At 47.8% G+C, this 57,671-nt stretch carries 50 protein-coding genes and 1 pseudogene (1 of these 51 running past the window's edge); 34 read left to right on the top strand and 17 right to left on the bottom strand.

Annotation, left to right across the window (positions count from 1 at the left end):
• From J7I83_RS01685 to trhO, 3 genes are all read left to right on the top strand, one after another.
• Nucleotides 1–196: the final stretch of a DedA family protein gene (locus J7I83_RS01685; RefSeq protein ID WP_215098954.1), read on the top strand. 416 nt of this gene lie to the left of the window's left edge; only the last 196 of its 612 coding nucleotides appear in the window; its start codon lies beyond the left edge, outside the window; it ends in the stop codon at nt 194–196.
• 75 nt (nt 197–271) lie between these two features.
• Nucleotides 272–1,222, top strand: coding sequence for a 2-hydroxyacid dehydrogenase (locus J7I83_RS01680; protein ID WP_215098953.1), 951 nt, complete (start codon nt 272–274; stop codon nt 1,220–1,222).
• A gap of 253 nt (nt 1,223–1,475) precedes the next feature.
• Nucleotides 1,476–2,438, top strand: coding sequence for an oxygen-dependent tRNA uridine(34) hydroxylase TrhO (trhO, locus tag J7I83_RS01675; RefSeq protein ID WP_215098952.1), 963 nt, complete (start codon nt 1,476–1,478; stop codon nt 2,436–2,438).
• Between the two features lie 54 nt (nt 2,439–2,492).
• Here trhO and J7I83_RS17940 read toward each other — a convergent pair whose 3' ends face one another.
• Nucleotides 2,493–2,621, bottom strand: a complete 129-nt coding sequence (locus tag J7I83_RS17940; protein ID WP_285228658.1) for a hypothetical protein — start codon at nt 2,619–2,621, stop codon at nt 2,493–2,495.
• The gene (locus J7I83_RS01670) at nt 2,614–3,480 is read right to left on the bottom strand and encodes a MerR family transcriptional regulator (RefSeq protein WP_215098951.1); all 867 of its coding nucleotides are present in this window, start codon (nt 3,478–3,480) and stop codon (nt 2,614–2,616) included. The genes J7I83_RS17940 and J7I83_RS01670 overlap by 8 nt, the downstream gene beginning before the upstream one ends.
• Nucleotides 3,481–3,995: 515 nt before the next feature.
• On the opposite strand from J7I83_RS01670, the gene J7I83_RS01665 reads away from it, so the two are divergent.
• Nucleotides 3,996–5,477 carry an aldehyde dehydrogenase family protein gene (locus J7I83_RS01665; RefSeq protein WP_215098950.1) on the top strand — a complete coding sequence of 494 codons (1,482 nt, stop codon included), beginning with the start codon at nt 3,996–3,998 and terminating at the stop codon, nt 5,475–5,477.
• A 21-nt stretch (nt 5,478–5,498) separates the two neighbouring features.
• Nucleotides 5,499–6,665, top strand: coding sequence for a saccharopine dehydrogenase C-terminal domain-containing protein (locus J7I83_RS01660; RefSeq protein ID WP_215098949.1), 1,167 nt, complete (start codon nt 5,499–5,501; stop codon nt 6,663–6,665).
• 69 nt (nt 6,666–6,734) lie between these two features.
• On the opposite strand, the gene J7I83_RS01655 is transcribed toward J7I83_RS01660, so the two are convergent.
• Nucleotides 6,735–7,646, bottom strand: a complete 912-nt coding sequence (locus tag J7I83_RS01655) for a diacylglycerol/lipid kinase family protein (protein WP_215098948.1) — start codon at nt 7,644–7,646, stop codon at nt 6,735–6,737.
• Between the two features lie 110 nt (nt 7,647–7,756).
• Here J7I83_RS01655 and J7I83_RS01650 point away from each other — a divergent pair, with 110 nt between their 5' ends.
• The 5 genes from J7I83_RS01650 to J7I83_RS01630 all read left to right on the top strand — a co-directional run bounded on the left by J7I83_RS01650 (nt 7,757) and on the right by J7I83_RS01630 (nt 13,763).
• Nucleotides 7,757–8,938, top strand: a complete 1,182-nt coding sequence (locus J7I83_RS01650; protein WP_215098947.1) for an alanyl-tRNA editing protein — start codon at nt 7,757–7,759, stop codon at nt 8,936–8,938.
• Nucleotides 8,939–9,006: 68 nt separating this feature from the next.
• Nucleotides 9,007–11,166, top strand: a complete 2,160-nt coding sequence (locus tag J7I83_RS01645; RefSeq protein WP_215098946.1) for a beta-propeller domain-containing protein — start codon at nt 9,007–9,009, stop codon at nt 11,164–11,166.
• Nucleotides 11,167–11,271: 105 nt separating this feature from the next.
• Nucleotides 11,272–12,411, top strand: a complete 1,140-nt coding sequence (locus J7I83_RS01640) for a zinc-dependent alcohol dehydrogenase (RefSeq protein ID WP_215098945.1) — start codon at nt 11,272–11,274, stop codon at nt 12,409–12,411.
• 116 nt (nt 12,412–12,527) lie between these two features.
• Entirely contained in the window at nt 12,528–13,283 is a 756-nt protein-coding gene (locus tag J7I83_RS01635) for a threonine/serine exporter family protein (protein WP_215098944.1), read from the top strand.
• A 12-nt stretch (nt 13,284–13,295) separates the two neighbouring features.
• A complete protein-coding gene (locus tag J7I83_RS01630; protein ID WP_215098943.1) occupies nt 13,296–13,763 on the top strand; it encodes a threonine/serine exporter family protein in 468 nt (155 codons plus the stop codon).
• A 414-nt stretch (nt 13,764–14,177) separates the two neighbouring features.
• On the opposite strand, the gene J7I83_RS01625 is transcribed toward J7I83_RS01630, so the two are convergent.
• Nucleotides 14,178–16,184 (bottom strand): bifunctional diguanylate cyclase/phosphodiesterase, encoded by a 2,007-nt coding sequence (locus tag J7I83_RS01625; RefSeq protein WP_215098942.1) that lies wholly within the window; start codon nt 16,182–16,184, stop codon nt 14,178–14,180.
• Between the two features lie 166 nt (nt 16,185–16,350).
• Between J7I83_RS01625 and J7I83_RS01620 the strand changes: the two genes are divergently transcribed.
• The 6 genes from J7I83_RS01620 (at nt 16,351) to J7I83_RS01595 (ending at nt 23,934) form a co-directional block, all read left to right on the top strand.
• Nucleotides 16,351–16,887 (top strand): copper resistance CopC family protein, encoded by a 537-nt coding sequence (locus tag J7I83_RS01620; RefSeq protein WP_215098941.1) that lies wholly within the window; start codon nt 16,351–16,353, stop codon nt 16,885–16,887.
• A complete protein-coding gene (locus J7I83_RS01615; protein ID WP_215098940.1) occupies nt 16,884–17,945 on the top strand; it encodes a copper resistance D family protein in 1,062 nt (353 codons plus the stop codon). The genes J7I83_RS01620 and J7I83_RS01615 overlap by 4 nt, the downstream gene beginning before the upstream one ends.
• 54 nt (nt 17,946–17,999) lie before the next feature.
• On the top strand, nt 18,000–18,932 hold the full coding sequence (locus J7I83_RS01610; RefSeq protein WP_215098939.1) for a DMT family transporter: 933 nt from the start codon (nt 18,000–18,002) through the stop codon (nt 18,930–18,932).
• A gap of 392 nt (nt 18,933–19,324) precedes the next feature.
• Nucleotides 19,325–21,052 (top strand): ABC transporter ATP-binding protein, encoded by a 1,728-nt coding sequence (locus J7I83_RS01605; RefSeq protein ID WP_215098938.1) that lies wholly within the window; start codon nt 19,325–19,327, stop codon nt 21,050–21,052.
• Entirely contained in the window at nt 21,045–22,868 is a 1,824-nt protein-coding gene (locus J7I83_RS01600; protein ID WP_215098937.1) for an ABC transporter ATP-binding protein, read from the top strand. The genes J7I83_RS01605 and J7I83_RS01600 overlap by 8 nt, the downstream gene beginning before the upstream one ends.
• A gap of 217 nt (nt 22,869–23,085) precedes the next feature.
• Nucleotides 23,086–23,934 carry a GNAT family N-acetyltransferase gene (locus J7I83_RS01595; protein WP_215098936.1) on the top strand — a complete coding sequence of 283 codons (849 nt, stop codon included), beginning with the start codon at nt 23,086–23,088 and terminating at the stop codon, nt 23,932–23,934.
• Nucleotides 23,935–24,012: 78 nt separating this feature from the next.
• Here the strand turns inward: J7I83_RS01595 and J7I83_RS01590 are convergent, their stop codons facing one another.
• On the bottom strand, nt 24,013–24,504 hold the full coding sequence (locus tag J7I83_RS01590; protein ID WP_215098935.1) for a YusW family protein: 492 nt from the start codon (nt 24,502–24,504) through the stop codon (nt 24,013–24,015).
• A gap of 138 nt (nt 24,505–24,642) precedes the next feature.
• On the opposite strand from J7I83_RS01590, the gene kynA reads away from it, so the two are divergent.
• Together kynA and J7I83_RS01580 are read left to right on the top strand one after the other, a co-directional pair.
• Nucleotides 24,643–25,497, top strand: a complete 855-nt coding sequence (gene kynA / locus J7I83_RS01585) for a tryptophan 2,3-dioxygenase (protein WP_215098934.1) — start codon at nt 24,643–24,645, stop codon at nt 25,495–25,497.
• Between the two features lie 10 nt (nt 25,498–25,507).
• Entirely contained in the window at nt 25,508–26,221 is a 714-nt protein-coding gene (locus tag J7I83_RS01580) for a glycerophosphodiester phosphodiesterase family protein (RefSeq protein WP_215098933.1), read from the top strand.
• Nucleotides 26,222–26,328: 107 nt separating this feature from the next.
• Here the strand turns inward: J7I83_RS01580 and J7I83_RS01575 are convergent, their stop codons facing one another.
• The 4 genes from J7I83_RS01575 to J7I83_RS01560 form a co-directional block, all read right to left on the bottom strand.
• The gene (locus tag J7I83_RS01575) at nt 26,329–27,348 is read right to left on the bottom strand and encodes a DUF2804 domain-containing protein (RefSeq protein ID WP_215098932.1); all 1,020 of its coding nucleotides are present in this window, start codon (nt 27,346–27,348) and stop codon (nt 26,329–26,331) included.
• Between the two features lie 135 nt (nt 27,349–27,483).
• Nucleotides 27,484–28,341 (bottom strand): DegV family protein, encoded by an 858-nt coding sequence (locus tag J7I83_RS01570; protein WP_215098931.1) that lies wholly within the window; start codon nt 28,339–28,341, stop codon nt 27,484–27,486.
• Nucleotides 28,342–28,432: 91 nt separating this feature from the next.
• Nucleotides 28,433–29,005 (bottom strand): glycerol-3-phosphate acyltransferase, encoded by a 573-nt coding sequence (locus J7I83_RS01565; protein WP_215098930.1) that lies wholly within the window; start codon nt 29,003–29,005, stop codon nt 28,433–28,435.
• 77 nt (nt 29,006–29,082) lie between these two features.
• On the bottom strand, nt 29,083–30,459 hold the full coding sequence (locus tag J7I83_RS01560) for a dipeptidase (protein ID WP_483313403.1): 1,377 nt from the start codon (nt 30,457–30,459) through the stop codon (nt 29,083–29,085).
• Nucleotides 30,460–30,608: 149 nt separating this feature from the next.
• Between J7I83_RS01560 and J7I83_RS01555 the strand changes: the two genes are divergently transcribed.
• From J7I83_RS01555 to J7I83_RS01545, 3 genes are all read left to right on the top strand, one after another.
• Complete coding sequence (locus tag J7I83_RS01555) at nt 30,609–31,853, top strand: CNNM domain-containing protein (RefSeq protein ID WP_215098929.1); 1,245 nt, start codon at nt 30,609–30,611, stop codon at nt 31,851–31,853.
• Between the two features lie 178 nt (nt 31,854–32,031).
• Nucleotides 32,032–32,568 (top strand): RNA polymerase sigma factor, encoded by a 537-nt coding sequence (locus J7I83_RS01550; protein ID WP_215098928.1) that lies wholly within the window; start codon nt 32,032–32,034, stop codon nt 32,566–32,568.
• Between the two features lie 94 nt (nt 32,569–32,662).
• Entirely contained in the window at nt 32,663–34,117 is a 1,455-nt protein-coding gene (locus J7I83_RS01545; RefSeq protein ID WP_215098927.1) for a phospholipase D family protein, read from the top strand.
• Between the two features lie 142 nt (nt 34,118–34,259).
• Here the strand turns inward: J7I83_RS01545 and J7I83_RS01540 are convergent, their stop codons facing one another.
• Nucleotides 34,260–35,825 carry an ABC-F family ATP-binding cassette domain-containing protein gene (locus J7I83_RS01540; RefSeq protein ID WP_215098926.1) on the bottom strand — a complete coding sequence of 522 codons (1,566 nt, stop codon included), beginning with the start codon at nt 35,823–35,825 and terminating at the stop codon, nt 34,260–34,262.
• Between the two features lie 37 nt (nt 35,826–35,862).
• Entirely contained in the window at nt 35,863–36,045 is a 183-nt protein-coding gene (locus J7I83_RS01535) for an SE1832 family protein (RefSeq protein WP_215098925.1), read from the bottom strand.
• A 146-nt stretch (nt 36,046–36,191) separates the two neighbouring features.
• On the opposite strand from J7I83_RS01535, the gene J7I83_RS01530 reads away from it, so the two are divergent.
• Both J7I83_RS01530 and J7I83_RS01525 read left to right on the top strand, forming a co-directional pair.
• Entirely contained in the window at nt 36,192–38,015 is a 1,824-nt protein-coding gene (locus J7I83_RS01530; protein ID WP_215098924.1) for a cation:proton antiporter, read from the top strand.
• A gap of 152 nt (nt 38,016–38,167) precedes the next feature.
• Nucleotides 38,168–38,731 carry an NADPH-dependent FMN reductase gene (locus J7I83_RS01525; protein ID WP_215098923.1) on the top strand — a complete coding sequence of 188 codons (564 nt, stop codon included), beginning with the start codon at nt 38,168–38,170 and terminating at the stop codon, nt 38,729–38,731.
• Between the two features lie 164 nt (nt 38,732–38,895).
• On the opposite strand, the gene J7I83_RS01520 is transcribed toward J7I83_RS01525, so the two are convergent.
• Nucleotides 38,896–39,861, bottom strand: a complete 966-nt coding sequence (locus J7I83_RS01520; protein WP_215098922.1) for a nuclease-related domain-containing protein — start codon at nt 39,859–39,861, stop codon at nt 38,896–38,898.
• Nucleotides 39,815–40,054 carry a hypothetical protein gene (locus tag J7I83_RS01515; RefSeq protein ID WP_215098921.1) on the bottom strand — a complete coding sequence of 80 codons (240 nt, stop codon included), beginning with the start codon at nt 40,052–40,054 and terminating at the stop codon, nt 39,815–39,817. Before J7I83_RS01515 ends, J7I83_RS01520 begins: the two co-directional genes overlap by 47 nt.
• A 73-nt stretch (nt 40,055–40,127) precedes the next feature.
• Here J7I83_RS01515 and J7I83_RS01510 point away from each other — a divergent pair, with 73 nt between their 5' ends.
• From J7I83_RS01510 to J7I83_RS01470, 9 genes are all read left to right on the top strand, one after another.
• On the top strand, nt 40,128–42,287 hold the full coding sequence (locus J7I83_RS01510; protein WP_215098920.1) for a DNA topoisomerase III: 2,160 nt from the start codon (nt 40,128–40,130) through the stop codon (nt 42,285–42,287).
• 61 nt (nt 42,288–42,348) lie between these two features.
• The gene (gene ybaK, locus J7I83_RS01505) at nt 42,349–42,840 is read left to right on the top strand and encodes a Cys-tRNA(Pro) deacylase (protein ID WP_215098919.1); all 492 of its coding nucleotides are present in this window, start codon (nt 42,349–42,351) and stop codon (nt 42,838–42,840) included.
• A gap of 66 nt (nt 42,841–42,906) precedes the next feature.
• Entirely contained in the window at nt 42,907–43,548 is a 642-nt protein-coding gene (locus J7I83_RS01500) for a YczE/YyaS/YitT family protein (RefSeq protein ID WP_215098918.1), read from the top strand.
• Between the two features lie 198 nt (nt 43,549–43,746).
• On the top strand, nt 43,747–44,382 hold the full coding sequence (locus J7I83_RS01495; RefSeq protein WP_215098917.1) for a class I SAM-dependent methyltransferase: 636 nt from the start codon (nt 43,747–43,749) through the stop codon (nt 44,380–44,382).
• 12 nt (nt 44,383–44,394) lie between these two features.
• Nucleotides 44,395–44,868, top strand: a complete 474-nt coding sequence (locus J7I83_RS01490) for an S-ribosylhomocysteine lyase (RefSeq protein ID WP_215098916.1) — start codon at nt 44,395–44,397, stop codon at nt 44,866–44,868.
• Between the two features lie 11 nt (nt 44,869–44,879).
• Nucleotides 44,880–45,815 (top strand): PLP-dependent cysteine synthase family protein, encoded by a 936-nt coding sequence (locus tag J7I83_RS01485; RefSeq protein WP_215098915.1) that lies wholly within the window; start codon nt 44,880–44,882, stop codon nt 45,813–45,815.
• Nucleotides 45,812–46,945 carry a bifunctional cystathionine gamma-lyase/homocysteine desulfhydrase gene (locus tag J7I83_RS01480; RefSeq protein ID WP_215098914.1) on the top strand — a complete coding sequence of 378 codons (1,134 nt, stop codon included), beginning with the start codon at nt 45,812–45,814 and terminating at the stop codon, nt 46,943–46,945. The genes J7I83_RS01485 and J7I83_RS01480 overlap by 4 nt, the downstream gene beginning before the upstream one ends.
• A 206-nt stretch (nt 46,946–47,151) precedes the next feature.
• Complete coding sequence (locus J7I83_RS01475) at nt 47,152–49,260, top strand: immune inhibitor A domain-containing protein (RefSeq protein ID WP_215098913.1); 2,109 nt, start codon at nt 47,152–47,154, stop codon at nt 49,258–49,260.
• Nucleotides 49,261–49,353: 93 nt separating this feature from the next.
• Nucleotides 49,354–50,544 carry a glycine C-acetyltransferase gene (locus tag J7I83_RS01470; protein WP_215098912.1) on the top strand — a complete coding sequence of 397 codons (1,191 nt, stop codon included), beginning with the start codon at nt 49,354–49,356 and terminating at the stop codon, nt 50,542–50,544.
• A gap of 117 nt (nt 50,545–50,661) precedes the next feature.
• Here J7I83_RS01470 and J7I83_RS01465 read toward each other — a convergent pair whose 3' ends face one another.
• Nucleotides 50,662–51,867, bottom strand: a complete 1,206-nt coding sequence (locus tag J7I83_RS01465) for a M20 metallopeptidase family protein (RefSeq protein ID WP_215098911.1) — start codon at nt 51,865–51,867, stop codon at nt 50,662–50,664.
• A 100-nt stretch (nt 51,868–51,967) separates the two neighbouring features.
• Here J7I83_RS01465 and J7I83_RS01460 point away from each other — a divergent pair, with 100 nt between their 5' ends.
• On the top strand, nt 51,968–53,080 hold the full coding sequence (locus tag J7I83_RS01460; RefSeq protein WP_215098910.1) for a mandelate racemase/muconate lactonizing enzyme family protein: 1,113 nt from the start codon (nt 51,968–51,970) through the stop codon (nt 53,078–53,080).
• Nucleotides 53,081–53,910: 830 nt separating this feature from the next.
• Here J7I83_RS01460 and J7I83_RS01455 read toward each other — a convergent pair.
• From J7I83_RS01455 to J7I83_RS01445, 3 genes and pseudogenes are all read right to left on the bottom strand, one after another.
• A pseudogene (locus tag J7I83_RS01455) lies at nt 53,911–54,656 on the bottom strand (amino acid ABC transporter ATP-binding protein).
• A 36-nt stretch (nt 54,657–54,692) separates the two neighbouring features.
• Entirely contained in the window at nt 54,693–55,394 is a 702-nt protein-coding gene (locus tag J7I83_RS01450; protein ID WP_215099084.1) for an amino acid ABC transporter permease, read from the bottom strand.
• On the bottom strand, nt 55,381–56,193 hold the full coding sequence (locus J7I83_RS01445) for an amino acid ABC transporter substrate-binding protein (RefSeq protein WP_215098909.1): 813 nt from the start codon (nt 56,191–56,193) through the stop codon (nt 55,381–55,383). Before J7I83_RS01445 ends, J7I83_RS01450 begins: the two co-directional genes overlap by 14 nt.
• Nucleotides 56,194–56,655: 462 nt before the next feature.
• On the opposite strand from J7I83_RS01445, the gene J7I83_RS01440 reads away from it, so the two are divergent.
• Nucleotides 56,656–57,600, top strand: a complete 945-nt coding sequence (locus J7I83_RS01440; protein ID WP_215098908.1) for an L-threonine 3-dehydrogenase — start codon at nt 56,656–56,658, stop codon at nt 57,598–57,600.
• Nucleotides 57,601–57,671: the final 71 nt, after the last annotated feature.

Genomic DNA, 57,671 nt, shown 5'->3' with positions numbered 1-57,671 from the left:
GTTTATAAGCTTTACCACACTTGGCACCCTGCTGTGGAACACTGTATTGGTTTTTATCGGCGAAGCGGTGGGCGACAATAGAGAGCAGATCATGCACCAATTGGAGCTGTATTCCAACGTCGTCTACGCTTTAATTGCTTTGGGTGCAATAGCGGCTGTCTGGTATTACGTCAAGAAAATAAGAGTGCGGAACTAACAGGAAACTGCTGGCAATTGCCGGGAGTTTTTTTAATTGTTATAATTATGGAATAATAAAGGATGGAGGATTCTTATGAAGCCAATTGTATTCATCACGCAAAAGTTGCCGGATCAGGCGGTAGCTGGATTGAGAGAACAATATGAAGTCCGGATGTGGCCGGAAGAAGACACTCCCGCACCACGTGAAAAACTGCTCGAGGAAGCAAAAGAGGCGTATGCGCTTTGGACCATGGTGTCCGATCGGGTGGACAATGAAGTGTTTGAAGCGGCACCCAACTTAAAGATCGTCAGCAATCTGGCAGTTGGCTACAACAATGTCGACCTTGAGGCAGCCCACAAACATGGAGTAACGGTCACCAATACACCGGACGTCTTGACGGAATCCACTGCGGATCTGACTTTTGCTTTATTATTGGCGACCGCCCGCAGAATTATTGAAGCGGAGAAAACAGTCCGTTCAGGAGAATGGAAATCCTGGAAACCTATGGGGATGACCGGACAGAATGTGGCCGGTGCCACGCTTGGCATTATCGGTATGGGACGCATTGGTGAGGCGGTGGCTCGCCGTGCCCAGGGCTTTGGCATGGATATCCTGTATCATAATCGCACGCGCAAAAGCCTTGAAGACGTGCGCTACGCCGAATTTGAGGAATTGCTGAAGATTTCGGATTACGTAGTGATCTTGACGCCGCTGACACCGGAAACAAAAGGGATGATCGGATCGAAAGAATTGGCGCTGATGAAAGAGACAGCCTGCCTGATCAACACAGCCAGAGGTGGCATCGTCGATGAGATGGCCTTGTACGAAGCGTTGAAAGAGGGCGGAATCTGGGGCGCAGGCCTGGATGTATTTGAGCAGGAGCCGGTGCCGCTGGATCATCCGTTGCTGACGCTGCCGAATGTTACGGTCTTGCCGCATATCGGCAGTGCCACTGTCCAGACGCGCCTCGAGATGATGGCGTTGAATGCGGAAGCCATCAAGGCTTGTTTCGAAAATAGACCGGTGAAGAATAGAATCTGCTGAGTGAAGGCAGGAAAAGACAGCTGATGTTCAGCTGTCTTTTTTGAAATTTAAGAATTGGCTGCCAGTTGGATCCAAACGATGTCAAAGGGCTGTTCTGCGGTGGAATTTGCGGCTTAGCTAAGGGATGATCTTGTCCAAAGTGCTTTTCTAGCCTGGCAAAAGTTGAAATTTGCCGTTATTTATTGTAAAATGATTGAGGTTTTTGTTGCCTTTTCTGGTACAGAAACTAATTGAGAAATAGGAGGTATGATTCATGCAAAATCATACACACAATGTTTTACTTTATTATTTATATTCACCGATTGAAGATCCAGAGGCTTTTGCGGCTGAGCATCTGGCAGCATGCAAAGAGCTTGAGCTGAAAGGCCGTATCCTTGTTTCCGAAGAAGGAATCAATGGCACATGTTCAGGAACCATCGAACAGGGAGAAGCTTATATGGAACTGTTGAAAAGCGACCCGCGCTTCGCGGACATCGTTTTCAAAATCGATGCTGCGGAAGGCCATGCATTCAAAAAAATGCACGTCCGTGCGAAAAAAGAAATCGTTCACCTTGGGCTGGAAGAAGACATCAACCCGAATGAACTGACAGGCACTTATTTAGAGCCGGTTGAATTCTACAAACAAATGCAGGAACAGGACACCATCGTATTGGATGCACGCAATGATTACGAATACGATCTTGGGCATTTCCGCAATTCAGTCCGTCCGGATATTGAAAACTTCCGTGATCTTCCGGAATGGATCCGTGAAAATAAAGAGCAATTTGAAGGTAAGAAAATTTTGACGTATTGCACAGGCGGAATCCGCTGCGAGAAGTTCTCGGGCTGGCTGAAAAAAGAAGGCTTCGAGGATGTGGCCCAACTACATGGCGGCATCGTTACTTACGGCAAAGATCCTGAAGTGAAAGGCGACCTATGGGATGGACAATTATACGTTTTTGATGAGCGTATTGCTGTGCCGGTGAACCAACTGGAACACACGATTGTTGGGAAAGATCATTTTACAGGCGAACCTTGCGAACGTTACGTAAACTGTGCAAACCCGGAATGCAACGCGAAGATTTTGGCTTCTGAAGAAAACGAGCACAAATACATGCGTTCATGCTCAGACGAATGCCGGGAACACCCGCGCAACCGCTATGCTTTTGAACACGGCTTGACTGGTGAACAAGTGCAGGCGCGTTTGAATGCATTGAAGGAAACAACTAGAGTATAAGTGGATGCAAAAAAAGCTGCCGATAAATTCGGCAGCTTTTATTTTTGTGTTCAATTACTTGTCGACTTCTTCCTGGCAGTCAAAACAGACCAGTTCCCCATCCACATAAACCCCGTCAAGAAAGCCATCACGGCAATAAACGTCTTTCCCGCAATTGCTGCACGGTCCGATAAGTTCACTCATCCAGTAATCCTTCAGCGTAGACATACATCGCTTTCTGCAAGTATTTAGCCAAACCTTGGCCGTGCTGATCGATATTATTGGCGAAACGGCTGTCTGATGCATACAAGTCGCCGAGCCCGCGGAACATTTTCGGAGAACAGTCGTAGAAACGGTTCAACAACGTATAGTAAGCTTTCATTTCTTTTTGGACCGCATCCGTCTGTGGAGGCAGATGCATCAAACTGGCGACTGTATTGTAAATACGGTCTCCCTCGCGGTTGATTTCATCCAAATCTTCTTCTTCTTTTTCCGGTTTGACCGGCTCGCTGTTTGCTGCAACAGGCTCTTCATATAATACTGTTTCCACGGGAGCAACGGCAACAGCGACAGCTGATTCCTCGGCATATCCGGGTGCAGCTTGAGAAGTTTCAGCCTGAGTTTCTGGCTGCTCAAATATTGGCAAATCGACTTCAGGCTTTTGGTATCTGTTGATCAGATCCTCCGACTTCATACTGGAGAATGCAGAAAACCGTTCCGCATCCGTCAGGCTTTGCGAACCTTGGAGTTCCTGTTGCGTGAGCTCGGCATTCTGAATCAGGTTTTCAATGCGCTGTTTTTTCTGTTCCAGCAATTCGATGTGCTGAGACAATGCGTATTCCCGGTCAAAGCCGTCAGCCACAAGTTCCTGTATTTTTTTTAGTGAAAAATCCAATTCTTTCAGGAATAAAATCTGTTGGAGCAACTTTAAATCTCCCCCATTATAGTAGCGATAACGGTTGGTTCCGATATTTGACGGTTTCAATAAACCGATGCTGTCGTAATGATGGAGTGTCCGTACACTGACGCCCGCTATTTTTGCCACTTCTTGTACTTTGTACAATCTAATCACCTCACTCTTTAAAATACACTATAACGCACCGTCAGTGTCAATAGTTTCAGCAAAAAGACGCTGAAATGTATTATTTCTGTCTTATAGGGACCGTTATTAACGGGTTTCTAATCTCTCAGTAGGAATTGAAGGTGAAGGGCGGGGCAATTATGATGATGCGCAAGTGATTTTGAGTGGTTCTATAATCGCTTCACCCCCGCCGACGCAGCTCTGCTTGATGGAGATTTAATAGGATGAAATTTTAATTTTTCTGTGGCAGATTGCTGGAGTGGAGTTCCGGAAGCACTTGGCGGCAGTAAGGCACGCACCTTCGCTGTTTCTACAGGAAACTTTTACAGTTTGGAAGTAGGTATACGAATAAAAAATCCCAAAATAAATAATATGGTATGATCTATCGGAAAATAAAAACAGATAATTCAGAAATATTATGGGATTTTCTAGATATCTGTGAAATAATGAAATTGAAAGTGCTATCGAAAAGCTGATGGATGAAAGGAGCAATGATGATGAAACTGACCAATTTTGTGAATGGCCAATGGCAACAGGCAGAACAGGCGGAGTTCAGGCCTGTCCTGAATCCAGCGAATGGGGAAGAACTGGCGCAGGTCCGGATGTCCACAGCAGAGGACGTCGACCTGGCGGTGAAAGCGGCACAGGCAGCACAAAAAAAATGGGCAAAGGTACCGGCACCTAAACGCGCGGATTATTTATATGAAATTGGCCACCTGATGAAAGAACGAAAAGAGCATCTGGCTCAAGTACTGACGAAAGAGATGGGGAAAGTCATCGAAGAAGGACGTGGCGAAGTCCAGGAAGGCATTGATATGGCTTATTACATGGCGGGGGAAGGGCGGCGCCTATTTGGTGAAACGACGCCTTCAGAACTGGCTGACAAGTTTGCGATGAGCATTCGGTCGCCAATCGGTGTAGTGGGGCTGATCACCCCTTGGAACTTTCCTGTAGCGATCGCCACCTGGAAGTCCTTTCCAGCGATAGTGGCGGGCAATGCATTTATCTGGAAGCCTGCGACAGAAACGCCGATGATGGCATACGAAATGGCGAGAATATTTGAAGAGGTCGGCCTTCCGGAAGGTGTCGCCAACATCGTCTTCGGTGCCGGCGCTGAAGTGGGGACTGCCTTGATCGAGCATCCGGGTGTCCGGGTTATTTCATTTACCGGGTCAACAGAGACTGGCCGTAAAGTGGCGGAGGCAGGAGGCCGCAACCTGAAAAAAGTGTCACTCGAAATGGGCGGCAAGAATGCCGTGATCGTCATGGAAGATGCTGATCTGGATCTGGCTGTCGAAGGAATTCTTTGGAGTGCATTTGGAACCGCCGGCCAGCGCTGTACGGCCTGCAGTCGAGTAATTGTACATGCAGACGTCAAACAGGAACTGCAGAATCGTCTGCTGTCGAAAATGGAGTCATTGACGATTGGAGACGGAACGGATGAATCAACCAAAGTCGGCCCGGTCATCAACCGGAAAGCTCTTGAAAAAATTCATTCCTACATTGCAATCGGTGAAAAGGAAGGAGCTAAGCTGCTGGTTGGCGGGCAAATCCTGACAGGTGGCATCTTCGATCAAGGGAACTATTACGCACCGACATTGTTCACAGACGTGACGCCGGATATGCGCATTGCGCAGGAAGAAATTTTCGGGCCCGTCGTATCCATTATCGAAGTGACAAGTTTCGAAAGCGCGATTGAGGTGAACAATGGCGTGATATACGGATTGTCCAGTTCGATTTACACGGCAGATGTCAATCGTGCTTTTAAAGCACAGCGCGATTTGGATACCGGAATCGTCTATATAAATGCAGGAACGACAGGTGCTGAAATTCATCTGCCCTTCGGCGGAACAAAAGGTACGGGCAATGGCCACCGCGATTCAGGAGTCGCGGCATTGGATGTCTTTACTGAATGGAAAAGTGTGTATGTCGATTACAGCGGAAAATTGCAGCGCGCACAAATTGATAATGAATTTTAAAGGCGAAAGGGGATGAGGAAGATGAAAATCGTCGTATTAGGCGCTGGATTGATGGGGAAACAGGCAGCTCGGGACCTGGTTGCCGACGAAGCTGTTGAACGGGTCTTTTTAGCGGACCGGAATATCATTCCGACCGAGCAGTTCAGAGCGCAGCTCGGCAGCAGCAAGCTGGAAGTGCTGGAGTTGGATGCCAGCGATGATGAAGCCTTGGCGGCGGCCATTTCAAAAGGGGATATCGTCATCAACGCCCTGTTCTACACTTTTAATGAAAAAGTGGCAGCACTTGCACTCAAATGCGGTGTCCACGCAGTGGATTTGGGCGGCCATATCGGGGGAGCAACAGAAGCGGTGCTGGAGATGCATGAACAAGCGCAGCAAAAAGGCGTCACATTGATTCCGGACTTGGGTGTGGCACCGGGAATGATCAATATCCTGACAGGATACGGCGCCAGCAAGCTGGATCAAGTATCTGATATCCGATTATTTGTCGGTGGCATTCCTGTCCATCCGGAACCTCCGCTGGAATACAATCATGTTTTTTCGCTGGAAGGTGTTTTTGACCATTACACAGACAAATCGCATGTGATCCGCGCCGGCAGGCTACTGGAGGTTGAATCCTTATCCGAAATTGAGTATGTGGAATTTGAAGGCTTCGGCGAACTGGAGGCTTTCCACACCTCGGGCGGAACATCTACTTTGACAGATACCTTCAGCGATGTAAATTCATTGGAATACAAAACTTTGCGCTATAAAGGCCACGCTGAGAAATTCAAGCTGCTGAGGGATCTGGGCTTTACAGACCGGATGAAAACGGTTGAAGTGGAAGGGCGTAAAGTGAGGCTTCGTGCTGTTTTAAAAGCCGTGCTCGAACCGATAACAGAACTGGGAGACAAGCAGGATGCCGTCGTTTTGCGGGTGCTCGTATCAGGAGTAAAAGCAGGAGAGGAAATCAGCTATGAATACAATATGGTGACGATGAAAGAGCAGGAAACAGGGGTCACTGCAATGGCACGTGCAACGGCCTACACCATTTCAGTTGTGGCGCAGATGATCGGCAAGGGAGTGATCGACAAGCGGGGAGCCTATCCTCCAGAAATGATCGTTCCAGGAGATGAATATATAGCGGAGATGGCAAAGCGCGGCGTTGATATTAAAGAAATCGTCCATCGTTCTGCTTTACAGAACTAAAGGCTTGGCTGGATGAAGAAGTAAAGTGAAAAAGGATGGTTCCTGTCGGAGCCATCCTTTTTCTATGGTTTAAATAAGTTCTTCCACTTTCTTTGGGACCAGCATTTTCAAGTTGCCAGGAACAATTTCAATGTCCAGCGGTGTTGTCAGATAGATTTCGCCATCGGTATCGACATCCAGCTCTTCGTCAGTTTTGACAGAGATGGACCGGCCCTGATAATGGACGATGTGTTCCAGTTCTTCTGTCACGACTTCTGGCTGGGACAGTGAAAACCATTCGCGCAATGCGGCCAGAGAAGATGTTTGAATGATGAACAGGTCCAATAGGCCATCTGCTGGATCGATTGTTGCCATTGGGAAGTTATGAGTACCGATTGAATTGCCGTTCATGATAAGCACCAGCACGCCTTCCTCAGCGTAGCTGATGCCGTCGATTTTCAAATACACCGAGAACGGGGTCGCCTGCCGCATGGATTGCAGCGCACTCATGAAATAACTGAGTTTCCCGTAGCGTTCTTTTAGGTGGGGGTCGATATTGGAAGAAGCATCGGTGATCAAGCCGATTCCGGCAAAGTTAAGAAATGAGCCGCCATTGATTTTCCCGGTATCGATTTCTTTGATTTGCCCGTTGACCAGTTCTGAAGACGCCAAATCCAGGTCCAACGGAATATTCAAGGTGCGCGCAAAGTCGTTGCAGGTCCCGCTTGGAATGATAGCGATTGGAGGAGCATCGGGAAGACTGGATAGGGCCCGAACCGCAGAATGGACAGTTCCATCGCCTCCGGCAATAAACAGGATATCGGCATAGGTTGCAGCTTTCTGACAGGCACTTTCGAATTCTTCGGGTGAAGCGGTTTGGATCAGCTCGAGTGATTTGGATGCTTCGGCCAGATGGGGAACGGCGAGCTTCAGGACAGAGTCTATCGTAGACGCTCCTGCATTGCCGTTATACAATAATACGGAACGATTGAACTTAGGCATTTTTTTGTGCCCTCCTGTACTTCTGTTTACTTTTATAATTCCACTTCCAGCGATTCCGTAAACAACCGGAACCAGCAAAATAACTAGACTGATAAAAAAGAGGGATCGATATGACAATGAAATTATATTACAAAGATTCGGAGATTTCAAAAGCATCCGTGCAGGTGTTGAGCAGTGCAAAAGATGGAGCCGGCTATTATGCCGTTCTGGATCAAAGCTGCTTTTACCCTGAATGTGGCGGACAGCCGGCAGATACTGGAAGAATCGGGCCTGCAAAAGTGGTGGATGTCCAGACAGTCGAAGGGGAGATCCGACATTATACGGATATTCAGCTGCCGAAAGAAAGTTTCTCTGCCGAAGTGGATTGGCAAAGAAGGTGGGATCACATGCAGCAGCATGCAGGCCAGCATTTATTGAGCGCTTTGTTTGAAGACAGCTATGGCTTAAAGACCCAGAGTTTTCATTTGGGGCAGGAGCGTGTGTCCATCGATCTGGACTTGGATACAGCAACAAACAAACAGCTGAAGAGCGTGGAAAAAATGGCCAATCAGCTGATCCGCCAACGCCTGGCCATCTCTGCTCGCTGGGTCACTAACGACGAGGCCAATATGCTTGCGCTAAGAAAACCGCCAACAGTGGAGGGAGATATTCGTCTGGTGGAAATCGACGGCATCGACTTGAATGCCTGTGGAGGCACCCACCCCCGAAATACGGCAGATATCGGGCTGTTAAAAATCATTTCGACGGAGAAAGCGAAAGGCGGCATGCGGGTTTATTTTTTGTGTGGCACACGGGCCTTGAATTATTTTAACTTTCTGATGGAAACCACAGACAAATTGGTGGTCCAATTAAATGCGCCAACTGCTGAATTGCCGGAGGCCGCTAAAGCCTTACTGGTTGAAAAAGCCGCAGCTGATAAAACAATCAAAAACCTTCAGGAACAAGTGCTGAGCCTTGAAGCAGAAACGATTCTCCCAATCGATGGCATAGTAGAACGAGTTTTCGAAGGACGTCCAGTTAAAGAGTTGCAGCAGCTTGCCCGCCTGGTGACTGGCAAGCATACATCAGCGACGCTGCTGTTCATTAATGCAGCAGAAGGAGACATGAGGCTGGTGTGCGCAAAAGGTGAACAGGCAACGGGCGATATGCGTGAAGTGCTCAAGCAGCTTCTGGCATTGACTGAAGGCAAAGGCGGAGGAAACGCACAATTTGCCCAGGGCGGTGGCAGAACTGCCAAAGCGCCGGAAGCATTTCAGAATGTCTTTCGGGAAACCTTGAAAAATTTCAAATGAAAGCTGTAACTTTTCCAATGCTTCTCTGTCTAATGGGAAAAGGGATGTCTGAAAGGGCGTGAAGCATCGTGAAGAATAAAAAGGTTTGGGCGATTGCTGCCATTGCGGCTGCATTGTTTGGTCTGGTGTTTGTTTTTCTCAATGATAAAGTATCGGTAAGCGCTTCTACTGTCGCATTGGCGGAGCAGGGCTGGAAAGCCAATTTTTCTTCAGAGCTCCAGCAGGATGCCATCGATAAGGGGAATGTGTATATCACGGACTCGCAGGGACAAACAGTCGATGTTGAAATGATCATCCACGACAATGGAAAGACATTGGAAATCCCGGAAATTCCGACAGGCGAATATCAATTGCATATTAAAAGAGCGGCATTAAAAAACAGCTTTTTGAAAAGCTTAGTAAATACGGAAGTTTCATTCACTGTGCAGGAACAATTGGAGCAAATTTCAGGTAAAGAAGAGCTGCGGAATTATTTTGCACAACTGCTGGAGATGCAGCAGAATAATGAGTGGTACGGCGGCACTGTTGCTGAAAGCGGAGAAGAAACGGCCGAATCGAGTGACTCTACATCTGGTGAAAGCGAAGCGGGAGCTGGGGGCGATTATTCCACCACCAACAACCAGGTGGAGGGAGTAGACGAAGCCGATTTGGTGAAAACGGATGGTTCGTATATCTACTCTATCAGTGAGGGTCGTGTCATGATTTCAGATGTTCGAAATTCCGAGGAAATGGCTGTTGCAGCTGAGCTGCCTTTCACAGAAGAAACTTACCCGCAACAGCTTTTCCTGTCAGGCGACACATTGGTAATCCTGGGCAGCAGCTATTCAGCCATGCCAATGGATGACTTTCGACTGCCTCACAGCCAGTCGCCGTATTTAGGCCTCACATCCATCTATTTATATGACGTCAGCAACCCACAATCTCCTCGGTTGATCCGTGAATTCGGCGCTGAAGGAAATTTGAGCGGCGCGAGACTGACCAACAATATCCTTTATTTTGTGACCAATGTCTATCCGGATTATTGGGTTCTGGAAGAACAAAGTGAGCCTGAACTGCGCCCGCACCGCTACGACTCGAAGAACGGCGGAGAGCTTGAGCCTTTGCCTTACGACAGCATCGCTATACTGCCAGGAACCACGGAAGGCAGCTACAGCGTCATCACGGCAATCGATTTGAACGAGCCCGAAACCAATGACATCTCGACAGAAGGATTTTTAGGGGGCAGCGAACAGCTTTACATGAATGAAGAAAATCTCTTTTTAACGGCCGCTGCCTATGTTCCCTTAAATGATGAAACGCAGGCCAGCAGGGAAATGGCAATTTGGCTGCCGCAGCAGGCCAATACGGAAGTATTCAAATTTGAATTGGATGGCACAGCTGTCGAGTTTCTGGCTTCTGCAGAAATAACGGGCTCTCTGCTCAACCAGTTTTCAATGGATGAGCACAATGGTTATTTCCGTGCAGTGACGACAGAAGGAGTTGTATGGGATCTGGCTTCTCCGTCAAAGAATCATCTGTTTATTCTCGATGGACAAATGAATCAGGTAGGATCGGTGGAAGACTTGGCCCCGGGAGAGCGGATTTATTCGGCCCGTTTTATCGGTGACAAGGCCTATATGGTGACTTTTAAAGAAACCGACCCGCTGTTCGTCATCGATGTTTCGGAGCCTTCTTCCCCACAGGTGCTCGGAGAACTGAAGATACCGGGCTTCTCAAATTACCTGCATCCGCTGGATGACGATCATTTGATCGGCTTTGGCTATGACACGAAGCTGTTGCCTGTAAAGAACGGAGAACCACGCGTTGTTACGGGAGGCATGAAGATCTCCTTGTTTGATGTCAGCGACTTTAGTGATCCGGTAGAGAAAGACACCGAGATTATCGGAGGACCTGGAACTTATTCGACGCTTCAATACGACCATAAGGCTTTGTTTACGCATAAGGAGAAGAATCTGTTCGGCTTTCCGGCAGCACTTTACGAGGAATCCACGGGTGATTATGTGGAATTTGAAGGCGAAGGTGCGCTCATCTACACCATTACACCAGACGGGATTTCTCAAGCAGCAAGCTTAATCGAACCAACCGATAGCCAATACGAAGACTGGAATACCGCCATTCAGCGCATCCTCTACATTGGCGGGGAGCTGTACACAGTGGCGAATGGTGAAATCAAGTGCTATAACATGGAAACCTTCGAACCGATCGGCAGTCTGGCATTCAATCAATAGCGAGAAGAGGCAAATTTCTATTTGCCTCTTCTTTTTTTATGTTTTTAACTAGCAAAAAAAGGGAAGCTGAGGAGTATTCTGAAAACTAGAACGGGAGGGATACTGATGAAAGCAGTAACGTTTCAAGGGACGAAAAACATGCAAGTGAAAAATGTCAAAGATCCAGAAATTCAGAAAAAAGACGATATCATTGTAAAAATAACTTCTACCGCCATATGTGGTACAGATTTGCATATTTATCAAGGCGCATTGCCGACCACAAAGGACACGGTTATTGGGCACGAACCGATGGGCATTGTAGAAGAAGTCGGACCCGATGTCACCAAAGTGAAAAAAGGAGACCGCATTGTTCTGCCTTTTAACGTCAGTTGCGGAAAATGCTTTTACTGCAGCAATGAAATGGAAAGCCAGTGTGACAACTCGAATGACAACCCCCATTTCGATACCGGCGGATATTTCGGCCTGACGGAACGCTATGGCGATTATTCAGGCGGACAAGCCGAGTATTTGCGTGTGCCTTACGGAAATTTCATGCCTCTTTTAGTTCCGGAATCCTCTGAACTGGAGGATGAATCGTTGCTGTTCCTATCTGATGTCCTCCCGACTGCCTGGTGGAGCGTTGAACATGCCGGAGTGAAAAAAGGGGATACTGTAGTCGTTCTGGGCTGTGGTCCTATTGGACTGATGACCCAAAAGTTTGCCTGGATGCAAGGTGCCAGCCGCGTAATCGCGGTGGATGAAGTTCCTTACAGAATGGAACTTGCTAAAAAAATGAACAATGTGGAAATTGTCGATTTCAGCAAGCATGACAATACAGGGGCCTTAATCCACGAAATCACGCAAGGTGGAGCAAATGTTGTAATCGATTGTGTTGGAATGGACGGCAAGAAATCTCCAGCAGAAGCTGCACAGCAAAAACTGATGCTCCAGGGAGGTACACTCAGTGCCATTAACATCGCCAAAGATGCTGTCAGCAAGTTCGGGACGATTCAGTTGACAGGAGTTTACGGATTGACTTACAATCAATTTCCGCTTGGAAATATGTTCGAGCGTAATGTTACTTTGAAAATGGGGCAGGCTCCAGTGATCCACTTGATGCCGATGCTGTATGAAAAAATTGAAAATGGAGAATTCGATCCACGCGAAATCATTTCGCACATTGTGCCATTGGAAAGTGCTAGTGATGCCTATCAAATTTTTAATGACCATCAGGACAATTGTACTAAAGTCATATTGAAACCATAATTACCCATATACGTGCAGTAAAGCTTATTAAACGTCCCGAAGAGTCGGGGCGTTTAATTTTTTGTCTATGTGAGTTATGATAAGTACAGAAACCGACAGCGAGAGGAGAGAAACATGTGGCGCAAATAGGAGAGACCCGGCGTGAACTCGCGCTGGATTGTTTTTTGCTGGCCGGCAGAATCATGATGGAGAGCGGAGCCGAGACTTACCGCGTGGAGGATACGATGATCCGGATGGCTGTATCACAAAATATGGTCAACTCCCATTGCTTCGTCACACCGACAGGCATCATGTTTTCTCCAAGTGAAGAGCTGGCTACACGATTTGTTCGAGTCAATAACCAGAGCACCGACCTGGAACGGGTCGCTCTTGTCAATGCCGTTTCACGGAACCTGGTGGCTGGTGAATATACATTGCAACAGGCTTATGATGAAATGATGATTATCGACCAAACCAATTACCGAACCAGTATATGGGTGCAGACCCTGGCCGCTTCCGTAGCGAGTGCCTGCTTTTTTATTTTACTGGGTGGCAGTTGGGGCAATATCCCTTTTCCTTTTGTAATCGGTGGAATCGGATTTTTCATTGTGGACACTATTTTGACCGAAACACGGGTAAAGATTTTTGCTGAATTCATCGGCGCTTTTATCATCGGAATACTGGCGTCCATCGCTGTCTATACCGGATTCGCGACAAATTTGGATACATTGATCATTGGCTCCATTATGCCGCTGGTTCCTGGATTGCTGATTACCAACGCGGTACGGGATTTGATGGCAGGGTATTTTATATCTGGGTTATCTAAAGGAGCCGAGGCTTTTTTGACGGCATTTGCCATCGGCGCAGGAGTCGCTGTGGTGCTATCATTTTAAGGAGGAGATCAGATGAACTGGCCATTGGAAGCATTTCTCAGTTTTTTGGCAGCAGGCGCATTCGGCGTCATGTTCAATGCCCCGCGCCGGACCCTGGTCAGCTGTGGGTTGGTCGGGATGAGCGGCTGGCTCATCTACCGCGTATTCTTCCTGGCCTTTGATGATTCGGTTCAGGCTTCTTTTGCCGGCGCATTTGCTGTCTCTATCGTAGCGCATTTACTGGCCAGGAAATTCCGGATGCCGATGATCATATTCAGTATCGCGGGAATCATCCCTTTAGTGCCGGGAAGTAAAGCGTATAATGCCATGCGAAACATTGTTGAAAATAATCACCTGGAAGCTATCGCTTTTGCTTCCGAAGCATTGATGATCTCCGGCGCTGTCGCCATGGGACTGGTCTTTGCGGAAGTGCTGATGCAGCTGTACTTTAAGCGTCAGGCAAGAAGAATACAGAGAAAAATGGGCCTGACACAAGAGTGATTCTTGTTTGTCAGACCCATTTTTATTTTGTGTTTTTCTTGTTGTCCAGTTGCAAGCGCCTAGCTCCTCGGGTCATAAGTCAACCCAGCAGCGTGACAAAGAACGCCACTCTGCTGGTCCGCCTTACACCTGTCAGAGCTGAACAGGCGCTTCCGCTTTTCTGTTTTGTCCAGCTCCAGCGCCTAGCTCTTCGGGATGTAAGTCACTCTGGCTGTGCGGCTGAGAAAATGCCGCTTCGCCAGATCGTCTTACACCTGTCAGAGCTGAACAGGCGCTTCCGCTTTTCTGTTTTGTCCAGCTCCAGTGCCCAGATTCTAGGGTCATAAGTCACTCTGGCTGTGCGGCTGAAGCCATGCCGCACAGCCAGCGCGCCTTATGCCCGTCGAATCTACACGGGCACTTCCGCTTTTCTGTTTACCCCAGCCATTTTTCCAAATCTGCTGCAGTCATCGGGTGGCCGATGATGTAGCCCTGCAGGCTGTCGCAGCCCATGGCGCGCAAAAGTTCAAATTGTTCATTGGTCTCAACGCCTTCAGCCGTTACCTGGAAATCAAGCGATTTGCCGAACTGAATCATGCCGTTGATCAATTTTTGTATTTTTTCTTGCTTGGTGATGGATTGAATAATCATTTGATCTATCTTTAATGAAGATATTGGCAGCATAAGCATATAACGGAACGAAGCGTAGCCAGTTCCAAAATCATCCAGTGCAAAACTTATGCCTTCCTGGTGAAGAATCTTCATCTGAGTCATGATCGAACGTTCGGCTTCGGCTTCGAGGGCGAATTTCTCGGTGATTTCAATCATTAATGAGCTAGCTTTGCAATTATTGATCTTCAGCTGCTCGAGCAGCATTTTCGCCATATCCTTGTCCCTGAATTCGCGGATAGATGAGTTGATGCTGATCTGTAGGTCGATGTCTTTGGATTGCCAGTCACTCAATTGCTTACAGGCGGTTTCAATGACAAAGCTGCCAATTTCGTTGATCAAGCCATTTTCTTCTGCAATGGGAATCAGTTCGTCAGGAGTGACCACACCGATTTCTGAATCGGTCCAACGTACCAATGCTTCTACGCGTTCGACTTTGCCGTTGTTCAAGTTTACCTGTGGCTGATACAAGAGTTGCAGATTTTGGCGGTCCAACGCATAAATCAGCCGCTTTTCGATAAGGGCTTTGCGGTTCAGTCGTTCATGGTCATCGGATGTCAGCGCAGAAATGGCACTGCCTCCGCGGTCTTTCACTTTTTTGATCGTCGCATAGGAAGCTTTGATCAAATGCATGAAGCTTTGCTGGTCGTCAGGGTATTTCGTAATGGCGCCGCTGATGGTCATTGGCACCGCCGTACCTTGCAGATAGATTGGGTGCTGCTTAAGGTACTGAAGAAAGCCTTCGATAAACCAGTTGCTCAATGGCGTCACCAAAGCGAACTCGTGCAGGCCGGCGCGTGTAATGATGGAGTCTGAAAAGTACATCCGCAGGCGCTTGGTGAATTCGATGAGCAATTCGTTTTCAGTGTCTGTATCCGATACATCACGCAAAGTATAAAAACGGTCAATATCCAGGAAAATAAAGGAGAAATGGCGTCCTTCCTCTATGTATTCATTAACCACCTGTTCAAGCCGATGACGGTTCTCTAAACCTGTCACGGGATCGATAAAAGCAATTTCCTCAAGATGCTGCTGGGCTTTCTTGTTGGCTGTTATGTCTTTTTCCAGGAAAATGTAATACGTGTCATCGGTGGAAAGCTGCATAGGGATGGCTGTCAAATCAACCCAGTAAATCTCTCCATCTTTTTTCACTTTTTTCGCTTCGCCATTCCAAACATTTCCTTGTCTTAAGGTGGATAGAATGGAATCGACAAATTGGACATCCGCTTCACCGTCTCCAAACATATGCCAGATAGGCTTGCCCAATATCCGTTTTGGTGTCCACTTGCTCAATTTCAAAAACAAGGGATTTGCATATGTAATCAGAAATTCCTGATCAAAATAAAGTAGCATGAAAGAGTCATCCAAACCATTGCGCAAATGGTTTAATTCTTTAGGGGCAGAGCCTTCTTCATCCCCTTCATCCAGTTCGTAAATCGTCATCACGAACTGTTCGTTATTGGAAGTATAGGATTTGGCCACAACTGTTGTATATGCCTTTATTCCATCGCCCAATTCTATTTCCACATCTTCAAATTTCACCGGTTCCTCAGTATGCAGTAATTTGTCCCATGAATGCTTGCTTAACGCTGCTTTTTCAGGATTCATATAAGGAGAAAGCTGGCCCTTGACCGCTTCGGATTCTATTTGGAAAACGCGCTCAGCATGCTGGTTGCACCAGGCAATCAAGCCGTTTTGATCTATAATGATGATGGGGAAAGGAATATGGTTAAAAACGAGGGTGTCAGCTAACTTTCCTTGCAATTCGCTCATTCTTTGACGCTCCTTAACCGTAGTGTACTTTCATTATAGAGAAGAAAAGGTCTATCGTCATCCTTTTCAAAATAATCTCTAGAGGAAATTCACCGATTTTTCACTATCCTTTCACTAACAATCGTGAGAGAATAGGCATAAATCATATGAAAATAGAGGTAAGAAAATGTTAAATAAAATTTTTGTAATATTATTCCTGATTCTTCTTTTGCCTTTTTCAGTTCAAGCGCATACAACATTACTGTCATCTACGCCGGCAGAAGGCGAAAATGTAACTCAAGCTTTGAAAAAAGTGGAATTGATTTTTGGAACGAAAATCGAAGAAGGCAGTACTATGACCATCGAAGGAGAAAGCGAATCTTACGAATTCGATAATATTACTTTAGCAGAGGACTCGATGGTTGGCGATTTTAGCGCTGCATTGGATAATGGAAGTTATCGCATTCTCTGGAACATCATCGGAGAAGACGGACATCCGATTGAAGGGGAAATTGCATTCGGCGCCTCTATTGAAGCCGAAGAAGAAGTAGTGGCAGCTCCAACTGAGGAAGCGGAAGAGGAACCTGTTACAGCGGTAGAGGAAGCGGCAACGGCAGAAGTCCAAACTGAAAGTGACAGCAATCTGCTTGTAACGATGCTGCTTGTGCTCGTTGCTGTTTTAGTGATCTTTGGAATCTACAAAGTGCTGATGAAGAAAAAATGATGGTTTTCACTGCATTTGCCGATGTCTTACTGTATATTGCCTTTTCATATTTGGCGGGCTCTATTGTGCTGCAATTTGTTCCTGCAGACCGGAAACCAACGCTTTCCACATCCAAGGTTCTGCTGCTGCTCAGCACAGCTGGAATTGTGCTGCTGTCTTTTGGTCCGGTCTATGAATTGGCTGTATTTCTACAGAGCACCCAGGGGTGGAGCGAGTCTTACCTGAATGCCATTACCGGATTTCGCGTAGGGCAAGGCTGGCTGATTACATTGCTGCTCAGCATCATTCTGGCTGTGGCCATTTATTTGGGTGGCAGCAGGTATATCCAGGCGCTTTATTTGTTCCTGCTGATATTGACTGTCGGTTTCTACAGTCATGTTTCAACGCTCGACCTATGGGCTGGATTTGCTCTTCATTCGATTCACATCCTTTTTACGTCGATATGGGCCGGCGTTTTGCTTCACGTGGCCTGGTTTGCAAAAGATGGAACAAATTGGCGCCGTTTTCTGGCCTGGTTCACGCCGTTTGCGTTTTTCTGTGTAGCGGCGGTTATTGGCAGTGGAATTGTCATCATGTTCTTTTTCGTAGCTCCGTCCGATTATGCCAACTCCTGGGCTTTGCCTTATGGCCAGTTGCTCTTGCTGAAGCATCTCAGCATCATTCCGGTGCTGCTGGCAGCTCTGATCAACGGTTTTCTCAATAAGGAAAAGGTTTTTCAACAGGCCTGGCTGAAAGTAGAAAGCATCCTGTTGCTCATCGTCTTTGTCTTAACCGCTTTTATGAGCAAGCAAGCGCCGCCTCACGATATCAATGATACGCTGCGGATTGAAGGCGGCGGGTGGCTGATTGAAGCATTGGCAGGCCCTCTATACATCCCGCTTTCGGCGGGGATGGATTGGACACTCAATGGTTCGCTTCTGATGGGGCTTAGCTTATTGCTATTGGCCTTGATGCTGGTAGGCTTTTCGCGCCAGCTGAATGCCTGGCTGTCGCTATTGTTCAGCATCGGGTTCATCGTCAGTTTTTATGCGGGATTGATGCTGAACCTATCATTTTAACTAATTACTGGCCAATCTCTCGGGATTGGTTTTTCTATGGAAAGGAGTGGGAGCATGGAACGCTTAAAAGGAATTTCCATGATATTGATCGGAGCCATGCTGTGGGGAGCCACGGGACCCTTAATGGAGTGGACAATGGAAATCTACGGTATATCAGTCCCGTTTCTTTTAACCATTCGTTTAATAGTGGCGGGCCTTTTCCTGCTGCTTTTCCTGAAGCTGAAAGGTGTACGCGTCACAGCTATCTTCCGCAATAAAACCTGGGTTCGCCCTTTGTTGATTTTCTCCATATTGGGCATGCTCGGTGTCCAGTACAGCTTTGTCGCAGCGATTGAAGCGAGCAACGCGGTGGTGGCAACCTTGATGCAGTTTTTGGCTCCAGTCTACATAATTCTGTTTGTTTCGATAACCCATAAAAAAATGCCGCCAAGCTATCAAATGATCGGAATGGCCGGAACATTGGCTGGATTGTTCCTATTGCTGACCAACGGCAGACCCGATCAGCTGATCATCAGTGGACAAGCATTTTTCTGGGGAATCCTGGTGGGGCTGGCCTTCACTTTCTATACCCTTTACCCTGCGCGCCTGATGCAGGAATGGGGAGTCCTGCTCGTCGTTGGATGGTCGATGCTCTTTGGCGGAATCTTCCTGGGGCTGGTAAATCCGATTTTTCTTTCAGATGAATGGCCGATATTATCTGAACCACCTGTTATTGGGGCGATACTCGCCATAATCGTCATTGGAACAGCCGCTTTTGTCTTGTTCCTCAGCAGCATGCGCTATATCACAGCCGTTGAAACCAGCATCCTTTCATCTTTGGAGCCGCTGACCGCCATGGTCATTTCCATGTTCTGGTTCGGCCAAGTGCTGTCGCCGATCCAATTATTCGGTGCGCTGGCCATGCTGGTGTTTGTCACCTGGCTGTCGCTTGCCGGCAATCCGAAAAAGAAAAAAGGGCAGGTTTGTCAGCCGCAGTCTTCTGAGTAATCTCAGATAAAGCAAAACTATGCTTGCCGATTTCTGCAGTTCTACCCATATAAGTTGAACTAATAATCTATAACAGAAACGATTCTGTTATGGATATTCCACAAACCAGCTCCGCTTTCGGGTCCGCAGGATGCACGCCAACTGCCCAGGGCTTGCGCCGAACTAACTCGGGCTAAACGCCCGAGTAGAGCACTTTCTTCGTTTCTTCACTCTTGTTGAGTTAAAGAGGAAATTCTTTAGTTAAACTTATGTATAAGTCTAATGTCAGCGATGCCGCATAAAAGGGCATCGCTTTTACGCGCCTAAATAGAAATTCCTATTCGATATCTGAAAATTATGGCATACTATTCAATATAAAGGTTCGAGGTTCGAAACGTTTAGGAGGCATTCCCATGAAAACGGTATTTTCATATGCCAAACCATATAAGTTTTACATCGTCATTGCATTGATTTTAATGCTTCTGGAATTGGTGGTCGAGTTGCTGCAGCCACTTGTTATCGCCAGCATCATTGATAAGGGGATTGTCGCAAGAGATCAAGATGTCATTATCCAATTGGGCATCGTGCTGATGGCGCTATCCGTCATCGCATTTGCTTCTGGAATCGTCAATTCGTATTTTGCCGCGCATGCTTCGCAAAGCTTCTCGTTCGATCTTCGTTTGGCCGTATACGGAAGGATCCAATCTTTTTCATTGGCAATGTTCAACAAATTCCCGGCTTCCGGGTTGATCACACGGTTGACAAGTGATGTCAACATGGTCCAGCAGGTCCTCTACATGGGATTGCGGATCATGCTGCGGGCTCCTCTTCTCGTAGTGGGAAGCATGATTATGGCGTTCGTCGTCAATCCGAAATTGGCCTTCTATTTGGTGATTGTTTTTCCATTTCTGCTGATTTTTCTGTACGTCATGATCAAAAAAGGCGTCAGTTATTTTGGTTTTGTCCAAAAGCGCTTGGACCGCGTCAACCGCATCGTCCAGGAAAACCTGCAGGCAGTGCGCCTAGTCAAAGCATACTTGCGCGGGAAGTACGAAGCCAACCGTTTTTCTGAAGTGGCGGGTGCCCTGAAGGTTGATACAGTAAAAGCCTTTAGGATCATGGAAATCATTTTGCCGATTTTGTTATTCGGGATGAATCTGTCCTTATTGGCTGTTTTATGGTTCGGCGCATTTGAAATCCGCAGCGGCGGAGCCCAAATCGGTGAATTGGTCGCCATCATCAACTATGCGATGCGTATGACCGGCGCTTTCACAATGTTCTCCTTCATCATCATGATTTTCGCCCGTGCGAAAGCTTCTTCAGAACGGATTGAAGAAGTGTTGTTGGCAGAAGATGTCCGTGAAAAAGACGGGATTGGGGAGGTCAATGCCGTCCGTCGAGGAGAAGTGCGGTTTGATAATGTATCGTTCACGTATCCCGAAACCTCTCGCCCTGTTCTGCAAAATGTTTCCTTTCATTTGAAGGCCAATGAAAAGATGGCAATTATGGGAGCGACGGGGTCTGGAAAATCTTCCTTGCTGCAGCTGCTTCCACGTTTTTATGATGCGACCGAGGGAACTGTATCGGTGCACGGCAGGGATGTCACAGACTGGTCGCTGCGCGAACTGCGCAAAACGATTGGCATCGTGCCGCAGCAATCGCTTCTTTTTACCGGAACGATTTCCAATAATCTATCCTGGGGAAAAGATGAAGTGATGCAGGAGGAACTGGCTGATGCCGCTGTCAAAGCGCAGATCCACGAAACGGTGGAACGCTTCCCGAAAGGCTATTTTACCCGCGTTGGGCAAAAAGGCGTCAATCTATCCGGTGGCCAAAAACAGCGTCTGTCAATTGCGCGTGCTTTGGTGCGCAAATCGTCAATTTTGATTTTGGATGACAGCACAAGTGCTCTCGATGTCAAAACCGAAGCGGCCTTGTGGGAAGAATTGGACCGGGAAGCAGCGACGATGCTCGTGGTGACACAAAAAATCCGGACCGCGATGAAGACCGACCGCATCCTGTTGCTGGAAAATGGCAGCGTCTCGGCTTACGGAACCCATGAACAGCTCATGAAGAGCTCGGAACTGTACCGCCAGATTGCGATGTCCCAACAGGAAGAGGAGGTTGATGAATATGTTTGATGCCATTCGCCGCCCTTTCGGCCATGAACCGATTTTGACGAAGGAAGATTTGAGCAAAAAGAAAAAGAAGAAGTCTGAGCGTGCCGAAAACTGGAAGTCGACCCTTCTCAAAGTTTGGAAGCTGGTGGACGAACAGCGCTTTCTGCTGATCGTGGTATTGGCGCTGGTGTTTGTCAGCTCGGCTTTAGCGCTGCTTGGGCCTTATTTAATCGGCTTCATCATTGATGAGTACATTGTTCCGCAGAGCTTTAACGGGATGGGGACGGTCGTGCTATGGCTGGTTTTGGTCTACATCGGCCATTCCGTTTCCTTGTACCTGCAGAATTTCTGGATGGTGGGAATTGCCCAGCAAGTGATTTTCCGCATGCGGACACGTCTTTTTTCACATCTCCAGCGATTGCCGGTAACTTTTTTCGACAAGCGGCAGCATGGGGAATTGATGAGCCGGATGACCAATGATATAGAAAACGTTTCTTCAACATTAAACACCTCGTTCATTCAAGTGTTTTCCAGTATCCTGACTTTGACCGGTACGGCTGTTGTCATGCTGACACTCAGCCCGTTATTGACCTTATTGACCTTGATCATTATTCCGCTCATGTACATTTCGATTCAATGGATCACTAAACGCACCGGCCGTCTCTATAAAGAGCAGCAAAAAGCGATTGGGGAATTGAACGGCATGATCGAAGAAACGATTTCCGGCCAGAAAATCGTCAAGGCGTTTTCACAAGAACCCCGTGTCATGGAAGAATTCCGTGAAAGGAGCGAGCGGCTTCGCCATGCAGGATTCTGGGCATGGACCTATGCCGGATTTATTCCGAAAGTGATGAACTTCCTGAATAACGGAAGCTTTGCGATTGTTGCAGGGGTTGGCGGAATACTGGCGCTGAACGGCTCTGTATCGATCGGCGTCATTGTCATTTTCACTGAGTATTCCCGCCAATTTACGCGTCCATTAAACGATTTGGCCAATCAGTTTAATACAGTCCTATCGGCAATAGCCGGAGCTGAGCGGGTTTTCTCAATTATGGACGAGCCGGAGGAAAAAGACGACGAGGTCTTCAATTTGGAAAAGAAATTGGAAGGCGAAGTGGTCTTCGACCGAGTTTCCTTTAAATACGAAGGGGCAGAAGAAGACTGGACCATTCGCGACGTCAGCTTTTCCGTCGGCATCGGGCAAACCACCGCGCTGGTTGGAGCGACTGGGGCAGGAAAAACGACCATCATGCAATTGTTGGCGCGTTTCTACGATGCCAATGAAGGCGAGATCCGTCTGGACGGCACACCGATTGCCGCCATGCCGCGGGAAACTTTGCGCAAACAAATCGCTTTCGTGCTGCAGGACCCTTTCTTGTTCGAAGCGACGGTCAGCGACAACATCCGCTATGGCAAATTGGACGCAACGGATGAAGAAGTAGTGAATGCGGCAAAAGGGGCCAACGCACATGACTTTATCGAAAAGCTGCCAGATGGCTACGACACCATCCTGACGGGCGACGGTTCAATGATCAGCCAGGGGCAGAAGCAATTGCTGTCGATCGCCCGCGCGCTGATTGCTGATCCGGTCATTCTGCTTTTGGATGAGGCGACGAGCAGCATCGACACCGTCACCGAATTAAAGATACAAGATGCCTTGGAACGGCTCATGGCGGGCCGGACCAGCTTTGTTATCGCCCACCGCTTGAATACGGTGCGAAAAGCCGACTTGGTTTTGGTTATGGAGATGGGGAGATTGGTCGAGTCAGGCACACAGCAGCAGTTGTTGAATGGAAACGGCATTTACGCCAATATGTTGGCAGATGCGAAATTATAAAGACGAATTTCTTCCCAGTGTGGTGCTCTATGAACACTGACCGTTATAGAGCAATAAAAAAGGCCTGCTCCGGCAAATGCGGAGCAGGCTTTTATCTGTTTAGCTAATACCGATTTTTGCTGCTCTATGATAGGATGAAATACAGAGAAGCTTTATAGAATGGGAGCTAATTCCATAAACCGCTTTAGCGGAAAGAGTGTCGATAGGAGGTCGCAGAATGGATTTATCGCTATCAATCATTTCATTTCCAGTAGATGAACAAACCGCCAGTGACATGGCACAATTGCTGGAAGAATTGCCGGTTGAACAGAGAACGGTCCTTCATCCTTCTTTGTGGAGAGCAGATGAGTCAAGAGGCTTTGCTGTAATTGCCTATACCGATCAGGAAGAATTGATCGGCTTTGCTGCAGCAGCAGATATGGTGGGGCTGCATCATTATGAATGGTCGCTGTTCGTCCATCCGGATTACCGGAAACTTTCGCTTGGTACAGCTCTGGCAGATGGTGTTTCCCATGCCTTGGCTCAGCGCCAGGCGGAAAGCAGATTGGCAGCTTTCGTCGATGACGTTGAAATCGCTGTGTTTATGAAAAGCATCGGATACCAGCCCGATTTCAACGAAATCTTGCTTTCCGCGGAGCCGCTCCGGAATAGTGCCTTGCCTGAAGGGGTAAAGGCTGTTCAGTACGCAGGACAAGCGGAAGAGCTGAGAGCTTTACTGGCCGCAGCATTTGATGACACCGTGTTGCCGATTTTGGAGCATAACATGGTGGATCCGGACAGGGAGATTTGGCTGTTGCAGAAAGATCAACAGCTAGTTGCGACTGTAACGCTTGTGACGGAAGAAAACGCCTTATGGGTGACGGCGTTTGCGGTCCATCCGGATCAGCAAGGCCACGGTTATGGCAAGATGTTTTTGAAATGGTGCCGGGATTTGGCGTTTCAGCGAGGTCTGTCAGAAGTTCTGCTGGATGTCGAAACGGACAATAGAGCGCTGCATGTTTACGAGAAATCAGGATTCCGCCGGATACAAAGCATCTCCTACTGGAAACCTGGTAGGGTGCAATAAAAAAAGAAAAGCCATCCGCATAGGCGAATGGCTTTTGGCGACAGTGACCGGCTGATTTTTTTTAGTTGACTCATTACATCAGTTGCGGGTTTGTTTGTATTCTTTTTCTGTGCCGTCAGGGTACTTGACTTCGATTTCAATTTCAGTAAAATCATCTTCAATTCCGAAGGCAGCAATAACTTGTGCAATGGCGTCATCATCGGCTGTATCTGGTGTCAGCTCCAATTGGCTGAGCCCTGGTTCAATTTCATCCATAGCATCATTTCCTGACAAATCTGTTTCCGTCATCTTGTTTTTATATTCGGCTTCAATTTCGTCACGGTCTTCTTCGTAGTTGATTTCAATCATGTCGTCCATATCTGGGAAATCGGCATTGACTTCAAATTCAGTAAAACCAAATGTTTCGCTGGCTTCAGGAGAGGTGTTTTCTGTGCCTTCTGAGTCGGTAGGCTGTTCCTGGCCGTCGTTGTTCACCGGTTCCGTTACCTGCTCATCGTCGCCACAGGCAGCAAGAAGAAGGACTGACGAAAAAAGCAGAGGAGCTAATGTATTTCTTTTATTGAAAATCATCTGATTCACTCCTTTCAGGTAGCTTATGCTTAGTATTAAGCACGTACCCGGTATTTAAGGAGCTTAATCAATCCTTTACAGAATAGCCATCAACCGAGAGCAGCAGAGCCAAAGCCGAGAACGAACGGAGCGACTTTGATGAACAATTACGAAAATGGGCAGAATATTGCCGCAGCAACCGAAAAGAATATCCGTACAGATTTTAAGGAAAGCATGACTTATGGTGACTATCTTCATCTGGACAAGCTATTGACGGCTCAGGACGGGGTCAGTGGCCATCATGATGAAACTTTGTTCATCATCATCCACCAAGTATCAGAGCTGTGGATGAAGCTGATTTTGCACGAACTGCGGGCGGCAATCGATAATATCCATAAAGACGACCTGCAGCCGGCGTTCAAGCAATTGGCACGGGTATCGCGGATTCAATCCCAGATTATCCAGGGCTGGGATGTGCTGTCGACATTGACGCCTGCCGAATACATGGAATTTCGCGATGACTTGGGACATGCCAGCGGATTTCAGTCCTACCAGTACCGCATGATTGAGTTCGCACTTGGTTATAAAACCAAGCACGTACTGAAAGTCTATGAAAAAGATGAGGCTCTTCATGTTCAGTTGGAACAAGCGTTCAACGCCCCTGGACTTTATGATGCAGCGATTCAAAAACTGGCGAGAAGCGGTTTTGCCATCGACGACGAAGTGCTGCAGCGCGATGTCAGCATGGTCTACGAGTCCAATGAAAGCGTGCGCGACGCCTGGAAGACGGTTTATCGCGATGTGGATACGCATTGGGAGCTGTACCAGCTGGCAGAGAAGCTTGTGGACATCGAAGACTGGCTTCAGCAATGGCGCTTCCGCCATATGAAGACAGTAGAGCGCGTCATCGGATTCAAGCAGGGAACGGGTGGCTCATCAGGAGTCAATTATTTGAAGAAAGTTCTTGATCAATACTTTTTCCCGGAACTATGGGAAATACGGACAGATATTTAGGAGGGGTTTTGTGAAGATTTACGCGCATAGAGGTTGCTCTGGCGACTATCCAGAGAACACCATAGCGGCTTTTCGTGCAGCAGCCCAGCTGCCGATTACGGGTGTCGAGATTGATGTGCATTTAAGCAAAGACGGTGAGATTGTCGTCATTCACGATGAAAAAGTCAACCGTACCACAAACGGTAGAGGGTATGTGAAAGAGCTGACGTTAAAAGAACTGAAAGAGCTGGATTGCGGTTCCTGGTATTCCGAAGAATGGAGCGGGGAACAGATTCCGACGTTGGATGAAATATTCGATATTTTTGAAGAAACGAACCACAGGCTGAATATTGAATTGAAGAGCGATGTCTTCCCATACGACGGCCTAGTGGATAAAGTAATTGATTTGGCCGCCCGGCGCGGATTTACGGATCGTATACTGATTTCCTCTTTTAATCACGAAGACATTCAGTCTGTTGTGCAAGGAAAGCAAGTGGAAAGCGCCATTCTGACCTTTGAAGTGCTGGTGGATGTCTACGATTATGCACGTGTCATAGGGACTAAGCGGATTCATGTTTCCTTGCCTTCAGCTTTCAGAAGAATGACCACTGATGCGCTGATAAAAGGTGCCATTGTCTATGTCTATACGGTCAACGACCTAAGCTATGCAGAAGAACTGCAGAAAATCGGAGTCCATGGAATCTTTACAGATCATCCCGAAAAGATGCTGGCGCATTTCGGGTAAACAAGTTTCTGTATGAATGAGCTGAATTAAAAGTCAGCTTTTATGAGCGGTGTCTTTTAAATGACGAAAAAGGCCGAATTGGAGAAATCCAATTCGGCCTTTTTCGATTACCATTTTGCGTAATGTTCTTCAATCGAACCCAGAAGCTGGCTGATTTTCAGTTTTTTGCCGTTGGCGTAACGAACATAGCCATTATAATAGCCGAAAAGCTGATGGACTTCCGATTTGACGAGCCGTGCATCTGTTTTGGAGACACGCTCGAAAAAAGGGGAAAAGGTCAACTTGACATCATCAGAGAATTTGCTGTGGACCAGCCAAGGTTTTTTGAAATCCTCCTGGTCATAATGGAACAGCACATCCTCATGGATTTTCGTCATCTTGCCGTTCACAAAAAAAGCATTTTCTGTCATTCCGGTGCCATCGGTCCATTTTCCGCCTAAATTCAAGCCGATCACTTTTCCCAGTGAACGCTGCGAGGCCATGCCCCAATTCCAGAGAGATTCCCGAGGCCAAATGCCGCGCCCGTAATCCAATACAGCAAAGCTGTCCAGGCTTTCAAATTCAAAACGCTGACTGCCGATTTTCACCATGCCGTTGACCGGAAGTGAATTATGTTTTCCGGTGAATTGAAAATTTTGGCGATTCCAAGGAACGACCACGTTCAAGGATTCGTAATCCTCAGGGTGCGAGATAACCAGGATTGCTTCCAGATCCTCTCCGTCAAAGTCTTTGACGCTGACGGTCAAATGTGTCGCATCCTGGCTGAAAATGGACTCAATGGTCATGGAATCACTACGGAAATGGCACGGATCCAATGCGTTTTCGGATAATTTCAAGTGCCGCGTATACGGAACCACAACCGTTTTCTCATAAAAACGCTGCGTCTCATAATTCAGGAAGTAAACGAAACAGACGGTTGCATAATCCAAATGGGAAATGGTTGCCGAAAACAAGATTTCATCTCCAAACACACACCAATAATTCCATTTCTTCTTGCGCATGAAATTACCGCTTAAATTGCTTTCTACCAATGGCTGTTTTGCATACCCAATGGCTTTTGGATTTAATTGGCCTTTTGCATCACAAAGTTTTACGTATTCAGTAAGCTCTCGTTCTACATGTTGCACAAAATCCACCTCACCATCATTCTTCTACTCTTATTGTAGCAGAACTGAGGTGGAATATCTGTTTGCAGCCAGTGGATTCAGGCGAAAAGTCTGAAAATTTAAATGGTTCTGCCGTTCATTAGTCCTGATTCTGTTCTACAAAGCTTCCCGTCGCCATTGGAAAGCGAGAGTGCCTTCACCTGCATGGACAGCAAGCGATGAACTCAAGTCACCGATTAAAATCTCAGCGTCCGGCATCTGTTTCAGCAGTTCCTGTTTCAGGTTCTCGGCTTCATTCAGCACATGGCCATGCATGATCTGGAATCTCCGGACACCATGCTCCTCGTAATCTTTTTTGCCGTGGTTGATCAAATACTGAATGGCTTTTTTGTGTGACCGTACTTTATCGATGGGCTTCAATTCACCTTCGGGGGTAAGCTGGACAATCGGTTTGATCTGCAACAGACTGCCCAGGTAATATTGGGCACCACTCATTCGGCCGCCTTTATAAAGCTGCGACAGGTTGCCGATCAGAATGTAGTTTCGAAAATTCGCGGCTTCCTTTTCAAGGCGCTGGGCAATTTCCTCGGCTTCAATTCCTTGTTCCTGCAGCTTAAGGCCACGCTCGATCAAGCCCGATAAGCCATATGACAGCGCCAACGAATCAATGGCATAAACCTTGAATTCACTCATTTCCGCACCGGCAGTGGAAGAGGCGATTGTTCCGCTGAGTTTTGCAGAAGCGTGGACGGCAATTGCGCATTCGTATTCTTCTTTCAACTTGTCATACAGCTCCGCAAACTTCCCTGCGGAAGGCTGGGATGTTTTCGGGAAATCTGCTGAATCTTTAATGCGCTGATAAAGTTCGTCATTTGTCAAATCCACACCATCATCAATAAATTCCTCGGTGCCAAAATGAATATTCAATGGAACAATATAAACGTCCGGATGTGCTTTAAATTCCTCTGTGACAAATCCCGTCGTATCCATAACCCATGCAATCGGTTTCTTCATATAAAAACCCCTTTTTTTAGAATAATTAGATTACAAAAACTATAACACGTATAATATTTCTGCGGTAGTAATAGCCGGATAAATTGATTTCCTACCCAGAAGATGAGCGGAATCGGGTATTGAACGCTTCTTCGATATCGTCTTTGTGCTTAATCACAATAATAATAATGGCCGCAATCAGCGGCCAGGTGATGAGCCACACCTGAAGGATAACCGACATGGCGATAAAGCCGGCAAAACTGGCAAGCATCGACAAAGTCGCGCTTTTGAACCACGGAAAAAATGTGAAAAATAAGATGAACATCGCCAAAAATAAATCCGGTGTTAAACAAAACGTCACGCCGATAAAAGCCGCGACCCCTTTGCCGCCACGATATTTGAGCCAAAAAGGAAACAAATGGCCAAGGATGACGGCCAATCCTGCTCCCGCTATTTCCCAAATGGGGAAATCAAAAAGAAATCCGAGCCAGACAACGAGCGCCCCTTTGCCGGCGTCACCGAGAAAAGTCAGCAGAAAGGCAGGTTTGCCGAGAATGGCGCCGGCGTTTCTGGCGCCTAGATTGCCGCTGCGCTGCTCCCGCAAATCGATGCCCTTCCATTTGCCGATCCACCAGGCTGTCAGGAAATTACCGATGAAATAGGAAAGTAGCCAATAAACGATCATTAAGTAGCCCCCTAATTTAAAATGAGAACAGAGCAGAAAGGCCTTCCCTGCATACCGGGAAGGCCTTTATAGAAAAACTAGTTTAACGCTGAAGCTTCGAAAAGATAATCGCTGATGACGCGAAGCCCTTTATCGAAGTTCTCCAGATGGAAATGTTCATTCGGTGCATGGAAATTTTCAGATGCAAGCCCAAAGCCCATCAGGACAATCGGCAAGCCGAGGATTTCATCGAATGCGGCAACAATCGGAATCGATCCGCCCATGCGTGTAAAGGCAGTGGGCACACCATAGACCTTTTCGTAGGAACGGCCGGCTGCCTGGATGGCAGGGTGGTCATAAGGAGTCAGGAAGGGTTTGCCTTTATCAAACTCGGAAACCTCCACAGTGACGCCCACTGGCTTGTGGGATTCCACATGCGCTTTCAGTTTCGCTATGATATCGTCCGGGTCCTGATTTGGCACCAGGCGGCATGTGATTTTTGTGCTGGCTTCCGCCGGCAGCACAGTTTTGATGCCTTCTCCTGAAAAGCCGCCGGTGATGCCGTTGACTTCAAGTGTCGGGCGAATCCATGTACGCTCAACAAAAGAAAAGCCCTTCTCGCCGAAGTCTTCTGAAATGCCAATCTCCTGTTTCTCGTGTTCCAGGTCGAACTCAAGTGCCGCAAATTCTGCGCGCTCTTTGTCGGAGACATCGAGTACGTCGTCATAAAAACCTTCCACTTGGATCAAGCCCTCCTGGTCGCGGAACGACTGCAGAATTTCCACAATGGCGTGGAGCGGATTTTGAACAGCGCCGCCGTAAAGCCCGGAATGCAAATCGCCTTTTGGCCCTTTGACATCAATTTGAATGCCGGCAAGTCCGCGAAGGCCGTAGCAGACGGCTGGGCGTCCTGGACCCTGCATGCCAGTATCGGAGATGACAATGACATCGGCTTTCAGTAATTCCTGGTTTTCTTCCACGTATTTCGGAAGGTTCGGGCTGCCGATTTCTTCTTCTCCTTCAATGATGAATTTGATATTGACCGGCAATTCGCCGTTCAGCTTCAAAAGGGCTTCGGCCGCTTTGATGTGCATGAAAACCTGGCCTTTGTCATCACTCGCGCCGCGGGCATAGAGTTTATTGCCGCGAACTTCCGGCTCAAACGGAGCTGATTCCCATAGGTGAAGCGGATCTACCGGCTGAACGTCGTAATGCCCGTAAACCAGTACAGTCGGTTTGCCTTCTGCGTGGAGCCAGTCAGCATAGACGACCGGATGTCCATCGGTCTCATCGATTTTGGCATTTTCCAGGCCCGCACTTTCCAATGCTGTGATCAGCCATTCTGCCCCTTTTTGCATATCCTCTTTATGTTCGGATAAAGAGCTGACAGAAGGGATGCGCAAAAAAGTTTTTAGTTCATCCAGATGTGTTTCCCGGTTGTCTTTAAAGTATTGGTCTACGGCTTGAGCGTTCATCAGGATCCCTCGATTCGTTAAATTGGAGTATGAAAAAATTATAACATACCAGGTTTTGGTTTTCGACAAGTGGAAATTGGCTATGGTATAGTGTTCAGTACGGAAAGAGTTCGTAAAATTATGTGTTTATGACACTGGAGGAAATAAAATTGTTTATAGCATTAGGTATCTTTTTGATGATGTCTTTCTTCTTATCGGGAAGCGAAACGGCATTAACTGCAGTAAATAGGATGAAGGTCCATCTTCGCGCAGAGCAGGGTGACGTCAAAGCACAGAAACTGCAGAAGTTAATTGCGAAGCCGGACCGAATGATTACCACGATCTTAATCGGCAATAATATTGCCAACATCATGCTGCCGACATTGGTAACAACGATTGCCATTACGCGAGGATGGGAAGTCGGAATAGCTACAGCTATCCTAACGCTCGTTCTTATTATTTTCGGAGAAGTGCTGCCAAAAACAATCGCAGCGACGTTCTCTGATAAAGTGGCGTATATCGTGCTTCCTGTCATCAGTTTTTTAGTGGTTATCTTAAAGCCGTTAACCTGGCTGCTGGCGCAGTTTACGAATATTTTCATTCGCATCATTTCAAAAGGTACTGTGAAGGAAGCGACTATGACGAAAGAAGAATTGCGCACGATGGTTGATATTGCATCTACTGAAGGAACTTTTGAAGAAGATGAATCCGACCGCATCAAAGGTGTTCTGGACTTTCCTCATAAAGATGTATCAGATGTCATGTCTACTCACCGAACAGATACGGTGGGGATTGCCATTGACTCAACCTATGAAGAGGTCCGGGATTTAATCCTGGATTCTTCGTATACACGCTATCCGGTATACGAGGAAAGTATGGACAACGTCGTCGGCTTGTTCTATTCAAAAAAACTGATCGAGTGGTCGATGAACCCTAACTTGACGCTGGAAGAGCTGATGGATGACAATCCGCTGTTTGTGGTCCAGTCGGTCAGCGTGGAAAAAGTCTTTAAAATGATGATGGCGAAGAAAAAACATATGGCTGTGATTTTGGATGAATACGGTGGGACGCTTGGAATTGTCACGCACGAAGACATAATCGAAGAAATGATCGGCCAGGATATTGAAGATGAAACCGATGTAGAAGACGACGAACTGGTCTTTCAAATGACAGATACCATATTGTCGTGCCACGGCCGCCTTGAAATTGAAGATGTCAACGACATGTTCAAAGTGGAAGTGCCGAACGACCATGACACCATCGCCGGTTTTGTCATGCAGCAGCTGGGGCATGTGCCGGACGAAGGCGAACAGTTCACATATGAGAATCTTGAAGTTGTGGTCAACGAAATGGACCGCAACCGCATTGTCCGCTTAACAATTACGAAAACGGATAAAGAAAGAGCTTTAACATAGAAAAACCATGTAACCCCTGTCCCCGGACAGGGGTTTTCTCCTTTTATTACACCTTTGTAAGGAGAATGAAAGTAGAAGCGATAGAGTGAAAGGCAAACTTCCGTCAATATGAGGTTATAAGAGAAAGCGAAAGCCAATATGGCTTTGCCGGACAACTAGGACGGACGGGGGCACGATCATGGAAACGCTATACACAGAATACAATCGGTACATCTATCATTTATGTTTAAAACTGACACGCAATAAAGCTGAAGCGGAAGATTTGATGCAGGAAGTTTGGCTGAAAGTCGTACGCTATGAATCTTCGATTGCAGAAGTGGATCATGTGAAGGCATGGCTGACAACAATCTGTATGAATACGTTCCGTGATCGTTACCGCAAAAATGTAAGACGCAGCAAGCATTTGATTCAACAGCCGGAAGGGTTGGATGTATCGCTGCTTGATCTGATTCCTTCTGATTCAGCGGCTCCCGCTGAACTGCTGGAAAAACAGGATGTGTCGGTTATGATCCGCCACAAGATCTCAGAATTGGATGCCATTTACCGTACGACCATCCTTTATTTTTATGTTCATCAATATTCGTTGATTGAAATTGCGGATGCGATGAAAGTATCGATCGGCACGGTTAAATCCCGTTTGTTCCGCGGCAAACAGCGATTAAAAGACATGCTGATGGAAGACGACCGGACGCGTGAATACGTTGTAGCGACTTAAAAAACAACCGGATTTCCGGTTGTTTTTTTTATGGGTAAAATTATAAAGATTTTATTCGCTGACTGGTTATAATGAACAGGAGGGGGGGAAACACATGAAAAAGAGAAAATTTCAGGATTGGAGCAGAAGAAGGCGGATTGTCATAGGCACCGCTGGCATTCTGGCATTCCTGTATATTGTGGTCATCGTCTGGCAGACTTTCAAGCCTTTGCCTGAAGGTATTTCAAGCGCCGGAGACCTCCATACAGTCGAGGACGTCGAAATGATTTATGACTTATCTTATGCACAAGATAAAGAAGGTACGGACACAGAAAGTGAATTGCGGATATTCAATGAAATTTACGATATGATTGATGAAGCGGAAGAATTTATCGTCATCGATCTTTTCCTTTTTGATAATTACAACGATCAGGACATCGATTATCCGGCAATATCGGAAACCTTGACCAATCATTTATTGGATAAAAAAGAAGAAGATCCGGATTTTCCCATCTACTTTATTACCGATCCGCTGAATTTTGGCTACGGTTCCTACGAAAATCAATTCCTGGGCACGCTTGAAGACGAGGGAGTCGAGGTCATCATTACAGACCTGGACAAGCTGCGCGACTCCATGCCGCTTTATTCCGGATTTTACCGCGTGATTTTTCAGTGGTTTGACGCTGGCGGCAGAGGCTGGGTGCCGAACGGAATGTCGAGCGATGCACCTGACTTAACGGTATCCTCTTACTTGAAGATGCTGAACATTAAAGCCAATCACCGAAAAGCCGTCATTACGGAAAATGAGGCAATAATCAGTTCGGCGAATCCCCACAATGCCAGTGGCTTGCATGGCAATATGGCCTTTAAAGTCAGTGGGCCTGTGTTAAATGACATTCTTGAAGCGGAAGAAGCTGTATCCAGATTTTCGGGCGGACCGGACCTTCCCAGAATCGAAGCAGCTGAACAACAGGGAGAGTACCAGGTGCAATACCTGACCGAACGGAAAGTGCTGGATGCTTTGCTGTCAGATATTGAGAAAACGGCAAAAGGCGACACCATCCAATTGGCGATGTTCTACATCTCTGAAAGCAGCGTCGTGAATGCCTTGACGGACGCCGTCAAGCGGGGAGTGGATGTCCGACTGATCCTGGATGCCAACGAAAATGCCTTTGGTACCGAAAAGACAGGTCTGCCGAACCGGCCGGTGGTCCACGAGATGCTGGCAGAGACGGAAGATCGTCTGCAGGTACGCTGGTATAATGCGGTCGTCGGGCAATTCCATACGAAATCCATCATGATCCAAACACCGGATGAAACAGTCATCTCAGGTGGCTCAACCAATTACACGGAGCGGGCGTTCAATGATTACAACATAGAAAGCAATATCCGGATTGTGGCGCCGAACGATAGTGAGTTGACCGGGGACATGGAGACTTATTTTGACCGGCTATGGGACAATGAAGATGCCCTCTACACGCTGGACACCGAAGAATTCCAGGATGATTTCACATTCTGGCAGCGCGGAATCTACGGATTCCAAAAACTGTTTAAATTGACGACTTATTAAAAAATTCTTCACGCGTTCATTCCGCTTCAGGCGGACGCGAGACCGCGGTAAGCTTCGGAAAACCACGGCTTGTTAGATGTTTCTCGACAGCCTAAAAAATGCCTCTTCCGGAAAACTGGAAGAGGCATTTTTTAATTTATTTTTATGATTGTACCGTTTTGCCGGCTGCAATCCATTCTTCAACATCCCAGACCTTCGTTGCCAGGCCTTCGTAGAAGTCGGGTTCGTGGCTTACCAGGACGATGGTGCCTTTATAAGCTTGCATCGCGCGTTTCAGTTCAGCTTTTGCATTGATGTCCAAATGGTTAGTCGGCTCATCGAAAATCAGCCAATTGCTTTCTTCCATCATCAATTTGCAGAGACGGACTTTAGCTTGTTCGCCACCGCTCAGCTGTGTCATCGGACGCGAGATATGTTCGTTCTTCAATCCGGTACGGGCAAGGGCGCCACGTACCTGGCCCTGATCCATACTTGGATAAGCGGCCCAGATTTCATCAAGCGGCGTATGGGTCGGTGCTTTGACTTCCTGTTCGAAATAGCTAGGCGTCAAGTACTCGCCGCGAAGAACATCGCCGTCAAGCGGTTTGATTTTGCCAAGCATGGTTTTCAGCAGGGTCGATTTTCCGACACCGTTCATGCCGACGAGCGCGATTTTTTCGCCGCGTTCAATCATGAAGGTCAATGGCGGCAGGAGCGGTTTTTCGTAGCCGATGGAAAGGGCTTCCGCTTCAACGACGTAACGGCTCGGGCTGCGTGTTTCCTTAAAGGCGAATTGCGGATTTGCCGCAACTTCCGGCTTGTCGATGCGATCCATGCGATCCAGCTGTTTCTGGCGCGACTTGGCACGGCCGGTTGTAGAAGCGCGTGCTTTGTTTTTTGCGATAAAGGTCTCGGTCTTCTTGATCATGTCTTCCTGTCTTTCATAGGCATCCAGATGCTGTTGCTTGCTCAATTCCGCAAGTTCGATGAATTTTTCGTAAGTGGCCGTATAGCGCGTCAGACGTGAAAATTCCAAGTGGAAAATGACGCTGGTGACGCTGCTCATGAATTCCGTATCATGCGAAATCAATAGGAATGCATGCGGATAGTTTTTCAAATAATTGACGAGCCATTGAATATGCTCTTCATCCAGGTAGTTGGTCGGCTCATCCAAAAGCAATACTTTCGGCTTTTCAAGCAGCAGTTTAGCCAGCAACAGCTTTGTACGTTGCCCGCCGGAAAGGGCTTCAACATTGCGTTCAAGTCCGATGGCGTCAAGGCCTAAGCCGCGTGCAATCTCTTCCACTTTGCCGTCCAGGGTGTAAAAATCTCCAGCGTCCAAAGCGTCCTGCGCTTCCGCCATCTGCTCAAGCAGCTCTTCCAGTCGTTCAGGATCGGCATCGCCCATTTGCATGGCGACATCGTTCAATTCCGCTTCTTTCTTATAAAGAGGCAGGAACGCGTCCTGAAGGGTTTCGCGGATTGTGCGTCCGGATTGCAGCTCCGTGTGCTGGTCTAAATAACCATAATGCGTCCGTGGCTGCCATTCAACGCGCCCATCATCGTGGATGATCTTGCCCGTTAAAATATTCATCATCGTCGATTTCCCGACGCCATTGGCTCCGACCAATCCGACATGCTCGCCTTCGACCAATCGGAATGATACATCGTTGAAAAGTGTCCGGTCACCGAACGTGTGGCTTAAATTTTCTACTGTCAATAAACTCATTTAATAAATTCCTCCATTATCATAAAAAAAATCGCGGTTACAGATCCGCGAGTTTTTGGTTTAATTCCGCTAGTTGTAGTTCCATTTTTTCCAAACGCAATTCTGCTTTTTCCACCATGCCGCCGTGTCCAGTCGCTTCAAGCTTTTCGATATCGCCTTGATGGTGGGCATAATTCATCTTAAGTTCAGTAATTGCGTATTCCAATTCCTGCTTGTTCACAAAATCACCCTTAATTTTCTATCATTGTAACACAAAAACACAAAAGTTGAATCTTAAACGATTTTCATTCAATATATAAAACCTGTATAATTCCAAAAAAGAACAAAAGGAAGTGACATGCCATCGACACCTTATTATTCGACTTGATGCTCATTATTTTTCTGGGAGTGCTCTCTCAATGGATTGCTTGGCGTCTTCAGCTTCCTGCCATCGTATTAATGTCGATTGCCGGACTCCTGGTCGGGCCGATTTTGGGGATCATTGACCCTGCTGAAAGTTTTGGAGATCTGTTCAATCCCTTCATTTCATTAGCAGTAGCCATTATCCTCTTTGAAGGCAGCTTGAACTTGAACTTCAAGGAAATCCGCACCTTCGGCAAGCCGATCTTGCGGATTGTCACACTTGGTGCGTTTATCGCCTGGATTGCCGGTTCCCTGGCGGCACATTATATCGCTGGTTTATCGTGGGCGGTGGCATTTGTCATTGGCGGGCTGTTTATCGTGACCGGGCCAACCGTGATCCTGCCGTTGCTTCGGCAGGCAAAATTAAAAACACGTCCGGCTGCCATCCTGAAGTGGGAAGGCATTGTGGTGGATCCGTTCGGTGCATTGCTTGCTTTATTTGCGTTCCAGTTCGTGCTGTTCGCCATTGGCGATGAAACAGCTGCAGCTTTCGGGCTGTTCTTCCTGGCTTCTTTATTTGCAGTAGCACTTGGTGCAGGTGCAGGGGGCTTGATGGGGCTGATGTTCGAGAAAGGGCAGGTGCCCGAATTTCTGAAAGCGCCGATGGTTTTTGGCGTGGTCCTGCTGACCTTTGTCGTGTCGGATATGGTGATGCATGAAACAGGATTGCTGGCAGTTACAGCGATGGGCATGATCATGGCCAATATGAACATCGCCTCAATCAACGACATGCGCCATTTCAAGGAAAATATTTCGGTTCTTCTGATTTCCAGTATTTTCGTCATGCTGACTGCTTCTTTAAGCCTCGGAGTGTTGATTGAAATCTTCAACTGGCAAATCATTTCATTCGTTTTGGCGACGCTGTTCATTGTCCGGCCGCTGTCCATTTGGCTGTCGACGATCGGCACCGACCTGACGATTCAGGAAAAAACACTGGTCGGCTGGATTGCGCCGCGCGGCATCGTGGCCTTGACGGTTTCCGGTTATTTTTCCGGGGTGCTGCTTGATGCGGGCTTCGCGGACGCGGAATTGCTGACCGCTCTAACCTTTGCGCTAGTCTTTTCTACGGTCGTGGCGCACGGCTTCACGATTGGTTGGCTGGGGAGAAAGCTCGGCCTTGCAACATCAGACGATCCGGGCATCATCATTGTTGGGGCCAGCCGGTTCGCGACCAAGCTTGGCGAAACGCTGGCTGATCTCAATAAAAACGTCATGATTGTGGATCCTTCATGGGGCCGTCTGCAGGGAGCACGCCAAGTTGGCTTGACGACTTATGCAGGTGAAATTTTATCAGAGCATACCGACTATGAAGTGGAAATGACGGCATACGAAACGATGATTGTCGCCACTGAAACGGATTCCTATAATGCACTTGTCGTCAATAATTTCGTCCCTGAACTGGGCCGTGCAAATCTCTACCAGACGGCGATCCACGAGGGTGACCCAGCCGATTTCCACTCTTCTTTAAGCGGACGGACTTTGTTTGGGGACAAGTGGAACATCCATGAGCTGGAGATGAAAGCAGAACAAGGCTACACGATACGCAAGACACAATTGACGGAGCAATTCAGTTACGAGGATTTCAAGGAAAAATGGAAGGATGATACGATTCCGCTCTTTGTCCAGCGGCCACAAGGCAAGATTGAGTTTTTCGCTGAAAACAATAAGCTCGAGCCGAAAGCGGGAGACACCGTTATCAGCTTCACTTCACCTACCCGCCAGTCGGACCGGACACAAGAGCGATTGGAAAACAAACGCTTCAAGCTCGCCGCTCAGCCTAAAGAATGAAATCATTCGCTCTTAAGCTTTTCAATGCGTATTGTGAAACAGGGTTTGTTATGATGAAAACAAACGGATCATTGTGGGAGTTGCTTGCAGTGATGCGGATTAGCACATACAACTGACGGGTATCTTACGCATTTTGAGGAGGACATAGGATTATGAAGATTTTATTAGTAGACGGAACGATTCTCGGGAGCAAGACCGGCGCTATCTTGGAGCAGGTGCAGATCTATATTAAAGAATTCGCTCCTGAAATGGAATTGAAGATTTTAAAGCTGGTCGATTACGACCACCAGTTTGTCGATGGCCGGCCGCTTGATGAATACAACGACAGCATGCAGGAAATCGTTCGCCGCTTTGAAGACGCAGATGGCTACATCATCGCGTCGCCGATTTTCCAGGGGTCGATCCCAGGAGTCCTGAAAAACACCTTTGATATGCTGCATCCACGCACAATGCGCTACAAGCCGGTATCGATCGTGGCGAACGGCGGCACTTATCAGCATCACCTGGTCATCGAAAACCAGCTCAAGCCGATTCTCGATTACTTCCGCTGCCTGGTGACGCCGAACTACGTCTACACACACACCAGCCATTTCGACAAAGCAAACACCATCATCAACGAAGACGTCCACAACCGCCTGCGCGAGCTGGCACGCGTCTTTGTGCAATATGCCGAGATGAGCAAGCATTTGTCGAAGGAAACGCTGGATAATCCATGATTGATTGTGAAAAAAACCTCCCTGTGTGGGAGGTTTTTTTGGTTTTTATTTGAATAAAAAATTTTTTTATTCCATAAAGAGAGCTTACTTTCCATTTGGGCGAAAATACTTTCTGTTAGAGGGCAAATACTTTCCGTAAAGGGAAAAATACTTTCCACTAGGTCCTAATTACTTTCTGCACCTCCAATAAGTTCAGGAATGGAATAAATTCGATCTTTATAGCTGCCGCTAAAAGGCATATTCGTAGATTTCAACAGCTTGGAGGCGGTAGTAGAAGAATGGATTCCAGTAAAATCACGAAATTCCCGGTTGCTGATGGTCGTTTTCACCAAAGTCCGGTACTGAGCCAGCGCGGTCAAGTGAGCGATCGGATCTCGATGGGCACAAGTTTCGCAACGCCAGTTTCCACGGCGATACTTCAATGGAAGTACAGAGCAGCAAGGACACAATATCCCTTTCATAAATGAAGATGAAAGACCCAAAGGCGCAAGCGGTTTTATTGAGCAGAGCTCCAGCAATTTATGGGCCAGCGATTCCGTTTTCTTCTTGGATAGAATCTCTAGGGGATGCTTCTCCAGCAGTTGCTCCATTAAATGGGGCATGCCGGATGCCTGAATCATGATGCGGTTTCCAGCGCGTGACTGGACGACAGATGAAGGGTACGTGAAGACAATGGCGCCGATGACTGGCAGTTTTATCCGCTGATCGGATAAAAAGCGTTCCATCCATTTTTCGTGGCGGCGCAATTGGTCATCCGGATTGTTCATGCCATCGATGCTGCCGTCTTTATTGGTGCGGGAAAATTGCCGCAGTTGAGGGTCGAAATTGAGCAGACCGGAAATGCTTTTGATTTCCAGTGCCAGTACAAAGCGGCTGGTGATCAGGATGCTGTCGATCTGGTGGGAAGAATTTTCTTTTTGAATGAATAAGTCGTGGATAAAGTAATGCGGCAAAGGGAGATCGATTTCGTGCCAAAGGGAGTCGACGCGCAGTTCGCCGTGATAGCCGGCGGTGATGCGGCGGAGTTTTTCGGTCCAGTAGAGATATTGGGGATGGACAGTTGGGGTGCGTTGGATCAGACTTTCAAGTTGGAAGATTTCTGATGGCTTGTTGCGGTTTTTTAAAATCAATGGACCCTCTCCTTTTTATAAATCTGCTCCCAATATAGCGCAAATTCATGGCGGCAGCAATACTATTTCGCGACATCTGGAAGAAATTTGGAAATGTTTTCTGTTTTGGCCAATATACTTTCCAAAAGCCTATAAATACTTTCCAATAAGATGAATTTACTTTCCATTGGACGCTAAATACTTTCCAATCCACAAAAACCCCTCCAAAAAGCCAGCATCCGCAGAAAATGTTACAATAATCACATCAGAAATGAGGGTGAATCCAAATGAAATCAGTAGTTTTAGCAGAAAAGCCATCCGTGGCGCGCGATATTGCGCGTGTTCTTGGATGCGAACAAAAAGGCAACGGGTACTTGGAAGGCAAGCAGTATATCGTCACGTGGGCGCTTGGCCATTTGGTGACACATGCGCAGCCGGAGCAATACGACAACGACTTTAAGGAATGGAAGATGGACACGCTGCCGATCATTCCAAAGCCGTTCAAGCTGGTGCCGATCAAGCAGTCGATGAAGCAGTTTAATGCCGTCAAATCGCAGCTGCAGCGCGGCGATGTCAACGAAGTCATCATCGCGACAGACGCCGGGCGCGAAGGCGAACTGGTGGCACGCTGGATTCTGGAGAAGACGAATACGCGCAAGCCAGTAAAGCGGCTGTGGATTTCGTCGGTGACCGACAAAGCAATCAAAGACGGCTTCCAAAACTTGAAAGACGGCCGCGCTTACGAGAATCTATACGAAGCAGCTGTGGCACGCGCGGAAGCGGATTGGGTCGTCGGCATCAACGCGACACGCGCCTTGACCGTCAAATACAATGCGCAATTGTCGACTGGCCGCGTGCAGACGCCGACGCTTGCGATGATTGCCGAACGTGAACAGCAGATCCGCAATTTCCAGCCCAAACCGTATTATGGCATGCAGGCGATTACTGACAAGGCTGCATTTACCTGGACGGATGGCAACTCGACGCAATCCTTCGACAAGGATAAAGTTGACAGCCTCTTCACGAAACTCCAGAACACGCATGAAGGTACGGTGACAGACATCAAAATCACGCCGAAACGGCAGCCGGCACCGCCTTTGTTCGACTTGACCGAACTGCAGAAAGAAGCGTACAAGCGCTATAGCTGGTCGGCGAAAGAGACGCTCAACACGCTGCAGAACCTGTACGAGCGCTACAAAATCGTCACCTATCCGCGGACCGACTCCAAGCATTTGACGAGTGACATGCGCGATACGTTGAAAGACCGCGTCAAAGCCGTGCAGATGGGACCTTACCGCAGCCTGGCCGCGATGATCCTGAAAAATCCGGTGGCACCGCAAAAAGGGGTCATTGACGACGCCAAGGTTTCCGATCACCACGCCATCATTCCGACAGAGGAAACGCCGCCGCTGCATGATCTGTCCGACAAAGAAATCAAACTATACGACATGATCGTCAAGCGGTTCCTCGCGGTGTTCTACCCGCAGTATGAATACGACCAAACGACCGTCAAACTGACTGCCGGTGGAGAAACTTTCCAGGCAAAAGGCAATACGATCCGCAATGAAGGCTGGAAACGCATTTACAAAGATGAAGACAACGACAACGATACGACGCTGCCGCCGTTTGAAAATGGCCAAGGGCTGACGATCAAAGGCATCGCCCTGACTGACGGCAAAACGAAGCCGCCTGCTTTCTTCAATGAAGGAACGCTGCTGGGCGCCATGGAAAATCCGGCGCAGTTCATGAGCGGCGAATCGAAAGAACTGATCCAGACACTCGGCGAGACGGGTGGCCTTGGAACGGTTGCAACACGTGCCGACGTCATTGATAAATTGTTCAATACGTTCCTGATTGAGAAAAAAGGCAAGGACTTGACGATTACATCAAAAGGCCGCCAATTGCTGGAGCTTGTTCCGGAAGACTTAAAGTCGCCGAAACTGACAGCCGATTGGGAGCAGCAATTGACCAAAATTGCCAAAGGACAACTGAAAAAAGAAGAATTTATAAAAGAAATGATTGTTTTTGCTGAGAAATCGGTATCGGACATCAAAAAGAGCGATAAGAAATTCAAGCACGACAACATCACCGGAAAAATGTGCCCGGATTGCGGCAAGCCGCTCCTTGAAGTCAACGGCAAGCGCGGCAAAATGAATGTCTGCCAGGACCGCGACTGCGGCTACAAAAAGAATGTGGCAATGCAGACCAACGCGCGCTGCCCGAACTGCCATAAAAAGTTGGAGATGCAGGGCGAAGGGGACGGCAAGATTTTCGTCTGCAAATGCGGGCACCGGGAGAAACTGTCGGCCTTTGAAAAACGCAAAAAATCCGGCCAGTCCAAAGCCAATAAAAAGGACGTCAATAAATACTTGAATCAGCAGGATGAAGCACCGCAGAACAGTGCGATGGCCGATGCGCTGAAAAAATTAATGGGACAAACCGAATAGAATCCCGACGCTCTGAATGGTATGCAGTGAAAAAAGAGTTTCGAGGCAAGGAGAAATCGCCATGGCTAAGAAAATTGCGAAAACCAATGCAGCACGCATGCTCGACAAAGAGAAGATTTCTTATGAACTGCTCTATTACAGCACCGACGATGGCAAAGTGGATGGCGTTTCTGTTGCAGCAAAAATCGCCGCTTCTGTCGAACTTGTCTATAAAACACTGGTGGCGATCGGGGCATCGAAACAACCATATGTTTTCGTCATTCCAGTTGCGGAGGAACTTGATCTGAAAAAAGCGGCGAAAGCGGCAGGCGAAAAGAAAATTGAGATGTCCCCCGTTAAGGACATCTTGGCACTGACCGGCTATGTCCGCGGCGGCTGTTCACCTGTCGGAATGAAAAAGCCGTTTCCGACCTTTGTTTCGGCCGAAGCTGAGCAATTGCCTGAAATGATCGTTTCCGCCGGAAAAATCGGCATGCAGCTGAAACTGGCTCCCGCTGAATTGATGGCTGTGACAAACGGCCAGTTTGCTGAGTTGACAGCGCCAAGTCAATAAAGCCTCCATCCATTCTTTTTGAATGGGTGGATTTTTCATATCACAATAGAAGAAAAGAGGATTTGGATGAAGCGTTCGCTGTTTTACCGCTGGTTGTTTTTTATTGTCGGATTGGTTGTTCTGGCACTCGGTTTTACCATGACCATCAAAGGCAGCAAACTGGGCATCGGCCCGTGGGATGTGCTGCACGTCGGGCTATACTTGAATTTCGGGTTGACCATCGGCACCTGGTCTGTCATCGCCGGTTTTGTACTGATCGCCAGCACGGCTTTTTTTACAAGGAAAATCCCGCAGATCGGTACCTTTTTGAACATGCTGCTGGTTGGTGTCTTCATCGATATCTTTAATTTCCTCATTCCGGATATCGAGACGCTGGTCGGGCAAATCCTGATTTTATCAGCTGGTATTGTCGTATCGGGCTATGGCGTCGGCTTATACGTGTCACCGAAAATTGGTGCAGGGCCGCGGGACAGCCTGATGATGCTGGTTGTCAACAAAACCGGGCTCAGCATCAGCGTTGTTCGTGCAGGCATCGAAGTGGGCGTGGCTTTGCTCGGCTGGCTGCTCGGCGGACCCGTTGGTGTCGGTACGATTGCGGTCGCTTTGTTGACCGGTAGGATTGTGCAAGTTTCTTTGCCGCAATTTGAAAAACTGCTGGTAACGCTCATCAGCAAAAAAGAAGATGTTCCGCCGATTCTCAAAATTTAAGCAGCGCGCCTGAGGTCTAAGCGAAGCTGGAAGACGGGTGTTCTTTGCCTAGCTTCCGGTGAGGGCTATGCCGAAAGTCGTGAAAAATGTGAATTCGGAACCCAATCGCTGTAATTGAATCCCCGATTCTGATATGATGAAAATAAAGCCTAGTAAATCTATTGGTTTTATTGAATATGAACGAAAAGGGGTATTTTTATGGGAAGGGAATTTGTAGAAATATTTGATGAGTGGGTTCATACCTATGATGATTCAGTCAGCGGAAAAGACGAAGAATACAAGGACGTATTCGTAAAATATAACGAAATTCTACAGGCGGTTGCCGATGCAGCGATTGGACCTGTAGTGGAATTCGGTGTTGGCACCGGCAACCTGACTGAAAAACTTCTGGGCCGTGGCCTGGAAGTGGTCGGGGTCGAACCGAACGAAGCGATGCGGAGAGTGACGGCAGAAAAAATTGCCGATTTGACTCTCATTGATGGAGATTTTCTGGAGTTCGAATCAGGGGTTGCGCCGCGAAGCTTTGTCAGCTCCTACGCCTTTCACCATTTGACGGATGCGGAGAAAGCCCAGGCTTTTCAGGTTTACGCGGAGCAATTGCCCGCAGGCGGCAAAGTGGTTTTCGCTGATACCCTATTTGCTTCAGAAAGAGCCAAAAAGGAAATCGTTGCATTTGAAGAAACAAGAGGTCATGCTAATCTAGTAGAGGACTTGAACCGTGAATATTACACGACGGTTCCTGTCATGGAAAAACTGGCCATGGATGCAGGATTTACGGTAAAATTGTCGAAGATGAACAATTACGTATTTCTGATTGACGCAACTAAAAAATAAGGAGCGATTCGGATGAAAAAAATGAATGTTGAAAGCTTTAACTTGGATCACACAAAAGTAGTAGCACCGTATGTACGTCTGGCAGGGGAAAAAACTGGAGCTAAAGGCGATACGATCCGCAAATACGACATCCGCTTTAAGCAGCCAAACAAGGAACATATGGATATGCCTGGGCTTCATTCTCTTGAGCATATGATGGCTGAACACAGCCGCAACCATTCGGATGACATTGTGGATATCGGGCCAATGGGATGCCAGACCGGCTTTTACCTGTCCCTTATTAACCACGATGACTATGAGGATGTTCTGCGCATTTTGGAAAGCACATTAAAAGACGTTATCGAAGCAGACGAAGTACCGGCCTGCAATGAAGTTCAATGCGGCTGGGCAGCAAGCCACAGCCTTGAAGGTGCAAAAGAACTGGCTCGTGAAATGCTGGCGAAAAAAGACCAATGGCGCCAAATCTTCGCGGATAGAGCGATCTAAGGAGAATAACGATGAACTATGTTACCGAAATTCAGCAGTTGATTGGCAACACGCCATTGCTGGAACTGACACACAGCGAGATCCCGAACGGCTGCCGCATTTTTGCCAAGCTGGAGTATTTTAATCCCGGCGGCAGCGTCAAAGACCGTTTGGGCGTTTCGTTGATCGAAGATGCAGAAGCGCGCGGGGTTCTCAAACCGGGCGGTACGATGATTGAGCCGACAGCCGGCAATACCGGCATCGGCCTGGCCATCGCTGCCATCGGAAAAGGCTACCACGTGAAATTCGTGGTGCCGGAAAAATTCAGCCAGGAAAAACAGGGGCTGATGCGTGCACTGGGAGCGGAAGTCATCAATACGCCGACCGACAAAGGCATCAAAGGCGCAATCGCCAAAGCTAAAGAATTGGTGGAAGCGGAGGGAGCATTTTCCCCTTCCCAATTTTCCAATCCCGCAAATCCCGAAACCTATGTCCGGACGCTTGGACCGGAAGTCTGGGAAGCATTGGACGGCGAAATTGACGTCTTTATCGCCGGTGCAGGATCTGGCGGTACTTTCATGGGCACAGCGCGTTACTTGAAATCCAAAAATGAGGCCATTAAAACAGTTATCGTGGAACCGGAAGGATCAATCTTGAACGGCGGACCCTCAGGACCACATTTGACCGAAGGCATCGGGATGGAGTTTTTGCCGGATTATATGGATGACCGTTATTTCGAAGCCATCCACACCATCACCGATAAGGAAGCTTTCATGGCTGTTCGGGAATTGGCGAAGAACGAAGGTTTGTTGGTAGGAAGTTCTTCAGGCGCAGCTTTTGTGGCCGCGCTTCGGGAAGCGGAAGCTGCAAAACCGGGAAGCCATATTGTGACCGTATTCGCTGACTCAAGCGAGCGTTATATGAGCCAAAATATTTATGGCAGAAGTTTTGAGGAGGATCAGCAATGAAACCAAAAACAAGATTAATTCACGGCGGCATCGTTGGAGATGAAGCGACTGGCGCCGTATCCACACCGATTTATCAGGTCAGCACCTACAAGCAGGAAGCGGTCGGCAAATTCAAGGGGTACGAATACTCACGAACGGGCAATCCAACGCGCCATGCACTCGAGGAATTGATTGCGGATGTGGAATTCGGCCACGCCGGCTTTGCGTTCGGCTCAGGAATGGCAGCCATTTCATCAGTCATGATGCTGTTTTCGGCAGGAGACCATGTTGTTCTGACAGATGACGTCTACGGTGGAACCTACCGCGTCATCAATAAAGTATTGAACCGTTTCGGCCTGGAATTCACATTTGTCGATACCGGGAATTTGGCGGAAGTGGAAGCGGCGGTCAAAGAAAATACAAAAGCGATTTTCATTGAAACACCGACCAATCCGCTGTTGAAAGTGACGGATATTGAAGCGGTCGCAGCCTTCGCCAAGTCGAAAGGCCTGCTGACGATTGTCGATAACACGTTCATGACGCCTTACCTGCAGAACCCGATTGTTTTGGGTGCGGATATTGTTGTACACAGCGCGACAAAATACATCGGCGGGCACAGTGATGTCGTCGCCGGACTGGTGGTTGTCAATTCAGCAGAGCTTGCTGAAGAGGTCCATTTTGTCCAGAATTCCATCGGTGCCATTTTAGGGCCGCAGGATTCATGGCTGCTGATCCGTGGATTGAAGACATTGGGCTTGCGCATGGAAGAAGCCAACGCCAATGCACAAAAAATCGCGGAGTTCCTGGAAGGGCATGAAGCGGTTGGGAAAGTCATTTATCCTGGCCTTGAAAGCCACCCAGGACGCGAATTAATGCAGAAACAGGCAACTGGTTTTGGCGGCATGATTTCATTTGATGTAGGCAGCAAAGAAAAAGCTGGAGAATTACTGGCGAAGCTCAAATACTTCACGTTGGCTGAAAGCCTGGGTGCGGTGGAAAGCTTGATTTCCGTACCGGCACAAATGACCCATGCTTCAATTCCTATCGAACGTCGCGGCGAACTGGGCATTGTCGAAGGGCTTGTCCGAATTTCAGTCGGGATCGAAGATGTGGAAGATTTGATCGAAGATCTGCAAAACGGGTTAAAATAAGTGACAAACCGCCTATAATGGGCGGTTTTTTCTTATTCTTCTTCCTTTTTCTAACTCTTTTCAACTAAAAGAAGGATAAAAAAATAAATCTTATTACCTGTAATTTCGTAACTCGAAATATACCTTTTCCCCTATTCTTCTGATTATTCTGTCATGGTAAGATTTCCAAAGAAACAATATTCTGACAGTTTGGAAGGGGATGCAATATGAAGAACAGCAAATGGGTATCAATCTTATCGGCTAGTGCGTTAACCCTATCTTTATTCGCGTCAGCAGCTGCAGCGGCACCAACCGAAGCAGTGCCATCAGTGAACGATTGGAACAGTGAGCGATACGGGGACCGGATCGATATCGATCAAAGCCTGAATGAACTGACGCAGGACGCAAATTTCAAAAAAGAAGCGGATAAAAAGATAAAAGCGCAGGCTGATGACGTGACAGACGAAGGGTCTGAAGCGGCAGCCGACGGGACATTTACATACGATGGCGGAACGAAGAAATTTTTAAACCGTAATTTGAAATTTAAAGATTTCACCTTGCGCAGCGAGGGCGACAATGTGGAAATCTGGGTAGCGAATGACCTGGCTTATGGACCAGATAACCCAAAACCGGCTGATGTAGTGACACAAGCTCAAGTGGATAAATTGACTGCTGAATTCGACAGCAATATCTATCCGGTAGCGACGGATTTCTTCGGAACACCAGATGTATTGGATGGATCCAGTTCGCCGCTTCCTGGAATGGTCGGCCTTCCTGACGGCTATTACGAAGGATCAGACAAAGTCATCATGCTGGTTGATAACGTGCAGGATGAGGGGTGGAACAACCCGAGCTATCCATTTTTTGTTGCCGGCTTTTTCTGGCAGACACTTGAAAACTACACAGACCGCAACATCATCACAATTGATACAAATTCATGGGAAACACGTCTGGAGAGCACTTTCTTCGGAACAACAATCCACGAATTGCAGCATTTGATCCAAGCGGATAATGATCCTTCTGAAGAAACATGGTTGAATGAAGGCATGTCGACATTCTCTGAATACTTGGGCGGTTATGGCCACGGAGAAGGCTCAATCAACTTCTATTTGGATCATCCGGAAAACTCGCTAGTAAACTGGGATGAGCATGGAACAGCAGCAACTGGACCTGAAACAATTGCAGATTACGGCCAAACTTACCTGTTCACTCTTTATATGTACGATAAATTCGGCAAGGAGTTTATCCGTGAACTTGCAACCGACGGCGACAGCCAGGGAATGGCGAGCGTCGACAAACTGCTTCAGGATTATGGCACAAATAAAACCTTTACTGAAGTCTATCAGGACTTCATGACCGCTTTGACTTTGGACAACACTGAAGTAAGCAGCGACTACAATTTCGACAGTATTGACCTGCGCGAGCTGCCAGTCGGCACAAAGGGTGACGTACGCGGCAAAACGGTAGACTTTGAAAAAGCGAAGACCTTTGAAAAAGAAGGCGTTCCAGCATGGGGCGGCGACTTTAAAGAATTCAACTTCGGCAAGGATGTCCGCGGCTTGGAATTTGACGGCGTCGATTTCCTTCCTTTGCAATGGAAAACCGCTGCAAACCCACTAGATGCTTCTGAACAGGTATTGCACGCAAACAATGGCGACGAAGCCGACCAGGCATTGATCTTTGGAGCAACAGTTCCAGCTGACAACCCGGCGCTGACGTTCGACCATTATTACGATATTGAAGAAGGCTGGGATTATGCCGTAGTTCAGGTTTCCACTGACAATGGGGAAACATGGACTTCTCTTGAAAATGAAAACACACGCAGTGACGTAGTGGAAGAAGGTTACCCGGCTATCAAGGAAAGTGTGCCAGGTTTTACTGGTCATAAGCTGGATTGGTCTACAGAAACATTCGATCTTTCAGCATATGCTGGCCAGGATGTATTGGTGTCATTCCGGAACTTGACGGACTGGGGCTATAACGATAAAGGCTGGTTTATCAAAAACATTGAATTAGGTGATTTCACAGCGGACGGCACTTCAACAGATGCTTTCCAGTCATTGGGCCAATTGAAAGGTGAATACGTGAACTTCACAACAACATTTATCCAAACCAAGAAAAACGGCAAAGAGCGCGTCTTCCACGTAGATCCATTTAACGTGACGGAAAAACAGGCGCTGGACCTTCAACAGGTTCTTCGTGAAGGCAATGTCAAAATGATCACCTCTTACGCTGCTGAAGAAGGGCAACGGGAAGCGAAAGAATTCACGTACGAAGTGCTTTACAAACAGGACAACCCAAACAAAGGCAATAAAAAAGCTAAAGCCAATAAATAAGTTGAAAGCGGACCTCGGTCTGCTTTTTCTTTTGGAAAAAATGGCCGTATGTTAAGATGGATAGAGAATTTCGTTTGTGAAAGGAAGAGGACATTGTCAAAAAAACTAGATGCATTTTTAGATGAAAACTTAACAGAGTTAAAAGAGCAGGGTCTATATAATGAAATTGATCCGGTTGAAGGGCCAAACGGCGCCATCATCAAAGTACGCGGCAAAGACTTGATCAATCTTTCTTCAAATAATTACTTGGGGCTTGCGACCAACGAAGATTTGAAGCAAGTGGCAAAAGACGCCATCGATAAATACGGTGTCGGCGCAGGAGCGGTCCGGACAATCAACGGTACGCTTGATCTGCACGTGAAATTGGAAGAGAAGTTGGCTGAGTTTAAAGGAACACAAGCGGCCATTTCCTACCAATCCGGTTTTAACTGCAACATGGCAGCAATTTCGGCGGTAATGGACAAGAACGATGCGATTCTATCCGATCAATTGAACCATGCATCGATCATTGACGGCTGCCGGTTGTCCAAAGCGAAAATCATTGCGTTCAAGCATTCCGATATGGAAGATCTGCGCCTGAAAGCGAAAGAAGCGACAGAATCAGGCCTTTACAATAAAGTCATGGTCATCACAGATGGTGTTTTCTCAATGGACGGCGACATTGCCAAGCTTCCGGAAATCGTGGAAATCGCCAAAGAATTCGACTTGATCACGTATGTGGATGACGCACACGGTTCAGGCGTTACGGGCAAAGGAAAAGGCACCGTTAAGCATTTCGGCCTTGAAAAAGAAGTCGATATGCAAATGGGCACTTTGTCTAAAGCGGTCGGCGTTGTCGGCGGTTATGTAGCCGGCAAGAAAAACCTCATTGATTGGCTGAAAGTCCGTTCACGTCCATTCCTGTTCTCGACAGCGGTAACTCCAGGCGACGTGGCGGCCATCACAGCAGCGGTCCAGATGATCATGGACTCAACAGAATTGCACGATAAACTATGGGACAATGGCGATTACCTGAAAAAAGGCCTGGATGCACTGGGCTTTGATATTGGCCATTCTGAAACGCCAATCACACCTTGCATTATCGGCGACGAAAAGCTGACGCAGGAATTTTCCAAGCGTTTGTTCGATGAAGGCGTCTATGCCAAGTCGATCGTCTTCCCGACCGTTCCAAAAGGTACTGGACGCGTACGCAATATGCCGACAGCTGCCCACACGAAAGAAATGTTAGATGAAGCTATTGCGACTTATGAAAAAGTCGGCAAAGAATTAGGCGTCATCAAGTAATAGACGAAAACACGCCGGGCGCATGCTGCCCGGCGTGTTTTTATTTCCAGATATAAACTATACAGTCCGAATGTGGCGATATACAGTCCAATTCCGGCGAATACTGTCCAAACTGCCTCAAATACTGTCCAAAACAGCCGGAATACTGTCGATAGGCAATCCTTGCGCCTCAAAGTAAATCGCAGCAAACATTTTCGCCGTCACCAGCATCGCGGTTTCATTAAAATCGAAGTTTTCGTGATGATGCGGGTATACTGCACCGCTGTCTGCCATTTTTGCTCCGACGAAGAAGTAGGCGCCGGGCTTTGCCTGTGTAAAATAAGTGAAATCCTCGACCGGCATGACTGGATCGATTTCCACAACGTTTTCTTCACCCAAAACTTCCCGCCCTGCGCTACGGACCCGCTCAGTTTCGGCTGGATGGTTCCAGAGCGCATCATAGCCATTTTCGATGATCACTTCAGCCGTGGCGCCCATCGCGATGGCGACGTTTTCGACTATGGTCCGCAGACGCTGGCTGGCAAGCTTGCGCAGCTCGGGATCAAATACGCGGATGGTGCCTTCCAACACGGCTTTTCCAGGAATGGCATTGTCGGCGTCGCCCGCATGGAATTTGCCGATGGAGACGACCAGTTCTTTCAGCGGATCGGCGTTTCGGCTGACGATGGATTGCAGCGCCACCATGATATGGCTGGCTGCCAAAATTGGATCGACGCCGTTATGCGGTTCTGCGCCATGAGCTCCGGAGCCGTAGACGATGATTTTGACGGTGTCTTCAGAAGCCTGCAGAAAGCCGTCACGGACATAGATGCGGCCGCTGTCCATTTTGCTTTGCAGGTGAGCACCGTAAACAGCATCAACACCGTCCAGACAGCCATCCTCGATCATCGCACGTGCACCGCCGGGCGACAGTTCTTCACCGAATTGATGGATCAACCTGATGGTGCCGGGCAATTGGTCCCGAATGGCCATCATGGCTTTGGCGAAGCCCAGTAAAGCGGCAGTGTGTCCATCGTGCCCACAGGCGTGCATAACGCCTGGTACGGTGGATTTATAGGGGGTATTTTTTTGGTCATCGATCGGCAAGGCGTCGAAATCGGCCCGGAACGCAATCGTTTTCCCAGGCTTGCCGCCGCGGATCGTCCCGACGACGCCGCGCCCGCCAACTCCGCGGCAGACTTCCACGCCCATCTCTTCCAGTCGGTCTGCAATAAAAGCCGGAGTTGCGACTTCATGATGCGACAGCTCGGGATGCATATGCAAATGCCTTCTTGTTTCCACCATTTCCTCATACAGCGATTCAATCTGCTCAATGAATTTCATTAGCCTAAAACTCCTTTAGATGCAAAATATAATACCAATCAGTCCTGAATTTCACTATAGTATAAGTATACAGGAAGTTAAATTTATTGGAGGCTGTCAAATGAAAATCACAAAAGCGTCATTGCATGCAGTAAGATTTCCCCTCAACGAGCCGTTTATCATTTCCTATGCGACTTATCCGGATATGCCGGCATTGATTGTCGTATTGGAAACGGATTCAGGCTTGATCGGCTACGGGGAGGCGGTTCCGGATGAGCATGTTACAGGAGAATACTTTACTTCAGCATTTGAAGTGCTGAAGGAATTGTTCCTGCCTGCCGTGATCGGGATGAGTCCATTCGATATCGAAGCTATCCATTCAAAAATGAATGCGTTGATGGCAGGAAACTCAGCAGCAAAAGCCGCTGTGGATATTGCCTGCTACGACCTGATGGGAAAAGCGGTCGGCCAACCGGTCTACAATCTGATTGGGGGACAGGCGACTGCTCACCTGGATTACCCTAAAGTCCTAAGTATCGAAGCGCCTGAAGTCATGGCAGCGAAAGCAAAAAGTGCCGTAGAAAAGGGCTATGCTTCCTTAAAGCTGAAGGTAGGCAAGGGAGAGGCACAGGAAGATGTGGACCGGATTTTAGCTGTTCGTGAAGCGGTCGGCAGAGACATGCCAATCCGGGTGGATGTAAATCAAGGATGGAAATCCCCAGGCATAGCCGTAGCGGCAATCAAACAGCTCGAAGGGGCCAACATTGCCTGGGTCGAGCAGCCGATTCGCATGGGAGATATCCGTGGACTGGCCGAGGTCCGCTCGAAGACAGCAGTTCCAATCATGGCTGATGAAAGCATCCAATCGATGGAAGATTTGCTGGAAATCGTCCGGCTGCAGGCGGCCGACGTCATCAATATCAAGCTGATGAAATGTGCTGGTATTTTCCACGCTGCGCAGATGGCCAAGACCGCTGAAGCAGCGGGAATGCTGTGCCAAATCGGTTCCATGGTGGAATCATCCGTCGGTTCAGCGGCAGGCTATCACGTCGCCATGTCGCGCATCAATATCGAAAGCACAGAATTGACCGGTCCACTGCTCTTCAGCGAAGAAATCGGGGACTTGACCTATCAGCATCCTTACGTCTTATTATCTGGAAAACCCGGGTTGGGTGTGGAAGTGGACCAGGCGCAACTGGAGAAATTGACGGTTAAGAGCTGTGTTATTGAATAATGACAGTAAAAAACTCGCAGTCCCTTTTGGGGCTGCGAGTTTTTATGCTTAAGCAGGGTTTAGTGTTTAGCCGCTTGCGCTTTTCGTTGTTGTCCAGACTCCAGCGCCCAGGCCCTAGGGTCATAAGCCACTCTGGCTGTGCGGCAAAGAACGCCGCTTCGCCAGATCGTCTTATGCCCGCCGGACCTACATGAGCGCTTGCGCTTTTCGTTGTTGTCCAGACTCCAGCGCCCAGGCCCTAGGGTCATAAGCCACTCTGGCTGTGCGGCAAAGAACGCCGCTTCGCCAGCGCGTCTTATGCCCGTCGGACCTACATGAGCGCTTGCGCTTTTCGTTGTTGTCCAGACTCCAGCGCCCAGGCCCTAGGGTCATAAGCCACTCTGGCTGTGCGGCAAAGAACGCCGCTTCGCCAGCGCGTCTTATGCCCGTCGGACCTACATGGGCGCCTGCGCTTTTCGTTGTTGTCCAGACTCCAGCGCTCAGGCCCTAGGGTCATAAGCCACTCTGGCTGTGCGGCAAAGAACGCCGCTTCGCCAGCGCGTCTTATGCCCGTCGGACCTACATGAGCGCTTGCGCTTTTCGTTGTTGTCCAGACTCCAGCGCCCAGGCCCTAGGGTCATAAGCCACTCTGGCTGTGCGGCAAAGAACGCCGCTTCGCCAGATCGTCTTATGCCCGTCGGACCTACATGGGCGCCTCCGCTTTTCGTTGTTGTCCAGACTCCAGCGCTCAGGCCCTAGGGTCATAAGCCACTCTGGCTGTGCGGCAAAGAACGCCGCTTCGCCAGCGCGTCTTATGCCCGTCGGACCTACATGGGCGCCTCCGCTTTTCTTTAGATATCTGTATCCTGGATCAAACTGAGGAAACGTTGGGTCCGTTCTTCTGTCGGATGATTGAAGATGTCTTCGGGCTTGCCGCGTTCGACGATGCGTCCTTCGTCCATGAACAGCACTTCGTCCGCGACGCCTTTGGCAAAGCGCATTTCGTGTGTCACCACGACCATCGTCATGCCTTCGGCGGCAAGGTCTTTCATGACCTGCAGCACTTCGCCGACCAGTTCGGGATCGAGGGCGGAAGTCGGTTCATCAAACAGCATGACTTTTGGTTCGAGTGCCAGCGCACGGGCGATGCCTACACGCTGCTGTTGGCCACCGCTCAGCTGGAATGGATATTCGTTAATTTTTTCGCCGAGCCCGACTTTCGTCAGCAGCTGTTCGGCTTTTTTTTGGCCAGCTTTTTGTCCTGTTTTTGGACAGTGACTGGACCTTCCATGACGTTTTCAAGGGCGGTCATGTGAGGAAATAGGTTGTAATGCTGAAAAACCATAGCCGATTGCTTTCGAAAAGCCATGATCTGCTTTTTTGACAAGGATTTGGAAAAATCGACGGTTTGTTCGTCGATTGTCACAGAACCGGAAGTTGGTGTCTCTAATGTATTCAGGCAGCGCAGGAATGTCGTTTTACCGGAACCGGATGGCCCGATAACGACGATGGCCTGTCCTTTTTGGACGTCTGCGTCAATGCCCTTCAACACTTCGAGGTCGCCGAACTTTTTATGCAAATTTTTGATGGAAATCATATAGGACTCCTTACTGCAATCAGTAAACTGCTTTTATTATCTGGAAACGTAGCGGTCAAAGCGATTTTCGAGCCTTCCTTGAACGAGTGACAAGGCAAAGCAAATGACCCAGTAAAGCAAGGCCGCTTGGCCGTACAACAGCAAGAATTCGTAATTGGTCGCGGCGATTTGCTGGGCAACTCTGAACATCTCCGTAACTAAGATAAGAGATGCAAGCGATGTATCTTTAATCAGGCTGATGAACGTATTTGAAAGGGGAGGCAAAGAAACACGTGACGCCTGCGGCAAAATGACGCGCCGCAGGGATTGTGTGTAGGACATGCCAATTGTATCGGCGGCCTCCCATTGCCCTTTCGGAATCGACAGGATGGCTGCCCGGATCACTTCGGAAGCATAAGCCCCGACATTCAGCGAAAAACCGATGACTGCCGCTGGAAATGGATCGATCGTGATGCCGAGCGTCGGCAATCCGTAAAACAGGATGAACAGTTGAACCAGTAAAGGTGTTCCCCGGATAATAGAAACATAGATCCGGGCGATAATCTGAAAAATCTTAACCGTTGAAATCCGCGCCAAAGCTGTTAAAATCGCCAGCACCAATCCGAAAATAAAGGAAATGATCGAAAGAGGCAAAGTGAATTGAATCGTTGCCTCGATTAATGGAAGAAAGGAGGATTGCGCAATATCCGCAAGCCGTTCCATTCTGACCGGATCCGAGAAAATACTATTCAAGTACATTTTCACCAAACCATTCTTCTGAAATTTCATCATATGTGCCGTCTTCGATCATATCAGCCAAAGCCTGATTAACTTCATCCACGATTGCGCCACTGTCTTGTCTGAACAACAATCCGCTTTGTGCAGCATCTTCAGATTCATCAACAACTTTTACTTGTGCATCCGGGCGCTGTTTCAGGAAATCCAAAACTGTCAAATTATCGTTGACTGTCGCATCGACGCGACCAGAGTTCAATAATTCAATTGCTTGGTTAAATCCTTCGACGCCTTCAAGCTCGGCCCCAAATGAAGTTGCAGTTTCAGCATAATTGCTTGTCAAAGACTGTGCAGACAATTTGCCTTCTAAATCTTCGAAGCTTTGAATTTCAGTGTCATCTTCAGCAACTACCAGGACTGCAGTGGAAGTGATGTACGGATCTGAAAAATCATAGCTTTCCTGGCGTTCCGGGTTGATCCCGACCTGGTTGGCGACCATATCAAAACGGGAAGCATCCAATCCAGCAAACATGGCATCCCATTGCGTTTCAAGAAATTCCGCTTCAACGCCAAGGCGCTCTGCTACTTCACGCGCGATTTCGACATCAAAACCAGTCAATTCACCTGACGCATCATGGAAAGTGAAAGGAGGATATGTTCCTTCTGTACCGATAACCAATGTTCCTTCTTCCTGAACCTTAGCCAATAGATCGTCTTCCGTTGCATCATCCGTTGTTGGATCTTCTTCAGTGGATCCGCCGCCGCAAGCCGCCAATACCAGCATTGCCATCAATAATAAAAACGCTAAACCAAATTTCTTCATAAAAATTCTCCTCTACTTTTTTATAATTTTTTGTTTTGAGACTCCTTCTTGAATGTCTATACCCCTTATTTTTATTCCTTAAATAATTAATTTAATAATAAAGCCTTTTTAACCAACTGGAATAGTAGGTTTAAAAATTAAAAAAAGGAAAAATAGCCGTTCAATCTGAGTGGAATCACGAAGCTGGTTTATTATAGCATGCTTATCCGACAGTCTCAAATGAAGTGAACACAAAATGATTGCGATATTTCCATTCTTTGGACATCCACTGTTTATGCATGAATATGGGAAGCTTTGTTAAATGGAATACGGTTCTGCTTAATCTTTTTTTAAAAAGTATTTGTGTTTTTAAAGAGAACATCTTATAATAGCTTAATATTAAAGGTTAAATTAACAAGGTTTATAAGCTTATTTTTGTGTTTTTAGACAGGACAAATGTTGTGGAGAAAAGGAGTGTTGAAAATGGAACGAATTATGATTACAGGTGCTTTAGGACAGATAGGGTCGGAGCTTGTCGGGAAAATGCGCGGCATTTATGGCAATGACAGTGTATTGGCGACAGATATCCGCCAGGCGGCCGATCAATCAGGTCCTTTTGAAATTTTGGATGTAACAGATGCACAGAGAATGCACGATCTGGCAAAGGATTTTGGAGCGGATACAATGGTCCACATGGCAGCTTTGCTGTCGGCGACTGCTGAAGAAAACCCCCTTCTTGCCTGGAACCTGAACATGGGCGGCCTTGTAAATGCGCTCGAAGCATCTCGTGAGCTCGGCATGCAATTTTTCACACCTAGTTCCATTGGCGCATTTGGCCCATCAACACCTAAAAAGAACACACCACAGGACACGCTGCAGCGCCCGACCACCATGTACGGTGTCAATAAGGTAGCCGGTGAATTATTATGTGATTATTACCATACAAAGTTTGGCGTCGACACACGCGGCGTACGTTTTCCAGGATTAGTTTCAAACGTAGCAAAGCCTGGCGGAGGCACGACCGATTACGCGGTCGACATCTACTATAAGGCGATCGAACAAGGCAGCTACACATCTTATATTGCAGAAGGCACTTATATGGACATGATGTACATGCCGGATGCATTGCAAGCCATCGTTGATTTGATGGAAGCAGATCCTGCCAAACTGATTCACCGGAATGCTTTCAACGTAACTGCCATGAGCTTCGAGCCCGAGCAGATCGCGGCATCGATCCGCAAGCACATCCCGGATTTCAAGATGTCTTATGCAGTCGATCCAGCCAGACAGGAAATCGCTGATAGCTGGCCGGACAGTATTGATGCTTCAGCCGCCAAATCGGAATGGGGCTTTAAGGCGTCTTATGATTTGGATGCGATGACTTTCGATATGCTGGAAAAATTAAAAAAAAAGCTTCAACTCATTTAAGTGAATCCCGTTAAAAGAGCCTGGAATTTTAAAAACACCATCCGCAAATGCGAGGCCACTGAAAAACTACA

Source organism: Planococcus sp. ISL-110, from assembly GCF_018613575.1.
Classification (GTDB): domain Bacteria; phylum Bacillota; class Bacilli; order Bacillales_A; family Planococcaceae; genus Planococcus.
Note: the sequence above shows the minus strand (reverse complement) of the source record. Positions and strands in the feature narration are given on the sequence as shown.

Bases quoted from the DNA above. Each gene is read 5' to 3' on its own strand.
- J7I83_RS01680 (WP_215098953.1), top strand. From the start codon at position 272: ATGAAGCCAATTGTATTCATCACGCAAAAGTTGCCGGATCAGGCGGTA.
- trhO (WP_215098952.1), top strand. From the start codon at position 1,476: ATGCAAAATCATACACACAATGTTTTACTTTATTATTTATATTCACCG.
- J7I83_RS17940 (WP_285228658.1), bottom strand. From the start codon at position 2,621: ATGAGTGAACTTATCGGACCGTGCAGCAATTGCGGGAAAGACGTTTAT.
- J7I83_RS01665 (WP_215098950.1), top strand. From the start codon at position 3,996: ATGAAACTGACCAATTTTGTGAATGGCCAATGGCAACAGGCAGAACAG.
- J7I83_RS01660 (WP_215098949.1), top strand. From the start codon at position 5,499: ATGAAAATCGTCGTATTAGGCGCTGGATTGATGGGGAAACAGGCAGCT.
- J7I83_RS01655 (WP_215098948.1), bottom strand. From the start codon at position 7,646: ATGCCTAAGTTCAATCGTTCCGTATTATTGTATAACGGCAATGCAGGA.
- J7I83_RS01650 (WP_215098947.1), top strand. From the start codon at position 7,757: ATGACAATGAAATTATATTACAAAGATTCGGAGATTTCAAAAGCATCC.
- J7I83_RS01640 (WP_215098945.1), top strand. From the start codon at position 11,272: ATGAAAGCAGTAACGTTTCAAGGGACGAAAAACATGCAAGTGAAAAAT.
- J7I83_RS01630 (WP_215098943.1), top strand. From the start codon at position 13,296: ATGAACTGGCCATTGGAAGCATTTCTCAGTTTTTTGGCAGCAGGCGCA.
- J7I83_RS01625 (WP_215098942.1), bottom strand. From the start codon at position 16,184: ATGAGCGAATTGCAAGGAAAGTTAGCTGACACCCTCGTTTTTAACCAT.
- J7I83_RS01620 (WP_215098941.1), top strand. From the start codon at position 16,351: ATGTTAAATAAAATTTTTGTAATATTATTCCTGATTCTTCTTTTGCCT.
- J7I83_RS01615 (WP_215098940.1), top strand. From the start codon at position 16,884: ATGATGGTTTTCACTGCATTTGCCGATGTCTTACTGTATATTGCCTTT.
- J7I83_RS01610 (WP_215098939.1), top strand. From the start codon at position 18,000: ATGGAACGCTTAAAAGGAATTTCCATGATATTGATCGGAGCCATGCTG.
- J7I83_RS01605 (WP_215098938.1), top strand. From the start codon at position 19,325: ATGAAAACGGTATTTTCATATGCCAAACCATATAAGTTTTACATCGTC.
- J7I83_RS01600 (WP_215098937.1), top strand. From the start codon at position 21,045: ATGTTTGATGCCATTCGCCGCCCTTTCGGCCATGAACCGATTTTGACG.
- J7I83_RS01595 (WP_215098936.1), top strand. From the start codon at position 23,086: ATGGATTTATCGCTATCAATCATTTCATTTCCAGTAGATGAACAAACC.
- J7I83_RS01590 (WP_215098935.1), bottom strand. From the start codon at position 24,504: ATGATTTTCAATAAAAGAAATACATTAGCTCCTCTGCTTTTTTCGTCA.
- kynA (WP_215098934.1), top strand. From the start codon at position 24,643: ATGAACAATTACGAAAATGGGCAGAATATTGCCGCAGCAACCGAAAAG.
- J7I83_RS01570 (WP_215098931.1), bottom strand. From the start codon at position 28,341: ATGAAGAAACCGATTGCATGGGTTATGGATACGACGGGATTTGTCACA.
- J7I83_RS01565 (WP_215098930.1), bottom strand. From the start codon at position 29,005: ATGATCGTTTATTGGCTACTTTCCTATTTCATCGGTAATTTCCTGACA.
- J7I83_RS01560 (WP_483313403.1), bottom strand. From the start codon at position 30,459: ATGAACGCTCAAGCCGTAGACCAATACTTTAAAGACAACCGGGAAACA.
- J7I83_RS01550 (WP_215098928.1), top strand. From the start codon at position 32,032: ATGGAAACGCTATACACAGAATACAATCGGTACATCTATCATTTATGT.
- J7I83_RS01545 (WP_215098927.1), top strand. From the start codon at position 32,663: ATGAAAAAGAGAAAATTTCAGGATTGGAGCAGAAGAAGGCGGATTGTC.
- J7I83_RS01540 (WP_215098926.1), bottom strand. From the start codon at position 35,825: ATGAGTTTATTGACAGTAGAAAATTTAAGCCACACGTTCGGTGACCGG.
- J7I83_RS01530 (WP_215098924.1), top strand. From the start codon at position 36,192: ATGCTCATTATTTTTCTGGGAGTGCTCTCTCAATGGATTGCTTGGCGT.
- J7I83_RS01525 (WP_215098923.1), top strand. From the start codon at position 38,168: ATGAAGATTTTATTAGTAGACGGAACGATTCTCGGGAGCAAGACCGGC.
- J7I83_RS01510 (WP_215098920.1), top strand. From the start codon at position 40,128: ATGAAATCAGTAGTTTTAGCAGAAAAGCCATCCGTGGCGCGCGATATT.
- ybaK (WP_215098919.1), top strand. From the start codon at position 42,349: ATGGCTAAGAAAATTGCGAAAACCAATGCAGCACGCATGCTCGACAAA.
- J7I83_RS01500 (WP_215098918.1), top strand. From the start codon at position 42,907: ATGAAGCGTTCGCTGTTTTACCGCTGGTTGTTTTTTATTGTCGGATTG.
- J7I83_RS01495 (WP_215098917.1), top strand. From the start codon at position 43,747: ATGGGAAGGGAATTTGTAGAAATATTTGATGAGTGGGTTCATACCTAT.
- J7I83_RS01490 (WP_215098916.1), top strand. From the start codon at position 44,395: ATGAAAAAAATGAATGTTGAAAGCTTTAACTTGGATCACACAAAAGTA.
- J7I83_RS01485 (WP_215098915.1), top strand. From the start codon at position 44,880: ATGAACTATGTTACCGAAATTCAGCAGTTGATTGGCAACACGCCATTG.
- J7I83_RS01480 (WP_215098914.1), top strand. From the start codon at position 45,812: ATGAAACCAAAAACAAGATTAATTCACGGCGGCATCGTTGGAGATGAA.
- J7I83_RS01475 (WP_215098913.1), top strand. From the start codon at position 47,152: ATGAAGAACAGCAAATGGGTATCAATCTTATCGGCTAGTGCGTTAACC.
- J7I83_RS01465 (WP_215098911.1), bottom strand. From the start codon at position 51,867: ATGAAATTCATTGAGCAGATTGAATCGCTGTATGAGGAAATGGTGGAA.
- J7I83_RS01460 (WP_215098910.1), top strand. From the start codon at position 51,968: ATGAAAATCACAAAAGCGTCATTGCATGCAGTAAGATTTCCCCTCAAC.
- J7I83_RS01450 (WP_215099084.1), bottom strand. From the start codon at position 55,394: ATGTACTTGAATAGTATTTTCTCGGATCCGGTCAGAATGGAACGGCTT.
- J7I83_RS01445 (WP_215098909.1), bottom strand. From the start codon at position 56,193: ATGAAGAAATTTGGTTTAGCGTTTTTATTATTGATGGCAATGCTGGTA.
- J7I83_RS01440 (WP_215098908.1), top strand. From the start codon at position 56,656: ATGGAACGAATTATGATTACAGGTGCTTTAGGACAGATAGGGTCGGAG.